60 protein-coding genes (2 of these 60 cut by a window edge) are annotated in these 55,840 nt (G+C 71.9%); 28 read left to right on the top strand and 32 right to left on the bottom strand.

What is annotated here, in order from left to right; all coding sequences use genetic code 11:
- A protein-coding gene (gene cysS, locus ABD875_RS19210) for a cysteine--tRNA ligase (protein WP_345181217.1) crosses the window boundary here: on the bottom strand, positions 1–598 show its 5' portion. It extends 779 nt beyond the left edge of the window; 598 of the gene's 1,377 nt are visible here — the first part of the coding sequence; it begins with the start codon at positions 596–598; its stop codon lies off the left edge, out of view.
- Positions 599–620: 22 nt separating this feature from the next.
- Between cysS and ABD875_RS19215 the strand changes: the two genes are divergently transcribed.
- Positions 621–1,751 (top strand): C39 family peptidase, encoded by a 1,131-nt coding sequence (locus ABD875_RS19215; protein ID WP_345181219.1) that lies wholly within the window; start codon positions 621–623, stop codon positions 1,749–1,751.
- Here the strand turns inward: ABD875_RS19215 and ABD875_RS19220 are convergent.
- On the bottom strand, positions 1,748–2,476 hold the full coding sequence (locus ABD875_RS19220; RefSeq protein WP_345181221.1) for an SDR family NAD(P)-dependent oxidoreductase: 729 nt from the start codon (positions 2,474–2,476) through the stop codon (positions 1,748–1,750). The two genes, ABD875_RS19215 and ABD875_RS19220, sit on opposite strands and share 4 nt — an antisense overlap.
- A complete protein-coding gene (locus ABD875_RS19225) occupies positions 2,476–4,044 on the bottom strand; it encodes a molybdopterin-dependent oxidoreductase (RefSeq protein WP_345181223.1) in 1,569 nt (522 codons plus the stop codon). Before ABD875_RS19225 ends, ABD875_RS19220 begins: the two co-directional genes overlap by 1 nt.
- Positions 4,045–4,075: 31 nt before the next feature.
- Between ABD875_RS19225 and ispF the strand changes: the two genes are divergently transcribed.
- Positions 4,076–4,549 (top strand): 2-C-methyl-D-erythritol 2,4-cyclodiphosphate synthase, encoded by a 474-nt coding sequence (ispF, locus tag ABD875_RS19230; protein WP_345181225.1) that lies wholly within the window; start codon positions 4,076–4,078, stop codon positions 4,547–4,549.
- Here the strand turns inward: ispF and nirD are convergent.
- On the bottom strand, positions 4,546–4,875 hold the full coding sequence (nirD, locus tag ABD875_RS19235; RefSeq protein WP_345181228.1) for a nitrite reductase small subunit NirD: 330 nt from the start codon (positions 4,873–4,875) through the stop codon (positions 4,546–4,548). The genes ispF and nirD overlap by 4 nt on opposite strands.
- 69 nt (positions 4,876–4,944) lie before the next feature.
- On the opposite strand from nirD, the gene ABD875_RS19240 reads away from it, so the two are divergent.
- Positions 4,945–5,616 carry an IspD/TarI family cytidylyltransferase gene (locus tag ABD875_RS19240; protein WP_345181230.1) on the top strand — a complete coding sequence of 224 codons (672 nt, stop codon included), beginning with the start codon at positions 4,945–4,947 and terminating at the stop codon, positions 5,614–5,616.
- Here ABD875_RS19240 and ABD875_RS19245 read toward each other — a convergent pair.
- Positions 5,603–6,157 (bottom strand): 2-C-methyl-D-erythritol 4-phosphate cytidylyltransferase, encoded by a 555-nt coding sequence (locus ABD875_RS19245; RefSeq protein ID WP_345181231.1) that lies wholly within the window; start codon positions 6,155–6,157, stop codon positions 5,603–5,605. The two genes, ABD875_RS19240 and ABD875_RS19245, sit on opposite strands and share 14 nt — an antisense overlap.
- Before the next feature lie 69 nt (positions 6,158–6,226).
- On the bottom strand, positions 6,227–6,712 hold the full coding sequence (locus tag ABD875_RS19250) for a CarD family transcriptional regulator (protein WP_243059025.1): 486 nt from the start codon (positions 6,710–6,712) through the stop codon (positions 6,227–6,229).
- A 146-nt stretch (positions 6,713–6,858) separates the two neighbouring features.
- Between ABD875_RS19250 and ABD875_RS19255 the strand changes: the two genes are divergently transcribed.
- From ABD875_RS19255 to ABD875_RS19265, 3 genes are all read left to right on the top strand, one after another.
- Entirely contained in the window at positions 6,859–7,641 is a 783-nt protein-coding gene (locus ABD875_RS19255; protein ID WP_345181235.1) for a UbiA family prenyltransferase, read from the top strand.
- A gap of 62 nt (positions 7,642–7,703) precedes the next feature.
- Positions 7,704–8,252: a hypothetical protein gene (locus tag ABD875_RS19260; protein ID WP_345181237.1), complete on the top strand. Its 549-nt coding sequence runs from the start codon at positions 7,704–7,706 to the stop codon at positions 8,250–8,252.
- A gap of 20 nt (positions 8,253–8,272) precedes the next feature.
- The gene (locus ABD875_RS19265; RefSeq protein WP_345181239.1) at positions 8,273–9,016 is read left to right on the top strand and encodes a phosphoglyceromutase; all 744 of its coding nucleotides are present in this window, start codon (positions 8,273–8,275) and stop codon (positions 9,014–9,016) included.
- A gap of 15 nt (positions 9,017–9,031) precedes the next feature.
- Here ABD875_RS19265 and phoU read toward each other — a convergent pair whose 3' ends face one another.
- Positions 9,032–9,688, bottom strand: a complete 657-nt coding sequence (phoU, locus tag ABD875_RS19270; RefSeq protein WP_345181242.1) for a phosphate signaling complex protein PhoU — start codon at positions 9,686–9,688, stop codon at positions 9,032–9,034.
- Between the two features lie 120 nt (positions 9,689–9,808).
- Here phoU and ABD875_RS19275 point away from each other — a divergent pair, with 120 nt between their 5' ends.
- The 3 genes from ABD875_RS19275 to ABD875_RS19285 all read left to right on the top strand — a co-directional run bounded on the left by ABD875_RS19275 (position 9,809) and on the right by ABD875_RS19285 (position 12,642).
- Entirely contained in the window at positions 9,809–10,954 is a 1,146-nt protein-coding gene (locus ABD875_RS19275; protein WP_345181243.1) for a sensor histidine kinase, read from the top strand.
- Complete coding sequence (locus tag ABD875_RS19280) at positions 10,951–11,628, top strand: response regulator (protein ID WP_345181245.1); 678 nt, start codon at positions 10,951–10,953, stop codon at positions 11,626–11,628. The genes ABD875_RS19275 and ABD875_RS19280 overlap by 4 nt, the downstream gene beginning before the upstream one ends.
- A gap of 75 nt (positions 11,629–11,703) precedes the next feature.
- A complete protein-coding gene (locus ABD875_RS19285; protein WP_345181247.1) occupies positions 11,704–12,642 on the top strand; it encodes a DMT family transporter in 939 nt (312 codons plus the stop codon).
- Here ABD875_RS19285 and ABD875_RS19290 read toward each other — a convergent pair.
- The 3 genes from ABD875_RS19290 to ABD875_RS19300 all read right to left on the bottom strand — a co-directional run bounded on the left by ABD875_RS19290 (position 12,626) and on the right by ABD875_RS19300 (position 14,831).
- On the bottom strand, positions 12,626–13,132 hold the full coding sequence (locus ABD875_RS19290; RefSeq protein WP_345181249.1) for a type III secretion system chaperone family protein: 507 nt from the start codon (positions 13,130–13,132) through the stop codon (positions 12,626–12,628). The two genes, ABD875_RS19285 and ABD875_RS19290, sit on opposite strands and share 17 nt — an antisense overlap.
- The gene (gene mshA / locus ABD875_RS19295) at positions 13,129–14,394 is read right to left on the bottom strand and encodes a D-inositol-3-phosphate glycosyltransferase (protein ID WP_425576198.1); all 1,266 of its coding nucleotides are present in this window, start codon (positions 14,392–14,394) and stop codon (positions 13,129–13,131) included. Before mshA ends, ABD875_RS19290 begins: the two co-directional genes overlap by 4 nt.
- 71 nt (positions 14,395–14,465) lie before the next feature.
- Positions 14,466–14,831 carry a hypothetical protein gene (locus ABD875_RS19300; RefSeq protein ID WP_345181251.1) on the bottom strand — a complete coding sequence of 122 codons (366 nt, stop codon included), beginning with the start codon at positions 14,829–14,831 and terminating at the stop codon, positions 14,466–14,468.
- 37 nt (positions 14,832–14,868) lie between these two features.
- Here ABD875_RS19300 and ABD875_RS19305 point away from each other — a divergent pair, with 37 nt between their 5' ends.
- Together ABD875_RS19305 and ABD875_RS19310 are read left to right on the top strand one after the other, a co-directional pair.
- On the top strand, positions 14,869–15,630 hold the full coding sequence (locus ABD875_RS19305) for an SDR family oxidoreductase (protein WP_345181253.1): 762 nt from the start codon (positions 14,869–14,871) through the stop codon (positions 15,628–15,630).
- A gap of 13 nt (positions 15,631–15,643) precedes the next feature.
- Positions 15,644–16,333: an aspartate/glutamate racemase family protein gene (locus ABD875_RS19310; RefSeq protein ID WP_345181255.1), complete on the top strand. Its 690-nt coding sequence runs from the start codon at positions 15,644–15,646 to the stop codon at positions 16,331–16,333.
- A 21-nt stretch (positions 16,334–16,354) separates the two neighbouring features.
- On the opposite strand, the gene ABD875_RS19315 is transcribed toward ABD875_RS19310, so the two are convergent.
- The 3 genes from ABD875_RS19315 to ABD875_RS19325 are packed head-to-tail and all read right to left on the bottom strand — an operon-like array spanning position 16,355 to position 22,385.
- A complete protein-coding gene (locus ABD875_RS19315) occupies positions 16,355–20,026 on the bottom strand; it encodes a hypothetical protein (RefSeq protein WP_345181257.1) in 3,672 nt (1,223 codons plus the stop codon).
- Positions 20,027–20,080: 54 nt separating this feature from the next.
- Positions 20,081–20,554, bottom strand: a complete 474-nt coding sequence (locus ABD875_RS19320; protein ID WP_345181259.1) for a PPOX class F420-dependent oxidoreductase — start codon at positions 20,552–20,554, stop codon at positions 20,081–20,083.
- Between the two features lie 16 nt (positions 20,555–20,570).
- The gene (locus tag ABD875_RS19325) at positions 20,571–22,385 is read right to left on the bottom strand and encodes an NHL repeat-containing protein (protein ID WP_345181261.1); all 1,815 of its coding nucleotides are present in this window, start codon (positions 22,383–22,385) and stop codon (positions 20,571–20,573) included.
- A gap of 59 nt (positions 22,386–22,444) precedes the next feature.
- On the opposite strand from ABD875_RS19325, the gene typA reads away from it, so the two are divergent.
- The 3 genes from typA (at position 22,445) to ABD875_RS19340 (ending at position 25,790) form a co-directional block, all read left to right on the top strand.
- A complete protein-coding gene (gene typA, locus ABD875_RS19330) occupies positions 22,445–24,334 on the top strand; it encodes a translational GTPase TypA (RefSeq protein ID WP_345181263.1) in 1,890 nt (629 codons plus the stop codon).
- 105 nt (positions 24,335–24,439) lie between these two features.
- Positions 24,440–24,778 carry a hypothetical protein gene (locus ABD875_RS19335; protein ID WP_345181265.1) on the top strand — a complete coding sequence of 113 codons (339 nt, stop codon included), beginning with the start codon at positions 24,440–24,442 and terminating at the stop codon, positions 24,776–24,778.
- 7 nt (positions 24,779–24,785) lie between these two features.
- Positions 24,786–25,790 (top strand): TIGR03617 family F420-dependent LLM class oxidoreductase, encoded by a 1,005-nt coding sequence (locus ABD875_RS19340; RefSeq protein WP_345181267.1) that lies wholly within the window; start codon positions 24,786–24,788, stop codon positions 25,788–25,790.
- On the opposite strand, the gene ABD875_RS19345 is transcribed toward ABD875_RS19340, so the two are convergent.
- From ABD875_RS19345 to ABD875_RS19375, 7 genes are read right to left on the bottom strand one after another with little or no spacing between them, the layout of a single operon-like run.
- The gene (locus tag ABD875_RS19345; RefSeq protein WP_345181269.1) at positions 25,727–26,437 is read right to left on the bottom strand and encodes a hypothetical protein; all 711 of its coding nucleotides are present in this window, start codon (positions 26,435–26,437) and stop codon (positions 25,727–25,729) included. The genes ABD875_RS19340 and ABD875_RS19345 overlap by 64 nt on opposite strands.
- Before the next feature lie 15 nt (positions 26,438–26,452).
- Complete coding sequence (locus tag ABD875_RS19350) at positions 26,453–27,337, bottom strand: LLM class flavin-dependent oxidoreductase (RefSeq protein ID WP_345181271.1); 885 nt, start codon at positions 27,335–27,337, stop codon at positions 26,453–26,455.
- Positions 27,338–27,341: 4 nt separating this feature from the next.
- On the bottom strand, positions 27,342–29,915 hold the full coding sequence (locus ABD875_RS19355) for a reprolysin-like metallopeptidase (protein WP_345181273.1): 2,574 nt from the start codon (positions 29,913–29,915) through the stop codon (positions 27,342–27,344).
- Positions 29,916–29,925: 10 nt separating this feature from the next.
- Complete coding sequence (locus ABD875_RS19360; RefSeq protein ID WP_345181274.1) at positions 29,926–30,537, bottom strand: dihydrofolate reductase family protein; 612 nt, start codon at positions 30,535–30,537, stop codon at positions 29,926–29,928.
- Positions 30,534–30,989, bottom strand: coding sequence for a class III extradiol ring-cleavage dioxygenase family protein (locus ABD875_RS19365; RefSeq protein ID WP_345181276.1), 456 nt, complete (start codon positions 30,987–30,989; stop codon positions 30,534–30,536). Before ABD875_RS19365 ends, ABD875_RS19360 begins: the two co-directional genes overlap by 4 nt.
- A gap of 11 nt (positions 30,990–31,000) precedes the next feature.
- Positions 31,001–31,864: a dihydropteroate synthase gene (folP, locus tag ABD875_RS19370; RefSeq protein ID WP_345181278.1), complete on the bottom strand. Its 864-nt coding sequence runs from the start codon at positions 31,862–31,864 to the stop codon at positions 31,001–31,003.
- Positions 31,861–32,703, bottom strand: coding sequence for a glucosyl-3-phosphoglycerate synthase (locus ABD875_RS19375; protein ID WP_345181281.1), 843 nt, complete (start codon positions 32,701–32,703; stop codon positions 31,861–31,863). Before ABD875_RS19375 ends, folP begins: the two co-directional genes overlap by 4 nt.
- A 78-nt stretch (positions 32,704–32,781) precedes the next feature.
- Between ABD875_RS19375 and ABD875_RS19380 the strand changes: the two genes are divergently transcribed.
- Complete coding sequence (locus ABD875_RS19380; RefSeq protein WP_345181284.1) at positions 32,782–33,408, top strand: TetR/AcrR family transcriptional regulator; 627 nt, start codon at positions 32,782–32,784, stop codon at positions 33,406–33,408.
- On the opposite strand, the gene ABD875_RS19385 is transcribed toward ABD875_RS19380, so the two are convergent.
- Both ABD875_RS19385 and galE read right to left on the bottom strand, forming a co-directional pair.
- The gene (locus tag ABD875_RS19385; RefSeq protein WP_345181286.1) at positions 33,401–34,159 is read right to left on the bottom strand and encodes an N-acetylmuramoyl-L-alanine amidase family protein; all 759 of its coding nucleotides are present in this window, start codon (positions 34,157–34,159) and stop codon (positions 33,401–33,403) included. The two genes, ABD875_RS19380 and ABD875_RS19385, sit on opposite strands and share 8 nt — an antisense overlap.
- Positions 34,159–35,163, bottom strand: a complete 1,005-nt coding sequence (gene galE / locus ABD875_RS19390) for a UDP-glucose 4-epimerase GalE (RefSeq protein ID WP_345181289.1) — start codon at positions 35,161–35,163, stop codon at positions 34,159–34,161. Before galE ends, ABD875_RS19385 begins: the two co-directional genes overlap by 1 nt.
- Positions 35,164–35,303: 140 nt before the next feature.
- Here galE and ABD875_RS19395 point away from each other — a divergent pair, with 140 nt between their 5' ends.
- Positions 35,304–35,459, top strand: a complete 156-nt coding sequence (locus ABD875_RS19395; RefSeq protein ID WP_345181291.1) for a hypothetical protein — start codon at positions 35,304–35,306, stop codon at positions 35,457–35,459.
- Here the strand turns inward: ABD875_RS19395 and ABD875_RS19400 are convergent.
- The 3 genes from ABD875_RS19400 to ABD875_RS19410 are packed head-to-tail and all read right to left on the bottom strand — an operon-like array spanning position 35,456 to position 36,868.
- Complete coding sequence (locus tag ABD875_RS19400; protein WP_345181293.1) at positions 35,456–36,013, bottom strand: maleylpyruvate isomerase family mycothiol-dependent enzyme; 558 nt, start codon at positions 36,011–36,013, stop codon at positions 35,456–35,458. The two genes, ABD875_RS19395 and ABD875_RS19400, sit on opposite strands and share 4 nt — an antisense overlap.
- Positions 36,014–36,020: 7 nt before the next feature.
- The gene (locus ABD875_RS19405) at positions 36,021–36,512 is read right to left on the bottom strand and encodes an SRPBCC family protein (RefSeq protein ID WP_345181296.1); all 492 of its coding nucleotides are present in this window, start codon (positions 36,510–36,512) and stop codon (positions 36,021–36,023) included.
- Complete coding sequence (locus tag ABD875_RS19410) at positions 36,509–36,868, bottom strand: ArsR/SmtB family transcription factor (protein WP_345181298.1); 360 nt, start codon at positions 36,866–36,868, stop codon at positions 36,509–36,511. Before ABD875_RS19410 ends, ABD875_RS19405 begins: the two co-directional genes overlap by 4 nt.
- A gap of 159 nt (positions 36,869–37,027) precedes the next feature.
- Between ABD875_RS19410 and ABD875_RS19415 the strand changes: the two genes are divergently transcribed.
- From ABD875_RS19415 to ABD875_RS19425, 3 genes are read left to right on the top strand one after another with little or no spacing between them, the layout of a single operon-like run.
- Positions 37,028–37,804 (top strand): siderophore-interacting protein, encoded by a 777-nt coding sequence (locus ABD875_RS19415; protein ID WP_345181300.1) that lies wholly within the window; start codon positions 37,028–37,030, stop codon positions 37,802–37,804.
- A 24-nt stretch (positions 37,805–37,828) separates the two neighbouring features.
- A complete protein-coding gene (gene gmd, locus ABD875_RS19420) occupies positions 37,829–38,809 on the top strand; it encodes a GDP-mannose 4,6-dehydratase (RefSeq protein WP_345181302.1) in 981 nt (326 codons plus the stop codon).
- Position 38,810: 1 nt separating this feature from the next.
- Positions 38,811–39,779, top strand: a complete 969-nt coding sequence (locus ABD875_RS19425) for a GDP-mannose 4,6-dehydratase (protein WP_345181303.1) — start codon at positions 38,811–38,813, stop codon at positions 39,777–39,779.
- Here the strand turns inward: ABD875_RS19425 and rfbA are convergent.
- Positions 39,749–40,615 (bottom strand): glucose-1-phosphate thymidylyltransferase RfbA, encoded by an 867-nt coding sequence (gene rfbA, locus ABD875_RS19430; RefSeq protein ID WP_345181305.1) that lies wholly within the window; start codon positions 40,613–40,615, stop codon positions 39,749–39,751. The genes ABD875_RS19425 and rfbA overlap by 31 nt on opposite strands.
- A gap of 118 nt (positions 40,616–40,733) precedes the next feature.
- Here rfbA and rfbB point away from each other — a divergent pair, with 118 nt between their 5' ends.
- Both rfbB and ABD875_RS19440 read left to right on the top strand, forming a co-directional pair.
- Positions 40,734–41,732 carry a dTDP-glucose 4,6-dehydratase gene (gene rfbB, locus ABD875_RS19435; protein WP_345181307.1) on the top strand — a complete coding sequence of 333 codons (999 nt, stop codon included), beginning with the start codon at positions 40,734–40,736 and terminating at the stop codon, positions 41,730–41,732.
- Positions 41,729–43,123, top strand: a complete 1,395-nt coding sequence (locus ABD875_RS19440; RefSeq protein WP_345181309.1) for a sugar nucleotide-binding protein — start codon at positions 41,729–41,731, stop codon at positions 43,121–43,123. Before rfbB ends, ABD875_RS19440 begins: the two co-directional genes overlap by 4 nt.
- On the opposite strand, the gene ABD875_RS19445 is transcribed toward ABD875_RS19440, so the two are convergent.
- Both ABD875_RS19445 and ABD875_RS19450 read right to left on the bottom strand, forming a co-directional pair.
- Positions 43,090–44,895, bottom strand: a complete 1,806-nt coding sequence (locus ABD875_RS19445; protein ID WP_345181311.1) for a polysaccharide biosynthesis protein — start codon at positions 44,893–44,895, stop codon at positions 43,090–43,092. The genes ABD875_RS19440 and ABD875_RS19445 overlap by 34 nt on opposite strands.
- 141 nt (positions 44,896–45,036) lie before the next feature.
- A complete protein-coding gene (locus ABD875_RS19450) occupies positions 45,037–45,396 on the bottom strand; it encodes a phosphomannose isomerase type II C-terminal cupin domain (protein WP_345181314.1) in 360 nt (119 codons plus the stop codon).
- Between the two features lie 149 nt (positions 45,397–45,545).
- Here ABD875_RS19450 and ABD875_RS19455 point away from each other — a divergent pair, with 149 nt between their 5' ends.
- Complete coding sequence (locus ABD875_RS19455; protein WP_345181317.1) at positions 45,546–46,982, top strand: tyrosine-protein kinase domain-containing protein; 1,437 nt, start codon at positions 45,546–45,548, stop codon at positions 46,980–46,982.
- On the opposite strand, the gene ABD875_RS19460 is transcribed toward ABD875_RS19455, so the two are convergent.
- The 4 genes from ABD875_RS19460 to ABD875_RS19475 form a co-directional block, all read right to left on the bottom strand.
- Positions 46,915–47,202: a DUF2516 family protein gene (locus ABD875_RS19460; RefSeq protein ID WP_345181320.1), complete on the bottom strand. Its 288-nt coding sequence runs from the start codon at positions 47,200–47,202 to the stop codon at positions 46,915–46,917. The two genes, ABD875_RS19455 and ABD875_RS19460, sit on opposite strands and share 68 nt — an antisense overlap.
- An 86-nt stretch (positions 47,203–47,288) precedes the next feature.
- Positions 47,289–47,915: a hypothetical protein gene (locus tag ABD875_RS19465; protein WP_345181322.1), complete on the bottom strand. Its 627-nt coding sequence runs from the start codon at positions 47,913–47,915 to the stop codon at positions 47,289–47,291.
- Between the two features lie 48 nt (positions 47,916–47,963).
- Positions 47,964–48,326, bottom strand: coding sequence for a helix-turn-helix domain-containing protein (locus tag ABD875_RS19470; RefSeq protein ID WP_345181325.1), 363 nt, complete (start codon positions 48,324–48,326; stop codon positions 47,964–47,966).
- Between the two features lie 119 nt (positions 48,327–48,445).
- Positions 48,446–49,402 carry an asparaginase gene (locus ABD875_RS19475; protein ID WP_345181327.1) on the bottom strand — a complete coding sequence of 319 codons (957 nt, stop codon included), beginning with the start codon at positions 49,400–49,402 and terminating at the stop codon, positions 48,446–48,448.
- A gap of 46 nt (positions 49,403–49,448) precedes the next feature.
- Between ABD875_RS19475 and cysC the strand changes: the two genes are divergently transcribed.
- The 6 genes from cysC to ABD875_RS19505 all read left to right on the top strand — a co-directional run.
- Positions 49,449–51,320 (top strand): adenylyl-sulfate kinase, encoded by a 1,872-nt coding sequence (gene cysC / locus ABD875_RS19480; protein WP_345181429.1) that lies wholly within the window; start codon positions 49,449–49,451, stop codon positions 51,318–51,320.
- Entirely contained in the window at positions 51,317–52,303 is a 987-nt protein-coding gene (locus ABD875_RS19485) for a sulfite exporter TauE/SafE family protein (RefSeq protein ID WP_345181329.1), read from the top strand. Before cysC ends, ABD875_RS19485 begins: the two co-directional genes overlap by 4 nt.
- Before the next feature lie 93 nt (positions 52,304–52,396).
- Positions 52,397–53,311: a sulfate adenylyltransferase subunit CysD gene (gene cysD, locus ABD875_RS19490; protein ID WP_345181332.1), complete on the top strand. Its 915-nt coding sequence runs from the start codon at positions 52,397–52,399 to the stop codon at positions 53,309–53,311.
- On the top strand, positions 53,311–54,606 hold the full coding sequence (gene cysN / locus ABD875_RS19495; protein WP_345181335.1) for a sulfate adenylyltransferase subunit CysN: 1,296 nt from the start codon (positions 53,311–53,313) through the stop codon (positions 54,604–54,606). The genes cysD and cysN overlap by 1 nt, the downstream gene beginning before the upstream one ends.
- A gap of 30 nt (positions 54,607–54,636) precedes the next feature.
- Entirely contained in the window at positions 54,637–55,563 is a 927-nt protein-coding gene (locus ABD875_RS19500) for an NAD-dependent epimerase/dehydratase family protein (protein ID WP_345181337.1), read from the top strand.
- A protein-coding gene (locus ABD875_RS19505; protein WP_345181339.1) for a nucleotide sugar dehydrogenase crosses the window boundary here: on the top strand, positions 55,542–55,840 show its 5' portion. The gene runs 985 nt beyond the window's last position; the window shows 299 of its 1,284 coding nt (coding positions 1–299); its start codon is at positions 55,542–55,544; its stop codon lies off the right edge, out of view. The genes ABD875_RS19500 and ABD875_RS19505 overlap by 22 nt, the downstream gene beginning before the upstream one ends.

The raw sequence follows: 55,840 nt of genomic DNA on the forward strand, positions 1-55,840 counted from the left end.
GCCAGGACGCGGTCTCCGGCTCGGACTGCTTGCGGCCCTTCCACAGCGCGAAGTCGCGCGGGTCGCGCTTGCCGCGTGGGTCGGCGTCCTCGGCGGCCTCCATGTCGTCGACCTTCTGGCGGGTGAGCTCGCCGTACTGCGGCCAGGAGCGCACGTCGAAGTAGACGTCGCCCGAGCCGTCGGCCGCGGCGTACGCGTGGCCCTTCTCGATCAGCGTCTCGATGAGCTCGAGCATCTCCGGCACGTGCCCGGTGGCCAGCGGCTCGTACGTCGGCGGCGCGACGTTGAGCGCGGCGTAGGCCTTGTCGAGCTCGCGCTTCATGGCGGCGGCGTGGGAGTACCAGGGCCGGCCGAGCGTGTCGGCCTTGGCCAGGATCTTGTCGTCGATGTCGGTGACGTTGCGGATGAACGTCACGTCGAACCCGCGGTGGGCGAGCCAGCGCTGCAGCACGTCGAAGTTCACCGCCGAGCGGACGTGCCCGACGTGCGGCTCGGACTGCACGGTGAGACCACAGACGTACAGACCGGCCTTCCCCTCCTCGAGGGGAACGAAGTCACGGACTTCGCGGGTCGCGGTGTCGTACAGCCTGAAGGTCACCGGCCAAGTCTAGGGTTTGAGGGTGCGACGCCTGACATCCTCGTTCCTGGCCTCGGTCCTCGCCGGCTCCCTCCTCGCTCCGCTGCTGGCCGCGGCGCCGGCCACGGCCGCACCGGCCCGGCAGATCGAGTACACCGAGTGGGACGCCCCCGCCGGGCTCCAGGCGCTTCCCGCCGGGGTCGACCGGCGCGCGTGGACGACCCCGTGGACCTCTCCGGGCTTCGCGCTCACCCGGCTGATCCCCTCGTGGTCGGCGCGCACGCCCGGCGACAGCCAGGTGCGCATCGAGGTGCGCGGCCGCACCGACGCGACCACCTCGTCCTGGGACACGATCGCGACCTGGACGTCGGGGGACCGGCACTTCGAGCGCACGACGTACGGCGCGCAGTCCGACGACCTCGCGTCCGTGAACGTGGACACGTGGGTCGTCCCGGCCGGCGTCACGTCGTACCAGCTGCGGGTCACGATGGTCCGCGCCGCCGGCCAGAAGACGTCGCCCCGCGTGGACATGGTCGGCGCGATGGCGTCGCTGCTGCCGTCCGTCGACTCCGTGCGGACGTCGCGTCCGGGCCCGGGCCGAGGCGTCGTGCTGGACGTGCCGCGCTACTCACAGATGGTGCACAGCGGTCACTACCCGCAGTACGGCAGCGGTGGTGAGGCCTGGTGCTCGCCGACCTCGACGTCGATGGTGCTCGGCTACTACGACGCGCTGCCCAAGGCGAAGGCGTACTCCTGGGTCCCCTCCGACCACGTCGACCCGTGGGTCGATCACGCCGCGCGGATGACCTACGACTACGAGTACGACGGCACCGGCAACTGGCCGTTCAACACCGCGTACGCCGCGAGCCTGGCCGGGCACGCCTACGTCACCCGGCTGCGGTCCCTGCGCGAGGCCGAGACCTACATCGCCGACGGGATCCCGCTGGTCGCCTCGATCGCGTTCGGCGAGGGCGAGCTGGACGGCGCGCCGATCTCGTCGACCAACGGGCACCTGCTGGTGATCGTCGGCTTCACGCAGTCCGGCGACGTGATCGTCAACGACCCGGCGGCCGCCACGCGTGCCGGGGTGCGGCGCACCTACGACCGCGGGCAGTTCGAGAACGCCTGGATCCCCAAGTCCGGTGGCACCGTCTACGTGATCACCCGGGACTAGACGCCGTACCCGCCGTCGACGTCGAGCTTCTGGCCGGAGACGAACCCGGCGCGGTCGGAGGCGAGGAAGCAGACCGCCTCGGCGACGTCCTCGGCGGTGCCGAAGCGGCGGAGCGGGATGTTGCGGCGGGTGATCGCGAGCGCCTCCTCGGACAGCTCCCCCGACGAGATCAGCCGTTCGGCCATCCCGTCGGTGAGCATCCCCGGGCCGACGGCGTTCACCCGGACGCCGTACCTGCCCTCCTCGGCGGCCAGGGCCCGCACCATCGCCTCGACGGCCGCCTTGGGCGCCGACGACAGCCCGTCGCGAACCGGGAAGCGCGCGGTGGCCGCGGTGGTCACCGCGACGACCGACCCCTGGGACGTCCGCAGGTGCGCCAGCGCCGGCTGGACGACCGCGAAGAACCCGGCCGCGTCGGCGGCGAGCTGGGCGGCCATCGCGGCGGGCTCGACGTTCGACAGGTGCCTCATCGGCACGTGCGGGCCGGCGGCGTACACCAGCGTGTGCAGGCCGCCGTGGTCCTCGACCACGGCCTCGACCACCCGCGCGGCATCGTCCGGGACCGTGAGGTCGAGGGCGTACGACGAGCCCTCCGGCCGCGTGGTGCGGTACGTCGTCGCGACGGTCGCTCCCCGCTCCGCCAGCATCCGCGCGATCACGCTGCCCAGGCCGCCGCTGCCGCCGATCACCAGGGCCGCGCCCGCGCGGCCGTCGAAGTCCGCCATCACTCGTCGTCCTGTTCCGTCGCCGTGAAGTCGACCTGGTGCCAGCCGGTCGCGCCGTCCGGCACCGGGTCGACCTCCTCGCTGGTCTGCACCTCGCCGTTCGCGTCGGTCGCTCGGACGACGACCGTGTGGTCGCCGGGCTCGACGTCCACCTGGGCCACCCACTGGACCCAGGTGTCGGTGCTCGGCACCTCGGCGAGCGTCGCGGTCTGCCACTCGCCGTCGTCGACCGAGATCTCGACGCTGCGGATGCCGGTGTGCTGCGACCACGCGACGCCGGCGATCGGCGCCCCGCCGGCGGCGATCTCACCCCCGCCGCGGGGGACGTCGATCCGCGATGCGAGCTTCACCGGCCCGAGCTCGGACCAGCCCTGCTCGGTCCAGTACGCCGAGATGTCGGCGAACCTCGTCACCTTCATCTCCACGACCCACTTGCACGCGGAGACGTAGCCGTAGAGGCCCGGCACGATCGTGCGCACGGGGAAGCCGTGGTCGATCGGCAGCGGCCGGCCGTTCATGGCCACCGCGAGCATCGCGTCGCGGTCGTCGGTCAGCACCGAGAGCGGCGTGCCGCACGTCCAGCCGTCGTCCGAGGTCTGCAGCACCGCGTCCGCACCCGGCTGCACGCCGGCCTCGCGGAGCAGGTCGGCGATCCGCACGCCGCTCCACCACGCGTTGCCGATCAGGTCGCCGCCGACCTCGTTGGACACGCAGTTGAGCGTCACCCAGGCCTCGGTCAGCGACCGCGCGATCAGCTGCTGGTAGTTGATGACGACCTCGCGGTCGACCATCCCGTGGATGCGCAGCTCCCAGTCCGCGGGCTCGATCGTGGGCACCGCGAACGCGGTGTCGATCCGGTAGAAGTCGTCGTTCGGCGTCGCCCAGGCCGTCATGTCGGGCACGTCCACGCGGGCGCCCTTCGGGATGTCCGGCGTCGTGACCCCGGGCAGGCGGAGCAGCCGCCGGGTCTCCTCGACGTGCCGCCGTCCCCGGCCGACCGCCCGGCCGACCACGCCGAGCCCGATGCCGACCGCAGCCATCGTCCCCGCGCGCAGCAGGAACGTACGCCGGGTGTGGTCCGGGTGCGTGGGGTCGGCGGCGTCGAGCCCGGGCTCGGTCTCGGCCACGGCGAGCTCGTGGCGGCGCAGCGGCTCGGTGAGCAGCGAGAGGCAGACCAGCCAGGTCGCGAACCCGGCCGCGACCGGCAGCAGGTCGAGCGTCGTCGCGCCCCGCTGGTCGTAGACCGCGATGCCGCCGATCACGGCGAGCACGCCGAACACGATCGTCGGCGCCCACCACGTGGTCCGCGCCAGCCGGCCGGCCCAGGCGAACAGCAGCCCGCTGAGCACCAGGATCACCAGCATCAGGAACGGCTTGTCCTTGTCGCCCAGGATCTTGATGGCTCGCTCCACCACCGGACCGGGCGTCAGCCGGACGACCAGCTCGGCGACCGCGACGTTCGGGGCGTCGCGGATGGTGGTCACCATCGCCAGGAAGTAGGCCATGGCGAGCCCGGCGAAGCCGGCCACCAGACCGGCGATCGACCACGCACCGCGGGAGGTCCTCACGCGCTGATTCTCGCTCAGGCATGATCGGCGCGTGGACAGACTCCCCCGTGTCGGCCTCGGCACCGACGTGCACCGCCTCGTCGACGGCGTCCCGCTGCACCTCGCGGGGCTGTCCTGGCCCGACGAGCCGCAGGGCCTCGAGGGTCACTCGGACGCCGACGTCGCGGCCCACGCCGCGTGCGACGCGCTGCTGTCGGCGGCCGGCCTCGGCGACCTCGGCTCGAACTTCGGCACGGCCGAGCCGCAGTGGGCCGGGGCGTCCGGCGCCGCCCTGCTCGAGGAGACCGCACGCCGAGTGCGAGCGGCCGGCCTCGAGATCGGCAACGTCGCCGTCCAGGTCATCGGCAACCGTCCGCGCCTGGGCCCGCGCCGCGCCGAGGCCGAGGCCGCTCTCTCCGCGGCGGCCGGCGCGCCGGTGACCGTCTCCGCCACCACGACGGACGGCCTCGGCCTGACCGGCCGGGGCGAAGGCATCGCCGCCTTGGCAACGGCACTGGTCTACTAGGCCTCCTTGCGCGGACCGACCTGCACGACCCCCTCGACCACTCGGACGTCGTACGCCGGGATCGACACATGGTCGTCGTCGAGGCACCTGCCGCTGCGCAGGTCGAACGCGTGCCGGTGCGCGGGCGACGCGACGAACGGGACCCCGCCCCGGACACCGACGATGCCGCGCGCGATCACCGACGCCTTCGCGAACGGGTCGTGGTTTCCCAGCGCGTAGACCGTGTCGTCCTGGGTCCGGAAGATCGCCAGCGCCTGCCCGTGCACGAGGGCCGTCGCGCCGCGCTCGACCTCGAGCTCGACGACCCGGCACACCGGTTGCCACATGCGCAGCAACGTAAAGCCGCCATGTGACGCCCCTGTTTCGCCGGATCACAGCCATGAAAAACTCCGCGGGTGACAGCCGCCGTCGTGATCCTCGCCGCCGGGGCTGGTGCCCGCGTGGGCGCCGGCTCCAACAAGGTGCTGCTGCCGCTCGGCACGGTGCCGGTGCTGGCCTGGTCGGTGCGCGACGCGCTCACGCTCGACGACGTGCGCCGGGTGCTCGTGGTCGTCCGGCCGGGCGAGGCCGACGACGTGGCCGCGGCCCTCGCCCCGCACCTCGGCGACGGCGAGGTCGGCATCGTCGAGGGCGGTGCGACCCGGCACGGCTCGGAGTGGAACGCGCTCCAGGCGCTGCGCGGGGAGATCGAGTCCGGCGAGGTCGACGTGGTCGCGATCCATGACGGCGCCCGGCCGCTCGCCGGGCGTGCGCTGTTCACCGCGACCATCGCGGCCGCTCGCGAGCGGGGCGGTGCGATCCCGTGCGTGCGGCTGCCCGGGCTGCTCGCGCTCGACGGGCGCGCGCTCCCCGCGGAGCTCGACGGCGTGCAGACCCCGCAGGCGTTCCGGGCGGCCGCGCTGCTCGCGGCGTACACCCGCGCCGACGCGGACGGCTTCGACGGCACCGACACGGCGGCCTGCTGGACCCGCTACACCGACCTCCCGGTGGCGGCGGTGCCGAGCAGCCCGCGGAACCTGAAGATCACGTTCCCCGAGGACCTGGAGCTCGCGCTCAGGCTCCGGTGAGCGCCTCGAGCACGCGCACGTCGTCGTCGGAGCCGACGCGGCGGGCGGACGGCGGCGCCTCGACCAGCTCGACGGGGTAGCGCCGCCGCAGCTCGGCGACCAGGTCCACGAAGTCCTCGGTCGGCAGCGCGTCGAGCGACGCGACGACCTCGGCGGGCAACACCACCGGGGAGGCGACCGCGACCAGACCGTCGCGGTCGAGGGTCTCCCCGACCAGCCCGCCCTCGACGACCTTGACGGTGTCGGTGACCGGGCGGACGCCGACCACCACGCAGCCGCGCTCGACCGCGCGGGCGACGCACGCGGCCACGAAGGCGGGCGGTGTCATCGGGCACAGCGGGTCATGCAGCACGAACGGCTCGCCGGACTCGGCGAGCGCCGACCACGGCACGGTGTCGTCGACCGGCGTCACGCCGGCCTCGCCCAGCGCCCACGCGGCGCAGGCGACCAGCGCCTCGCCGTGGATCAGCGCGAACGGCAGCGTGCCGCGCCCGTCGGTGACCACGGTGCCGAGCGCGGGTGCTGCCTCGTCGTACTCCACCCTCGCGACCCTAGACGCCACGAGGCCCCCGGGATCATCCCGGGGGCCTCGTGAACGTGGATCTGTGGATCAGGAAGCGAGCACCTCGTCGAGGAGGGCCTCGGCCTTGTCCTCGTTGGTGTGCTCCGCCAGAGCCAACTCGGAGACGAGGATCTGGCGGGCCTTCGCCAGCATCCGCTTCTCACCCGCCGACAGGCCACGGTCGCGCTCCCGGCGCCACAGGTCGCGGACGACCTCGGCCACCTTCATGACGTCGCCACTGTGCAGCTTCTCGAGGTTCGCCTTGTAGCGGCGCGACCAGTTGGTCGGCTCCTCGACGTGCGCGGCCCGGAGGACGTCGAACACGCGGTCGAGGCCCTCCTTGTCGACGACGTCGCGAACTCCGACCAGATCGAGGTTGCATGCGGGTACCCGGACAACCAGGTCCTGCTGGGCGACGATACGGAGTACGAGGTACTGCCTGTCTTCTCCCTTGATGGTCCGCATCTCGATGTCTTCGATGACTGCGGCTCCGTGATTCGGGTAAACAACCGTTTCGCCGACGGTGAAAGTCATATGTCAGGTACCCCTTCCTAGGTGTTCATTCTAACACGTGTTCGAAGGGGCTCCAGCACCGTTTCTGCAGGTCAGGGGCACAATGCGGGCTTGACAGATCACGGGGTCATGTGTTGGCGGCACCCTTCCGGGTGATACTGCGGGGTATGTCGCCGACCCTGCGCCAACGCCAGCCCGACACGGTCGACCCGGGTCAGCCACGCCGTGCCGAGCGCCGCCGGACCCTCGCCCACACCACGCCCGTACTGCTGCTGCGCGCCGCGCACCCGCGCCAGGCGGCCCTGACCGCGACCGGTCTCGCGGTCGCCGCCGCCATCAGCGGCCGGCCCGGTCGCGAGGTGCTCCTCGTGCTCGCCACCGTGCTGGTGGGGCAGGCGGTCCTGGGGTGGCACAACGACCTGGTCGACCGCGACCGCGACGCGCGCCGGCTGCCGAGCGGCAAGCCGATCGCCGACGGCTACCTCGAGCCCGGGACGGCCTGGTTCGCGCTCACCTGCGGCGTCCTGCTGCTGATCCCGCTGGCGGTCATGAACGGCATCACCGCGGGCTGCCTCTACCTCGCGTCCGTCGCGGTCGGTCTGGTCGGCAACGTGGCGCTGCGCGGCACCCTGCTGTCGTGGCTGCCCTGGGCGGTGTCGTTCGGGCTATACCCCGCGTTCCTGTCGTACGGCGGGTGGGGTGGCCAGGCGGTCGGCGACGCGCCGCAGCCGGCGATGGTCGCGCTCGCCGCGGCGCTCGGCGTGGGCGTTCACGTGCTGTGCGCGCTGCCCGGCCTGGTGGCCGACCACGAGGACGGCGTACGCCACCTCCCGCTGCGGATCGCGCTCAAGACCGGAGCGACGAAGCTCCTCGTGCTGGCCGTGGCATGGACGGTGCTGGTCGTGGTCGGGATGCTCGTCGTCGGCAACTCCGTAGGCCTCGGCAGGTAGCCCCAACGGGACCGCTAGGCTGTGCCTCGCACCAGTCGCAGTCGACCGTGAAGGCCTTCACCATGCACCTCCGTCCGCCCGCTGCCCGCCTGCTCGCCGCAGGTGGCGCGCTCGCGCTCGCCACTGTGCTGTCCTCGTGTGGCTTCAACTACGCCACCGACCGGGTCTACACCCCCGCCGAAGGCACCAACGACCGCACCACCGACGTCGACGTGCTCGGCGCGGTGATCGTCTCGGGCCAGGAGGGCTCGGGCACGTTCATCGCGACGTTCGCGAACAACGTCCAGGACGACTCCTCGACGGTCGACGCGTTCGCGGGCGCCGGCGACGACGCCGACCTCGAGGTCGAGGGCTTCGAGCCGATCGAGATCCGGCCGGGCGACATGGTCAACCTCGCCGACGAGGGCGGGATCGTCGTCCGCGGCGACTTCGGCCCCGGTGACTTCGTCCATGTCGAGCTGACGTTCGGCGACGGCGAGTCCATCGAGATGGACGTCCCGGCGACCCCGCCGTGCGACGAGTTCGAAGGCCTCGACGACTCGGCCGAGGGCTCGACCGAGACCTACGACTGCGAGGTCGCGGAGCCGGTCGGCGAGCACGCCGAGCACTGACCCACCGAGGAGTCCCCCGCATGACCCACACGCTCGTCCTGCTCCGCCACGGCGAGAGCGAGTGGAACGCCAAGAACCTCTTCACGGGTTGGGTGGACGTCCCGCTCAACGACAAGGGTCGCGCCGAGGGCGCCCGCGCGGGTGAGCTCATCCGCGAGTCCGGCCTGCTGCCGGACGTCGTGCACACCTCGCTGCTGCGCCGCGCGATCAACACCGCCGCGCTCGCGCTCGACGTGGCCGACCGGCACTGGATCCCGGTGCGCCGCTCCTGGCGGCTCAACGAGCGCCACTACGGCGACCTCCAGGGCAAGAACAAGAAGGAGACGCTGGAGGCCTACGGCGAGGAGCAGTTCATGCTCTGGCGCCGCTCCTTCGACGTGCCCCCGCCGCCGATCTCCGACGACAACGAGTGGTCGCAGGCCGGCCTGCCGCAGTACGCCGGCCTCGGCGACGAGCTGCCCCGCACCGAGTGCCTCAAGGACGTCATCGAGCGCTTCCTGCCGTACTGGGAGTCCTCGATCGTCCCCGACCTGCGCGCCGGGCACACGGTGCTCGTCGCCGCGCACGGCAACAGCCTGCGGGCGCTGGTCAAGCACCTCGACGGCATCAGCGACGAGGACATCGCCGGCCTCAACATCCCGACCGGCATGCCGCTGGTCTACGAGCTCGACGACAAGCTCGCGCCGACCGTCCGCGGCGGCACCTACCTCGACCCCGAGGCCGCCGCGGCCGCAGCCGCCGCCGTCGCCAACCAGGGTCGCTGACGTCTCACTCCGACGTCAGGCGCCGACGGCCCGCGGGTTCTCGCCGGTCACGACGAACACGACCCGGTTCGCGACCGAGACGGCGTGGTCGGCGATCCGCTCGTAGTAGCGGCCCAGCAGGGCGATGTCGACGGCCGCCTCGACGCCGTGCTCCCAGTCGGAGGAGAGCAGCTCGGCGAAGCTCGCGCGGCGCAGCTGGTCCATCTCCTCGTCGGCGTGGGCGAGGGCGAGCGCGTCCTCGATGTCGCGCTCGGTGATGATCGACGAGACCCGGTGCACCATGTCCTCGGCGACCGCGGCCATCCGCTCGATGATCGGCCGCACCGGCTCCGGCACGGCGAGGTTCGGCACCCGCAGGCGGGCGATCTTCGCGACGTGCACGGACAGGTCGCCCATCCGCTCGAGCTCGCTCACCATGCGCAGCGCCGCCACCACGGTCCGCAGGTCGCTCGCGACCGGCTGCTGCAGCGTCAGCAGCAGGAACGCCGAGTCCTCGACGCGCTCGCGGGCTCGGTCGATGTCGTCGTCCGCGCTGATCACGCTCTCGGCGATCGCGGGGTCGCCGCTGAGCAGCGCCTCGGTCGCCAGGCGTACGGCGGTCTCGACGCTCTCGCAGATACCGGCAAGGTCTCGGAACATCTGGTCGAGCTGATCGTGGAAGGCCTCTCGCATGACGGGGAGCGTAGGTGGGCGACATGTACGGCCGGGGCGGTTGCGTGAACGCGGGGTGAACGTTGCGAAGCCCGGCCGTCTCGGACGAACTCCTGATGAAATGGCTCGTACGATTCAGCTGTGGATGCGACGACGCAGGCGTTCCTCGCCGCGCTCATCGGCGCCGTCGTCGCAGGCGGCGCGGTGCTCGCGTGGCACCTCAGCGACCGCCAGCAGCACCAGACGCCGGTGGCCGAGGAGCCCGTCGTCCCCGTCGGCGTCGCCGCGGTGCTCTCGGTCCTGCGCAGCAGCGCGGTCGTGGTCGACGACGACGACGTCGTCCTCAAGGCATCGGCGCCGGCGTACTCCATGGGCCTGGTGCGCGGCACGTCGCTGAACTCCGACGAGCTCGAGGACCTCGTGCACCAGGTACGCCGCGACGGGCAGATCCGCGAGACCGAGCTGCTGATGGCCCGCCCCGGCGTACCCGCGCGCCACGTCACCGCACGGGTCGCGCCGCTCGGCACCCGCCTGGTGCTCGCGCTGGTCGAGGACCGCACCCGCGAGCGCCGCGTCGAGGCGGTACGCCGCGACTTCGTGGCCAACGTGAGCCACGAGCTGAAGACCCCCGTCGGCGCGATCCGGCTGCTCGCGGAGGCCGTGCACGACGCGGCCGGTGACCCCGAGGCCGTGAAGCGCTTCTCCAACCGGATGCTGACCGAGAGCGACCGGCTCTCCCGGCTGGTCCAGCAGGTGATCGAGCTGTCGCGCCTGCAGGGTGACGAGCCGCTCGAGCAGCCGATGCCGGTCGACCTCGACGACGTCATCAAGGTCGCGGTCGACACCAGCGCGATCGACGCCGACTCGAAGCGGATCTCGATCGTGGTCGGCGGCACGCCGCACCTGTCGCTGTTCGGCAACGAGGAGCAGGTCACCGCCGCGGTCGCCAACCTCGTCGCCAACGCGGTGTCATACTCCGAGTGCGACGCCACCGTGCTGGTGTCGACGAAGGCAGACGACGACATGGTGGAGATCTCGGTCGTCGACCAGGGGATCGGGATCCCGGCCGGCGAGATCGACCGCATCTTCGAGCGGTTCTACCGGGTCGACCCGGCCCGGCACCGATCGACCGGTGGGACAGGGCTCGGACTGTCGATCGTGAAGCACGTGGCGGCCACGCACGGCGGAGACGTCCGGGTGTGGTCCGTCGAGGGCCAGGGGTCGACGTTCACCCTGACCCTCCCCCGCTACTTTCCGGCCCGAGGAATCCAGGAGGATGGCCGATGACCCGCATACTCGTCGTCGAGGACGAAGAGAGCTACAGCGACGCGCTCGCGTACATGCTGCGCAAGGAGGGCTACGAGGTCGCGATCGCAGCGAACGGCAACGACGCGCTCACGGAGTTCGACCGCAACGGCGCCGACATCGTGCTGCTCGACCTGATGCTGCCCGGGCTGCCGGGCACCGAGGTGTGCCGCCAGATCCGGCAGACGTCCAGCGTGCCGGTGATCATGGTCAGCGCGAAGGACGACGAGGTCGACAAGGTGGTCGGGCTCGAGCTCGGCGCCGACGACTACGTCACCAAGCCGTACTCCCCGCGCGAGCTGGTCGCGCGCATCCGCGCCGTGCTGCGTCGCGGGCAGGAGCCCGACCTCGCGCCGCCGACCCTCGAGGCCGGACCGGTGCGGATGGACGTCGAGCGGCACGTCGTGACCGTCGGCGGCGAGACCCAGCGGCTGCCGCTCAAGGAGTTCGAGCTGCTCGAGCTGTTCCTGCGCAACCCGGGCCGGGTGCTCACCCGCGGCCAGCTGATCGACCGCGTGTGGGGCTCCGACTACGTCGGCGACACCAAGACCCTCGACGTGCACGTGAAGCGCCTGCGGGCCAAGATCGAGCCGGACCCGGGCGAGCCGAAGTACCTCGTCACGGTCCGCGGGCTCGGCTACAAGCTCGATCTCTGAATCCTGGCCGGAAGTCGCGCATAGTCGTCCGAAACCCGCGTGCCGGGTGTCGGTGGTGATCCCTACGCTGGCTTCGTGACGAGTACGACGACCCCGCCGGAGACCTCCGAGAGCATCCAGCCGGCCGGGTGGCTGCCGCTCGCGGCCGTCGGGGTGACGCTGGTGTTCTGGGCGTCGGCGTTCGTCGCGATCCGCTACCTCGGTGACGACTTCTCCCCCGGCGCGCTGTCCCTCGGCCGGCTGCTCGTGGGGGCGCTGTGCCTCGGCGTCGTCGCGCTCAGCCGCGGCCTGCCGCGCCCGACGGGCCGGCAGTGGGTCTCGATCGTCACGATCGGCGTGCTGTGGTTCGGCGTCTACAACGTGGCCCTGAACGCCGGCGAGCGCCGAGTCGACGCCGGCACCGCGGCGATGCTCATCCAGGTCTCGCCGGTGCTGATCGCCGTGCTCGCCGCGATCTTCCTCAACGAGAAGTTCACGTCGTACCTCGTCGGCGGCCTGGCGCTCGCCTTCGCCGGCGTCGGCCTGATCAGCTTCTCCGGCTCCGAGAGCTCCGACCACGACGTCGTCGGCGTGGCCCTGTGCCTGCTCGCGGCGTTCGTCTACTCGATCAGCCTGATCCTGCAGAAGCCGCTGGTGGCCAAGCTCCCCGCGATCCACGTGACCTGGCTGGCGTGCACCGTCGGCGCGATCGTGTGCCTGCCGTTCCTCGGCCAGCTCATCGACGAGGCCCGGGACGCGCCCGCCTCGTCGAGCCTGTGGCTGGTCTACCTCGGCATCTTCCCGACCGCGATCGCGTTCACGACCTACGCCTACGCCCTGCGCCACATGAGCGCGAGCAGCCTGGGGGTCACGACGTACCTGGTCCCGCCGATCACGATCGCGATGGGCCTGGTGTTCCTCGACGAGGCGCCGCCCACGATGGCCTACGTCGGCGGTGCGCTGGCGCTCGTCGGCGTGGCGGTCGCCCGGCGCAAGCCGCGGACCCGCGCCCAGGAGGTCAGTCCGCCGGCCTAGGCTCCTCGCCCGACTCGAGCCAGCCTCGGAACGCCTCCAGGTTGGCGGTCGACTCGCCGCGCAGGGTGCGCCACTCCCACTCCTTGCGGATGGAGGAGGCGAAGCCGAGCTCGAGGATGGGGTTGAACGACTCGTCGGCGTAGGTGAGCACCGAGCCGAGGAGCCGGTCGAGCTCGTCGGGCGTGACGGCGGCGAGCGGCAGGCGCGCGTCGAGGTAGATGTCGCCGAGCCGGTCGATCGCGAAGGAGACGGCATACATCCGCAGGTTCTTCTGCAGCAACCACTCGTAGACGCGCTCGTGGTTCTCGTCGGGCTTGCGGCAGACGAACGCGTGCACACCGAGGGCGTGCGGGCCGACGTCGAGACGGACCGCGGTCTGCAGCTTCTTCTCGCCGGGCAGGGAGAACGAGAACACGCCGTCCGAGAGCTCGTCGTACTCGATGTCGTTGGCGGCGAGGTGGTCGCGGACGACCTGCGCGGCGTCACTCACACCGGTGCCTTCAGGTCGGCGCGGGCGCGCTCGTAGACCTCGAGCGTGCGCTCCGCGGTGCGGTCCCACGAGAACGACCGGGCCTGCTCGAGGGCGCCGGCCTCCAGGCGCACCCGCAGCCCATCGTCCTCGACCACGCGGGACAGCGCGTCGGCCCAGGCGCGGGGCTCGTGCCCGTCGACGAGCAGTCCGCTGCGGCCGTCGCGGACGACGGTGGTGAGGCCGCCGACGGCCGCGGCGACGACCGGGGTCCCGGTGGCCTGCGCCTCGACGGCGACCAGGCCGAACGACTCGTTGTAGGACGGTACGGCGACCAGCGTGGCGGCGGCGCACCACCGGGCCAGCTCGTCCTGGGCGACCGGCGGGACGAACCGCACGACCCCGTCCGGCCCGTCGAGGCGCAGCTCGGTCGCGAGCTGGGCGAGCGACTCGGGGTGCTCGAGCCCGCTGCCCGACGGACCACCCACGATCGGGACGACCAGCCGGGAGCGCAGCTCCGGACGGCGCTCCAGCATCACCGCGACCGCGCGCAGCAGCACGTCGGGCGCCTTGAGCGGCTGGATCCTGCCCGCGAACATCAGCACCGAGGCGTCGACGGGGAGCCCGAGCTCGGCGCGCGCCGCGGCCTTGTCGCGCGGGCGGAACACGTCGAGGTCGACGCCGGGGTGCACGACCTCGACCCGCGAGGGCTCCGCGTCGTACAGGTTGATCAGCTGCTTGGCCTCGATGTCGGTGTTGGCGATCAGCATGTCGGCGGCCTCGACGACCTGCTCCTCGCCGATGATCCGGGCGGTCGGCTCGGGGCAGTCGCCCTCGGCGAGCGCGTCGTTCTTGACCTTCGCCATCGTGTGCATCGAGTGCACCAGGGGGACGCCCCAGCGGTCCCGCGCGAGCGCGCCGACCTGGCCGGAGAGCCAGTAGTGGGAGTGCACGGCGTCGTAGTGCCCGACCGGCTGGCCAGCCTCGGCGCGCAGCACCTCACGGGCGAACACGCACAGCTGCCCGGGCAGCTCGTCCTTGGCCAGGCCCTCGAACGGGCCGGCGTGGATGTGGCGCACCTGCACGCCGTCGTACGCAGACACCACGGGCTCCAAGGCGGACGACGTCGCGCGCGTGAAGATGTCGATCTCGACGCCGCGGGCGGCAAGCCGCTTGGCGAGCTCGATGACGTAGACGTTCATGCCACCGGCGTCACCGGTGCCTGGCTGGTCGAGCGGGGAGGTGTGGAGGCTGATCATCGCCAACCGCCGGATGGGGTCCACTCGCCGCGCTCCTCTCGCTCGTCGGGTCCAACCTGGGACAACACGACTGTTCCCGGTCTGATTCCCGCCAGTCAGCGAGCGTGCGATCCGCTAGGGGCACGTTCCGTGCGGACCAGCGCCACGAGCGAGACGAGGACCGCGACGGCACCGAACCCGGCGTACGTGAGCTGGTCGTCGGTGGTGCCGGTCACGAGCGAGACGAGGGAGCCGACCAGCACGGTGAAGCAGACCGCGACGACCACCCGCAGCCAGGTCGCGCTGCGGCTGACGAGGCTCGCGCCGGCGACCAGTGTCGCCATCGCCAGCAGGAAGACGCCGATCCACGTGAGCGTGTCGATCAGGACGGGGCGGGCGTCGGCGCGGTCGAAGACCAGGACGGATATCCACGCCAGTCCACCCACCAGGCCGGCCAGTGCGGCCGTGATCCGCAGTCCCACGCGAGGCAGTGTGCCATGGGTCGCGCAGAATGGGCGCGTGACCTCGACCCCTCCTGCCACCCGCACCGCCGTCGTGACCGGAGCCAGCAGCGGGATCGGCGCCGCCACCGCGCGCCACCTCGCCCGTGCCGGCTACCACGTGTTCTGCGCGGCCCGCCGCGTCGACCGGATCGAGCAGCTCGCCGCCGAGGTCGGTGGTACGCCGGTCGCGTGCGACGTCACGGACGAGGCGTCGGTCGCCGGGCTCGCCGCGGCGGTCGGCGGCCGGCTCGACGTGCTGGTGAACAACGCCGGCGGCGCGTTCGGCGGAGCCACCCCGGTCGCCGAGGCCGACAGCGACGCGTGGCGGCGGATGTACGACGTGAACGTGATCGGCCTGATGCAGGTGACCCGCGCCCTGCTGCCCGCGCTGGTCGCCAGCGGTGACGGTGTCGTGCTCAACGTCGGCTCGACCGCCGGGCGGATCGCCTACGAGGGCGGCGCGGGCTACACGGCCGCCAAGCACGGCACCCAGGTCGTCAACGAGACGCTGCGCCTGGAGCTGTTCGACCAGCCGGTGCGGGTCATGGAGATCGCGCCGGGCATGGTGAAGACCGAGGAGTTCGGACTGGTCCGCTTCGACGGCGACGAGGAGAAGGCGATGGCGGCGTACGCCGGGGTCGCCGAGCCCCTCGTCGCCGACGACGTCGCGGAGGCGATCGCGTGGATGGTCTCCCGTCCCTCGCACGTCAGCATCGACGAGCTGGTGATCCGTCCCAAGGCGCAAGCGGCCCAGCACAAGGTCCACCGCGTCTTCTGAGAGAGTGACGACCATGCAGACCATCGGACTCGTCGGCGGGATGAGCTGGGAGAGCAGCGCCGCCTACTACGAGGGACTCAACCAGGGCGTCGAGCAGCGGGTCGGCGGGCTGTCGTCCGCGAAGACCGTGCTCGCGTCGGTCGACTTCGCGGAGGTCACCGCGCTGCAGCAGGAGGAGCGCTGGGACGACGTCGCGTCGATCCTCGTGGGCGCGGCCCGCGGTGTCGAGGCGGCCGGTGCCGACTTCCTCCTGCTCTGCACCACGACGTTCCACCGGGTCGCCGACCAGGTCGCGGACGCCATCGACATCCCGCTGCTGCACCTGGCCGACGTGGTCGCCGACGCGTGCAAGGCACAGGGCCTGACCGAGGTCGGCCTGCTCGGGACGACGTTCGCGATGTCGCGGTCGTTCTTCCGCGACCGGATCGCGCAGCACGGCCTGACCGTGCACGTGCCGGACGCGCGGCACCACGAGACCGTGAACCGGGTGATCTACGACGAGCTCGTCCACGGCAAGGTCCTCGACGGCTCGCGCCGCACCATGGTCAGGCTGATCGACGAGCTCTGGGACGCCGGCGCCGGTGGCGTGATCCTCGGCTGCACCGAGCTCGAGCTGCTGGTCCGTCAGGCCGACGCGGACATCCCGGTCTTCCCGTGCACCACGCTGCACGTCGCGGCGGCGCTCGACCGCGCCCTCGCCTAGCCCCCGGCGTCAGTTTCGGCGTCAGTTTCGAAGGCCGGCGCCGGCCGGCCGCCCGGTGCAGCACAGCCCGGTGCCGTCCCCGACGACGACGGCCGCCGAGGCCGCGTCGGTGCTGCCCGACGAGTTCGATGCCCGCACGACGCACGACAACGCGGTGCGGACGTCACCGGCCGCCACGACGTACGTCGACGAGGTCGCCGACCCGATCGCCACGCCGCCGCGGTACCACTGGAAGCCGTAGTTCACGCCCACCCCGGTCCACGACCACGTACCCGGGCTGCACGTCAGCACCTGGCCGACGGCCGCCGCTCCGGTCACCGACGGCGGAGTCAGGTTGACCGGAGCCGTCGAGCCACCGCCGCCTCCACCGACGACGACGGACCCGGACGCCGCGTCGGTGCTGCCCGAGGAGTTCGACGCCCGCACCACGCACGACAAGGACGCACCCGCGTCACCGGCGGCCACGACGTACGTCGACGAGGTCGCCGACCCGATCGGCACCCCGCCGCGGTACCACTGGAAGCCGTAGTTCACGCCCACCCCGGTCCACGACCACGTACCCGGGTTGCACGTCAGCACCTGGCCGACGGCCGCCGCTCCGGTCACCGACGGCGGCGTCAGGTTGACCGGAGCCGTCGAGCCACCGCCGCCTCCACCGACGACGACGGACCCGGACGCCGCGTCGGTGCTGCCCGAGGAGTTCGACGCCCGCACCACGCACGACAACGACGCACCGGCATCGCCGGCGGCCACGACGTAGGTCGACGAGACCGCCGACCCGATCGGCACCCCGCCGCGGTACCACTGGAAGCCGTAGCCGGTCACCGTCCCGGTCCAGCTGCCCGGGTTGCAGGTCAGCACCTGGCCGACGGCCGCCGCTCCGGTCACCGACGGCGGCGTCAGGTTGACCGGAGCCGTCGAGCCACCGCCGCCTCCACCGACGACGACGGACCCGGACGCCGCGTCGGTGCTGCCCGAGGAGTTCGACGCCCGCACCACACATGACAACGACGCACCGGCGTCGCCGGCGGCCACGACGTACGTCGTCGAGGTCGCCGACCCGATCGGCACCCCGCCGCGGTACCACTGGAAGCCGTAGCCGGTCACCGTCCCGGTCCAGCTGCCCGGGTTGCAGGTCAGCACCTGCCCGACCTCGGGGGTCCCGGAGATCGACGGCGACGCGGCGCTCACCGGCGCTCCCGGCCCACCTCCACCGCCGCCGACGGTCAGCGCGGCCGAGACGGCGTCGGTGCTCCCTGCGCTGTTGGTTGCGCGCACCGAGCAGGACAGGGCGGCACCGGAGTCGGCCGCGGTCACGAGGTAGGTCGTCGACGTCGCCGCGCCGATCTGCACACCGCCCCGGAGCCACTGGAAGGCGTAGGTGGTCACCGTCCCGGACCAGGTCCCGGGGTTGCACGTGAGCACCTGCCCCACAGCGGGGGTGCCGGAGACCGACGGGGCGACCGTGCTCACCGGCGCCGTGCTGCCCCCACCGCTGCCGCCGATCGTCACCGCCGCAGAGGCGACCTCGACGGTGCCGGAGCCGTTCGCGGCCCGCACGATGCACGAGACGGCGGCGCCGGCGTCGGCAGCGGTCACCCGGTACGTCGACGACCCGGCCCCCGCGATCTCGGCGCCGGAGCGCAGCCACCGGAACGTGTAGCTGATGCCGCTCCCGGCCCAGATGCCCGAGCTGCAGTTCAGCAGCTGCCCGACGGCCGGGGTGCCGAGGATCCTCGGGGCCGAGGTGTTGACCGGACCCCCGGTGGCGCCGACGGTGACGGCTGCCGAGACGACCTCGGTGGTGCCGGTCGCGTTGGTGGCGCGGACCGCGCAGGACAGCGCGGACCCGCTGTCGGCCGCGGTCACCGTGTAGGTCGACGCGGTCGCGCCCGCGACCGCCGCTCCCCCGCGGCGCCACTCGTACGAGTAGCCGGTCGCGCCCGTCCACGTGCCCGTGGTGCAGAACAGGTTCTGGCCGACCGCCGCGGACCCGATGATCGCCGGAGGGGCCGTGTTGACCGGGCCGTTGACGCCCGACCCGCCGCCCCCGATGGTCACGGCCGCGGACACCGCCTCGGCGCTCGCCGTGCCCACGGTCGCGCGCACCGCACAGGTGAGCGCCGTACCGCTGTCCGCAGCGGCCACGGTGTAGGTCGCGCCGGTGGCCGACGGGATCGCCACCCCGCCGCGTCGCCACTGGAAGCCGTAGGTGACACCGGTCCCGATCCCGGTCCAGGTGCCCGTGCTGCAGGTGAGCACCTGCCCGACCGCCGGGTTGCCCCCGATCGACGGTGCCACGGTGTTCACGGGGCCGGTCCCACCGGGCCCGCCGGAGCCGCCGCTGCCGACGGTGACCGCGGTCGAGGTCTTCTCCGAGGTGCCGGAGCCGTTCGTCGCGAAGACCGTGCACGACAGCTCCGCGCCCGCGTCGGCGGCGTCGACCGTGTACGTCGGCGAGGTGGCCGAGGTGATGACGGTGCCGTTGCGCTTCCAGCGGTAGGCGTAGGAGAGCAGGTCGAAGGGTCCGCTCACCGACCAGGTGCCCTGGCTGCAGGTCAGGACCTGACCGACGGCGGCGTTGCCGGAGATCACGGGCGGGGTGAGGTTGGCCGGCCCCTGACCGGTGCCGCCGCCTCCGCCGCCGCCACCGCCGCCGCCACCACCGCCACCACCACCGCCACCACCACCGCCGCCACCGCCGCCACCGCCCGCAGCACCGGCGCGGACGCCCTTGCTCCAGTACGTGTAACCGCCGGTGTCCCAGCGCTGCACCCGGTGGTTGTCGGTGTCGGCGATGAAGAGGTTGCCCGACAGGCCGCTTCCGTCCTGCTCGTGCTGGGCGATCGCCGTGGGGCCGTCGAGCCGGCCGGCCTGGCGCCCGGCGCGCGGACCGTGGCCGAGCTCGCGGTAGACCGAGAAGTGGTTGTTGGTGTCGGCCAGGTAGACCGCGTTGTTGGCCGCGTCGGTGACCGTGAGCTGGCCGTACTTGTCGACGGCGATGCCGCTGGGCGCCGGCTTCTTGCCGCCGCGCGGCCGGTGCAGCTTGAACACGTCCACGGGCTTGGAGGTGCGGCGCAGCGACGACGCCTTGTACGCGAGGACCTGGCCGCGGTCCGGGACCGCGACGTACAGCATCGCGCCGCGGCCGTTCTGCGGGGTGCCGTAGGCGACGCCGCGCGGGAAGTCCCGGCCCGGCAGGTTGACCGTGGTCTCGAGCGCGCCGCGGCGGGAGTAGACCGAGACCGACGGGTGGCAGCGGTTCGCGACGAAGACCCGGCCCGACGCCGAGGTGATGCCGCCGTAGCGGTGGGCGGGGGCGTTGTTGCCGCAGCTGCGCTGGGGCTTGTGGTCGTGCTGCGCGAGCAGGCGGCCGGTGCGCGAGTAGAGCGCGAACTCGGTCTCGAAGTCGACCCAGATGTCGTTGTCGACCGTGACGAAGATGCCGTCCACCGGCTCGTCCGAGTGCAGCGCGATCGAGCCGCGGTTGCCGCCCTTCGCGCTCAGGCGCTGCAGCTTGCCGCCTCCGGCGAACCCGACGTACGTCGTCCCGTCGGACGCGACGCCGATCGCGGTGGGCCGGTCCAGGGTCGCCGCGGCGGCTGGTTCAGCGGTCGCCAAAGTCGCGGTCCCGAGCCCCGCGATGATCATGGCTAGGCCGAGCATGCGGCCCAGGGGGGCGTAGCCGCGCACGCGCAGAGGGTAACGGGAGAGACGCCTGGAGCCTGGGGGGACTGGACCGGTGGGCTAGCCCGCGGGAGCCCGGTCCGGCGGGAACCCGCCGGTGGCGACCGGACCCCAGGAGGCGACCTCGATCCGGATCAGCGACTTGCCCTGCCGGCGCATCGCATCGCGGTACTCGTCCCAGTCGGGATGCTCGCCGGCGATGCACCGGAAGTACTCGACCAGGCCGTCGTCGGCCTCCGGCGAGGGCATGTCCAGGACCTCGGCGGTGCCGTCGACCTGCACCCAGGCTTCGTCCCAGTCGTCGGAGAGGACGAGGACGGACGCGGCCGGGTTGCGCCGGAGGTTCACGGCCTTCGCGCGGTCGGGGTACGTCGAGATCACGATGCGGCCGGCTGCGTCGACGCCACCGGCGACCGGTGACAGCTGGGGGCGCCCGTCGGACCTCGTGGTCATCAGCACCAGGTGGTGCCGGCTGCGGACGAAGTCGAGCAGCTGGTCACGCTCGACGCGGTCGTTGGTGGCGATCCGGGGCATACCGCCACGGTAGCCACTACCTCCGCGGCCGGACCGACCCCGAGCTCGCCGCCGCCGATCCCGACGGGTTGGTGCCGGTGACCAGGCAGGTGAGCCGGTGGCCCAGGTCGTCGCCGAGCACCTGGTACTGGTCCTTCTCCGAGCCGCCGAGCGGGTTGCCGTCGCGGCGCCACACGTAGGTGAAGACCGGGGCGTTGTCCCACGACCCGGGGTCGCAGAAGAGGACCTTGCCGAGCTTCGCCGTGCCGATGATGCGCGGCTTCTTCGTGTTCCTCGGCTGCCCGACGTGACCGCCCGCCTGGCCCTCCACGTCGACGGGGTCGCTGATCGCGACCTTCCCGGTGCCGTTGCGGTTCACGGCCGCCACCCGGCAGGTGAGCTCGTGGTAGACGTCGTTGTCGGTGACGAGGTACTCCGGGGCGTTGGTGCCGGGGAGCAGCTGCCCGTCGCGCAGCCAGCCCCGGACGTAGCGCGTGGGCTCCGGCCCGGTCCAGGTGCCGTTGGTGCACCGCACGACCCCTCCGGAGCCGACGTCGCCCCGGATCCGCGGCCGCTCGAGCACGAACGGCGGCGAGCTCGGCCCGGCGATCGGGAACACCTCGCTGGTGGACGGCGCCGACCGGGCGCCGGACGCGCTGCTCGCGGTCACCTGACAGGTCAGCTCGGCGGCCACGTCGCGGGTGGCGACCGTGTAGGACGCCGCCGTGGCGCCGGGGATCGGCAGCCCGTCGCGCATCCAGGCGACGTCGTACGCCGCCGCTTCCTCGCTCCACGTGCCGAGGTCGCACGTGAGCTCCTTGCCGGCGTACGGCTTGCCGGTCACGGCAGGCAGCGCGACGTTGACCGGACCGTCGGGGTCGCCCGGCGGCAGGGCATCGGCCATCCAGTCAGTGGTCCCGATGTGGTCCCAGTGCTGGATCCGCCCGTTGCCGGAGTCGGCGACCCAGAGCCCCTGCTTGAAGCTGCCGTCGGCGTTGTCGACCGCGGTGACGCGGTCGACGAAGCCCCGGTCCGAGGCGGGGTCCGGCCCGTGCCCGAGGGTCCGGTAGTACCAGTAGTTCTCGGGGCCGTTGTAGAAGTGCAGCGCGTTGTTCTCGATGTCGACGACACCGAGCTGGCCCTTCTCGTCGGCGGTCAGGGCGCCCGGCTCGGGGTCGCGGAACCCGGGGAACCGCTTGATCACCAGGGTCCGGTCGGGCGTGGAGCCCGAGCGCAGGCGCGCGGTGTCGTAGGCGTAGACCTTGCCGGCGTCCGGCACCGACACGTACATCCGCGCGGGCAGCCCCTTGGCCGCCGGAGCCAGGGCGACGTCGCGCGGCAGCGCCGTGCCCGGCAGGTCGATGCTGGTCTCGAGGTCGCCGTCGTGGTCGTAGACACCGACGGTGGCGACGCAGCGGCCGGCGACGTAGACGCGGTCCTTGGTCACCTCGATCCCGCCGAACCGGGTCGGGTCGTGCGCGGCGTTGACCGGGCACGTGCCGCCCTGGAGGTCGAAGTGGTCCAGCAGCGTGCCGTCGGGCCGGAGGTGGGACACGCTCGCGCCGTAGTCGACCCAGATGGTGCCGTCGGAGCCCACGTCGAGGGCGGTGACCGGGTCGTCGTCGCGGTCGAGCGGCACGGAGCCGGCGACCGCGCCGTTGCGGTCCAGCTTCAGCAGCCGGCCGCCCGTGGCGTAGCCGACGTACGACGCCCCGTTGTCGGTCGCGGCCACGGCGATCGGGCGTCCGGTGGTGACCGCGGAGGCGGGCTGGGAGGGCAGCGCGACGAGGCCTCCGACGACCAACGTCGTCGCGAAGCCCCCCATCAGCGCAGCACGCAGCGCTCCCCCCACGTTTCGAGGGTAATCGGCGATGCGGGTCGGCGCGGGCGAAACAACTAGACTCGATCCTCGTGCCTACCACTCGCAGCGATCTCCGCAACGTCGCCATCGTCGCCCACGTCGACCACGGCAAGACCACCCTCGTCGACGCGATGCTCCGGCAGGCCGGCGCCTTCACCGAGCACCAGGCCGAGAGCGTCGCCGAGCGGGTGATGGACTCGGGCGACCTGGAGCGCGAGAAGGGCATCACGATCCTCGCGAAGAACACCGCCGTGCACTACGCCGGACCGGCCGCCGACGGCAAGCCGATGACCATCAACATCATCGACACCCCCGGCCACGCGGACTTCGGCGGCGAGGTCGAGCGCGGCCTGTCGATGGTCGACGGCATCGTGCTGCTGGTCGACGCGTCCGAGGGCCCGCTGCCGCAGACCCGCTTCGTGCTGCGCAAGGCGTTGAACGCCGACATGCCGGTGATCCTGGTCGTGAACAAGACCGACCGTGGCGACGCCCGGATCACCGAGGTCGTCGACGAGACCTACGAGCTGTTCATGGACCTGCTCGACGAGCACCACAGCCAGGACGCGCTCGACTTCCCGGTCGTCTACGCCTCCGGCCGCGCAGGCGTCGCCGCGCTCGAAGCGCCCGAGAACGGCGAGCTCCCGGACTCCCCCGACCTCGAGCCGCTCTTCAAGACCATCCTCGAGACGATCCCGGCCCCGACGTACGACGAGGGCGCACCGCTGCAGGCGCACGTCACCAACCTCGACTCCTCGCCGTTCCTCGGCCGCCTGGCGCTGCTGCGCATCAAGCAGGGCAACCTGAAGAAGGGGCAGACGGTCGCGTGGATCCGCCGCGACGGCGAGATCAAGAACGTCCGCATCACCGAGCTCCTCGTCACCGAGGGCCTCGAGCGCAAGCCCGGCGAGTCCGCCGGACCCGGCGACATCGTCGCGGTCGCGGGCATCCCCGACATCACGATCGGCGAGACGCTGGCCGACCCGGAGAACCCGGTCGCGCTGCCGCTCATCCACGTCGACGAGCCGGCGATCTCGATGACCATCGGCACCAACACCTCGCCGCTGGTCGGCAAGGTCAAGGGCGGCAAGGTCACCGCACGCCTGGTGAAGGACCGCCTCGACAGCGAGCTCGTCGGCAACGTGTCGCTGCGGGTCCTCCCGACCGAGCGCCCCGACGCGTGGGAGGTCCAGGGCCGCGGCGAGCTGGCGCTGGCGATCCTCGTCGAGCAGATGCGGCGCGAGGGCTTCGAGCTGACCGTCGGCAAGCCGCAGGTGGTCACCAAGGAGATCGACGGCAAGGTCCACGAGCCCGTCGAACGGCTGACCATCGACGCTCCCGAGGAGTACCTCGGCACGATCACCGAGCTGCTCGCCTCCCGCAAGGGCCGCATGGAGCAGATGACCAACCACGGCACCGGCTGGGTGCGCATGGAGTTCCTGGTCCCGGCGCGTGGCCTGATCGGCTTCCGCACCGAGTTCCTCACCGACACCCGCGGCACCGGCATCGCGCACCACATCTCCGAGGGCTACGAGCCGTGGGCCGGCGAGATCCGCTCGCGCGCCTCGGGCTCCCTGGTCGCCGACCGCAAGGGCGCGGCCACGGCGTACGCCATGACGTCGCTGCAGGAGCGCGGCGTGATGTTCGTCGAGCCCACCACCGAGGTCTACGAGGGCATGATCGTCGGCGAGAACTCGCGCGCCGACGACATGGACGTCAACATCACCAAGGAGAAGCAGCAGACCAACATCCGGTCCGCCACCTCCGACAACTTCGAGAAGCTGGTCCCGCCGCGCAAGCTGTCGCTGGAGCAGTGCCTGGAGTTCTGCCGCGACGACGAGTGCGTCGAGGTCACCCCGGACGCCGTGCGCATCCGCAAGGTCATCCTCGACGCCAACGAGCGCGCGAAGATCGCGAGCCGGGCGCGCAAGGCCGCCAAGTAGCCGCCACGTAGTCGTCGAGAGACGCGAAACGGCCCCTGGGACAGCGTCTCGGGGGCCGTTTCGCGTCTCTCGACGGCAAAGCCGGCCACGGCGTACGGTCGAGGCATGGGGGACCTGACGGGTGACCAGCTGTTCGTGCTCGTGCGGGACACGGCGTTCGTGCTGCTCTGGGCGACGGTCGCGCTGGCCGCGACCCGGCGGCTGCACGACGGCGGTGGCTGGGCGCCGCTGGCGGTCCTCGGCTCGATCCTGCTGCTCGCGTCCGCGGGCGTGAACCTGGTGCAGTCGAAGTTCCTCTTCGTCGACCACGACCCGTCGCTGACGCTGACCCTGGCCGACTGGCACCTGCTCAAGCTGCCGACGGTGATCACCCTGCTCGGCGGCGTGCTGCTGGCGAAAGCGGTGCTGGCAGATCGCCCACGGCGGGCCGAGCCCCTGCCATGATCACCCCGTGCTCCTCGACGTCCAGCTCGACGCCCGCCCTGACCTCGCTGCCGACCGCGCCCGGGAGCTGACCGCCACCGGCGTCGCCGGGCTGTTCACGTTCGAGGGTCCCCACGACGTGTTCCTGCCGCTCGCCGCCGCTGCGGGAGCGGTCGAGACGGACCTGATGACGAACGTCGCGATCGCGATGCCGCGCAGCCCGATGCACCTCGCGCACACGGCGTACGACCTGCAGCTGATGTCCAAGGGCCGGTTCCGGCTCGGGCTCGGCTCGCAGATCCGGCCACACATCGAGAACCGGTACGGCGCGACCTGGTCGCCGCCTGCCGCGCGGATGCGGGAGATCGTCTCGGCGGTGAAGGCGATCCTCACCTCGTGGCAGGAGGGCACCCGGCTGGACTTCCGCGGCGAGTTCACCCGGCACACGCTGATGCCCCCGACGTTCGTCCCCGGCCCCAACCCGTACGGCGTCCCGCCCGTGCTCCTCGGCGCCCTCGGCCCGCTGATGACCAGGACCGCGGCCGAGGTGGCCGACGGCCTGCTGGTGATGCCGTTCCACAGCCACCGGCACTTCCGCGAGCGCACCCTGCCCGCGCTCGACGAGGGCCTGGCCAGGTCCGGACGGACCCGGGAGGGCTTCGCGGTGCTGCCGCAGGCGATCCTCGCGATGGGCCGCACCGACGAGGAGCTCGCGACGGCGTCCGCGGGCGTGCGCGGCCTGCTCGCGTTCTACGGCTCGACGCCGGCGTACCGCTCCGTGCTCGACGTCGAGGGCTGGGGCGACGTGCAGCCCGAGCTGAACCGGCTCTCGAAGGTCGGGGACTTCGGCGCGATGTTCGAGCTCGTCACCGACGAGATGCTCGAGACGATCGCGGTGCGCGGCACGCCGGAGCAGTGCGCGGCCGAGCTCCACCGCCGCTTCGGCGACGTCGCGGAACGGGTCTGCGGCTACTTCCCGGGGTACGACGCCGCCCCGGGGCACGTGCGCGACCTGGTCACCGCGCTCAGCTGAACGGGCTCGGCTGAACGGGCTCGGCTGAACCGGCGGCGCGGCGGCGACGTCACGTGCACGGCGATGCCGGCGAAGCCCAGGACGAAGAACAGGATCGCCGCCTTCGCGACCGCGTCCGGCAGCACGCTCGACAGCGGCAGCGTCAGCACGTGCGCGAGCAGGGCGAACGGCACCCAGCGCGGCACGGTCCGCGCTCGCAGGAGGGCGATGCCGAGCAGCAGCTCGCCGAGGTAGAGGCCGCCGATCCAGACGGAGAGGAACACCGTCAGGCCGGCTTCCGTGGACGCGGCCTCGAGCCCGGACTCCCGCAGCGCGTCGGCCTGCACCAGCGACCGGACGAACGTCATCAGCATCGCGAACCCGGCGGTGCCGATGAAGCCGAGCTCGAGGAAGATCCCGCTGACCAGGCCCAGGACCCAGCCGCGTCCGGGGAACAGCGTCAGGACCGCCGGGAAGCCGAGCGTGAGGAACACCGAGGACAGGAAGAAGACCGCCGCGGCGGCGAGCCACTGCCCGCCCTGCTCCTCGACGATGCGCAGCGTGTCGCCGGCGTCGTCGGTGGACGGCAGCAGGAACGACCCGAGGCACAGGGCCAAGGCGCCGGTCAGCAGCAGAGCCGCCGATACCGGCACCCAGTCCATTCGCACGAGGACACCGTAGGGTCAGGAGATCAGCTCTGCGACCCGAACGACCTGAGAAGGATCTGATCCGGTCGGGATCAGCTGCACCTCGTCGGCGCCGAGGTCCTCGATCCGCCTCAGCTGGTCGCGCAGCTCCGCCTCGGTCCCGGCGAACCCGGCGGTCGCGGCGAGGGCGTCGACGTACTCCGGCGGGATCCAGTTCATGTAGTGCCGCAGGTGCCGGTGCACCTGCTCGCGCGCGCCGTCGCCGAGCGCGAACCAGAACGACGTCGTGACCCGCGGGGCCGGCCGCCCGGCCTCGCGCCAGGACTCGCGCGTGAGCGCGAACAGCTCGGCCATCTGGGCGAGGTCGAGGTCGAGCGACATTCCTGCGAGCCCGTCGGCCCAGGCCGACGCGGCCCGGATGGTCCGGGGGCCGAGCGTGCCCACCAGGATCGGCGGCCCGCCCTCCTGCACCGGCGGCGGACCGACCGGCCGTACGGCGTCCACGACGTGCTCGCCCGCCCACACTCGGCGCATCGTGGCGACCCGCTCGGTCATCCCGGCGATGGTCTTCGTGCTCGGGTCGGCGCCGGCCGCGCGGTAGTCCTCGTCGCGACCACCCACGCCCACGCCGACCGTGAGACGCCCGCCGCTGAGCCGGTCTCCGGTCGCGAGCGCCTTGGCCAGCGGCACCGGGGCGTGCAGCTGCGGCACCATCACGGTCGTCACCAGGCGGACCCGCGAGGTCCACGCGGCCACCGCACCGAGCAGGGTCGGGGCGTCGGGGTTGTCGAACGCGAGCCGCTCCCCGAAGCACAGCGACGAGAACGGCCCGGAGTCGATCGCGCGCGACCACTCCTCCAGCGTCCCGTCCTGGGCCCACAGGTCCGGCTCCATCACCGGCAGGGTCATCCCAACGTCCACGGGACTAGCCGATGCGGATGCGGGAGTCGTTGACGTCGAAGAAGTAGTTGTCCACCGCCGAGACCCGCAGCCACGCCATGCGGCTCCTGACGTCGGGGAACCGGACCCTGGCCTTCCCGTCGTTCGTGGTGCGGTCGACCAGCACGTGCTCCCAGGTGCGGCCGTTGTCGGTCGACAGGGAGATCTGCACCTGGCGGGCCAGGGCACGGGTGCCGTTGACCTGCCACCGGATGACCCGCGAGGAGCCCGCGGCGACCCGCGGCTTGTCGCCGGCGAGCGAGTCCACGAGGAACGGGCCGGCGCTGCGGTCGAGACGTAGCGTCACGTCGTCGTGCCCGACGCCGCCGCCGAACGGCTCGCCGTCGCGGGCCGTGAGCCGGAAGTGCATGGCCGGGCGCTTGGACCCGGCGGTGCCGACGTAGCCCGGGACCGGCAGGAACTCCGAGTAGCAGTTCAGCGCCCGCATCTTCACCGGGACGTACTTGTCCGGGTTCGGCGAGATCCTCGGGACGTCGGGGCAGCGGCCGGTCTCGGCGTTGGTGGCGCCGTACAGGATCTGGAGCATGTTCGGGAATGTGCGCGAGCCGCTCGGCCCGGCGTTGTTCTGACCCGGGGAGGGGATCTGGCCGGCGGCCTCGTCGGTGACGTCGGCGTAGCGGCCGAACATCCGGAACAGCGGGCCGGAGAACCGCTTGTTGGTCACCAGGGTGGTGCCGTTGCCGTCGCCGGTGTCGGTCTGCTCCCAGATGTAGCTGAGCGGGTCACCGTCCTGGTCGGTGGCGGAGCCGGTCAGCGTGAACGGCGTGCGCATCGGCAGCGTCCGCGACGGCGGCGCGGTGACGACGGGCGCGTGGTTGTCGCTGGGGTTGACGGCGGCGCCGCCGTTGTCGGACGCGCCACCCTGGACGGTCTCCCCGACGGCGGCGGTCACGCCCGCCGACGCGCTGCTCACCGACAGCGCCTCCATGTCGAGGAAGTCGCTGGCGTCGGTGTCCACCCGGTCGTCGCCGGCGAACAGCACCGAGAAGCCGGTGTCGTCGGGCTTCGTCAGCGGCGCCGGGAACTCGTCCTGGCGGTCGTAGCCCCAGCCGCGCACGGTGACGTCGGTGCCGGTGACCTGCTCGACGGCGGCCTCGAGGCCGGCGGCGGTGTAGTCCTCGCCGCGGGTCACGGTCACCGGCTCGGCGTCGGCGTACCCGATCAGGAGGGACTCGCCGTCGGTGTCGAAGCCGGTCAGCGACACGGTCTGGATCTCGACCTGCGGGACCGGCGCCGAGCCGGTGTACGCACCGACCTCGGCGATCGTGAACTGCGAGAAGTACGGGTCGGTGTGCGGCTGCAGGTCGTCCTGCGCGCAGATGCCGGCGTACGCCATCACCGACGAGCCGGAGCCCGGCTCGACCGACGACGCGCGGTTGCGGTTGCCGCCGAAGCAGTTGCCCTGGTTGCCGTCGAAGGTGTGGTTGCCGCCGAACTGGTGGCCGAGCTCGTGGGCGACGTAGTCGACGGCGAAGAAGTCGCCCTGCGGCTCGGGCAGTCCGGTGCAGCCCATCGCCTTGTCGACGGCGCCGACGACGCCGAGGCCCGCGATGCCGCCGCCGTTGTCGCCGAGGACCACGTGGCCGACGTCGTACGCCGACGCGCCGACGAGCTGCCCGAGCACGGTGCCGGTGCGGACCAGGGTGCCGGGCCAGCAGACGTCGAGGTCGCCGGGGAACCGCTTGGTCGCGGCGTCGAAGCAGGCGTGCGCACCGCACGGACCGTTCTTGCCGGTCGCCTTCGCGTCGGTGTCCAGGTTGAGGAGGTCGGTGCCCTCGATGAGCTGGAGGTTGATGGCCAGGTCGTCGTTGTAGATCTGGTTGACCCGGTTGATCAGCGTGACCTTCTCCGCGGTCACGTTGGCCGTGCCGAAGTACGCGGCGTACTCCGGGTCGGAGAGCAGCGCCAGCCGGTAGACGCGCTGCTCGACGTTCTCGCCGGCGGCGGCGCGGGCGGCCGGGCGGGCGGTGCGGGCGGCCGCGGCCTTCATCACGGCCGGCAGCTCGCGCTCGGCGAGCTCCTCCTCGGGCCGCGGCAGGCTGCTGCCCTCGTAGCTGAGGTGGACGGCGGTGCCGCGCGTGTCGTACGCCGGGTCGACGTACCAGGCCGACCCCTCGTTGGCGTCGCGCACGGACGCGTGGAAGCCCATCGGGGTCAGGTCGAGGGCGATCGTGCTGCCGGGGTGGTCGAGCGAGCGGCCCGAGAACGTGCGGATCTCCGGGTGGGCAGCCGCGAGGGCCGGCGCCATCACCTGGGTCTCCTCGACCTCGAACCGCTCGGTGCCGCCGTCGGGCGTCGGCACCTCGAGGACGGTCGAGTCGTCGGCGAGCTCGGCGCGCAGCGACGGGAGGTCGACGCGCACCGCGGCGTAGGAGTCGGGCTCGACCCGCACCTTGGCGCCGGACACGCGGAAGTCGGAGACCGCGCGGTAGAGCTCGTCGTCGCCCGAGGCGCCCGCTGACGAGAACGCGAGCGGAAGCGACGCGACCGCGAGGGTGACGACCGCGCAGGCGGCCAGGATCCGGGGGGTACGCGACATGCCCCGAACTCTAGGGCGCGGCGGCGGACTCCGAGCCGGGACTCACCCACCAGCGCGCGAGCAGAGTTCCCTCGGCCTCGATCAGCGTGTGCAGCTCCAGCGGTACGTCGACCGGGGCGCCGTGGGTGATCCGGAGGTGATCGCCTCCGATCAGTCGCGGGACGGTCGTCGCGCACAGCTCGTCGACCACCCCGGCGGCGAGCAGGGCGCGCAGCAGCGTGGGCCCGCCCTCGCAGAGGATGTTCGTCCAGCCCCGTTCCACGAGCGACGCCTTGAAGGCGACCGGGTCCCCCAACGGCTCGACGGTCACCGCGCCCGGCGGCGCGTCCCGCAGCCCGTCGGGCACCGTCTCCTGGCGGCTGACCACGACGAGGGGACGGACCGCCGGCCCGTATCCCTCGATCCGCGCGGTGCCGGCGCCGACCACGATGACGTCGCACTGCGACCGGAGCAGGTGGAACACCCGCTTGTCGACCGCGTTGTTGATCGAGCCGCTCTTGCCCGAGTCGCCGGTGGCGGCACCGTCGACGGTGCTGATCATGTTGACCCGCAGCCACGGCCGCCGCGGTGCGGCGTACAAGGCGTCGAGGTCGTCGGTGTCCGGGCCGACGAGGACCCTCACCACTCCCACCTCATCACCCAGTACTGCACGCCGAACGGGTCGTCGTCGTAGTCCACCTGCGCCGTCCCGAGGTCGCCGAGGTCGCGCATCCGGGCGATGCCCTCGACGCTCGCCCAGAGCTCGTGCGCGAGCGCGGCGTCCACCTCGGGACGGCCCGCGCGCAGCGAGGCGCCGAGCGCCTCGTCGAACGCGTGCGCCCGCTCGTCGAGGTGGCCGGGAGCCTTCTCGGAGCGCTTCGCCGAGCCGTTGCCGACCACGAGGTACGACGGCTCGTCGACGGCGTCGCCGATGCACCCGACGAGGTGGTCCGCCACCCGCCTCCCCTGCGCGTCGGCGAGCACCCGGACGTCACGGCCCAGCCACGCGACCGCGTCGAGGCAGGCGGCGCGCAAGCCGGCGACCGGGTCCTCGAGGCCGGCGTACTCGGGGAGCAGCGCGAACACCCCGGGCACCAGGACCGCCCTCACTGGAGGCCCCGGATCGCGCGCCGCGGTGGCCGGCGCCCCGCGATGGTGTTCACCATGTCGACGGTCTGGCGGGTCTCGACGACCTCGTGGACGCGGTAGATCCGCGCCCCGGCGAGCGCGCAGACGGCGGTCGCGGCGAGCGTGCCGGTGAGCCGCTCGCCCACCGGCAGGTCGAGGGTCTCGCCGACGAAGTCCTTGTTGGAGAGCGACACGAGCACGGGGTACCCGGTCGCGACCATCTCACCCAGCCGCCGGGTGACCTCGAGGGAGTGGAAGGTGTTCTTGCCGAAGTCGTGGGCCGGGTCGATCACCACCGACTCGGGCGAGACGCCGGCGGCGATCGCGCGCTCGGCGTACGCGACGGTGTCGTGGATCGCGGCGGCGACCACGTCGTCGTAGTCGATGCGGTACGGGCGCGTCCGCGGCGTCACGCCGCCGGTGTGCGTGCAGATGATCGCGGCCCCGCCCTCGGCGGCGGCGTCCACGAGCTCGGGGTCGGCGCCGCCCCAGGCGTCGTTGAGGACGTCGGCCCCGGCCGCGCAGACGGCCCGGCCGACCTCGGCGCGCCAGGTGTCGACGGAGATCACGAGCTGCGGGAACGCTTCGCGCACCCGGGCGACGAAGTCGACGACCCGCGACTTCTCCTCTGCGGCGTCGATCTCCACGCCCGGGGCCGCCTTGATGCCACCGATGTCGACGATCTCCGCGCCCTGCTCGACGACCAGCGCGACCCGCTCGAAGGCGCGGTCCTCCGCCCAGGTCGCGCCCTTGTCGTAGAAGGAGTCCGGCGTGCGGTTGACGATCGCCATCATCAGCGTCGCGTCGTCGGCGAACTCGTGCCGGCCCAGTCGCAGCGTCATCGCAGCCCCACCGCCGGCGGTCGCTCGGCGACCTCAGGACCGGCGCCGACCCGCGCGAGCGCCGCCGCCATGATCTGCGTCGCCATGCCGCTCAGGTCGCGCAGCGACTGGTGTCGGTGGGCACGGGTGCCCAGGTCGACCTGGGCGATCGCGTCGAGCCCGCGGGACCGCTCGGTGTCGACCAGCGCGGCCAGCTCGACGGCGTACCCGTGCGGGACGCTGAGTCGCTCGAACAGCGAGCGGCGTACCGCCCACTCACCCGCCAGAGGCTGGTGGAGCCCGCCGAGCTCCGGGAACAGCAGTGCGATCAGCGGCCGCGCGACCAGCTCGGTCACCCGGCCGCCCTCGAACGGCACGGCGTCCGCGCCGCTGCCCATCGGCCGCTCGTAGAAGCCCTTCACCAGCTCGACCTCCGGGCGGGTGAGCAGCGGACCGAGCAGGCCCGGGACGAAGTGGGTGTCCCAGTCGAGCAGGTCGGCGTCCATGAAGACGAGCACGTCGCCACTGGTGACGAACTGCGCCTTCCACATCGCCTCGCCCTTGCCCGGCTCGGTGCCGAGGTCGGGGCGGATCTCCGCGGAGCGGTGCACGACCGCGCCGGCGTCCGTGGCGACGTCGTAGGTGTCGTCGGTCGAGTCGGAGTCGATCACGACGATCTCGTCCAGCAGCGCGACCGTGTCGACCAGCGCCTCGCGCACCCGGGAGACGACGTCGCCGACGGTCGCGGCCTCGTTGCGAGCGGGCACGACGAGGCTTACGGTGCAGGCGGCCTTGGCGGTCACCAGGTCCGCCAGCGTCCACTCGTCCCAGTGATGGGTGTTGCACTCGGACCAGCCCACGTCCGCGAGGGTAGCGATAAATGGGTGATTTCCCGGCGGGTGGGCCACTCAGCACACGCATGTGAGGTTCAATCAGCCATGTCCACATCGCAGGGGGAGCCACGGCGAGGGCGCGGGAGGCCGCGAACCCCCGGGGCCGAGGAGCGCATCATCGATGCCGCGCTCGAGGAGTACGGCGAGCACGGTTGGGCTGGTTTCACGATGGACGGGGTGGCGCGCCGGGCGGGAGTCGGCAAGTCCACCGTGTACCTCCGCTGGCAGGACAAGGACTCGCTGCTGACCGAGGCGGTCAGCACCCGCGGCGGGACGATCGGGGCGGTCGACACCGGCTCGCTGCGCGGTGACCTGACCCGGCTGTCGGAGAACCTGTTCCGCCAGTTCCGCGACGCCGCCGGCTGGGCGTCGTTGCGGATCACGTTCGACGCCGCCGGAGCGCACGAGCGGCTGGGACGCTTCACCGAGGCGGTCGCCGACGTGCAGGTCGACGCCGTCGCGCGGATCGTGCAGCGCGCCGTCGACCGCGGCGAGGTCCCCGAGACCACCCGCCCGGACTGGATCACGGCGTGCATCTACGGCGCGGCGACCATGGAGACCCTCGCCTCGCGGCTGGAGGCCCGCGAGCTCAGCGACGAGGACATCGCCCAGCGCTCGGCCGAGATCATCGAGCTCGTGCTGGACGGCGCGCTCGGGCGGTCCGCTAGCTGAGGAACCGGCGCACCGCGCGGGTGAGCGCGGTCGCGTAGGCCCGCTGCCCTGCGGCGCTGGTCATCCGGCGCGCGTCGGCGGCGTTGCGCATGTTGCCCGCCTCGAGCATGACCGTCGGGACGTTCGAGAGGTTGAGCGTCCCGAGGTCGGAGCGGAAGTCCAGGCCGTCCCCACCGGCGATGTAGTTCGCGGCGGTGAAGCCGCTCGCGCGCAGCGCGTGGCGGGTGTCGAGCGCGAGCCGCCGCGAGGCGCGGTGGATGTCGTGGGTCCACGGCCGCCGGTCTGCCGGGGCGATCACGTGGAAGCCGTGCGCACCCGCGGTGTACGACCCGTCCCCGTGCACGCTGATCTTCAGGTCGGCGCGCTGCTTGTTGCCGCGCCGGCCGCGCTCGTCGATGCAGGGGCCCCACCGGTCCTGGCGGTTGCTGGTCCGCGTCATCACCACGCGAGCGCCCAACCGCTCGAGCCGGGTGCGGAGCCGCTCGGCGACCTTCCAGGCGAACGTCGCCTCGGCGTAGCCGCCGCCGGTCGCGGTGCCCGTGGTGTTGCAGGGCTTGGAGAACCCGCCCGCCGGGACCGGCCGGTTGATCTGGCGCGGGAAGTTGTGGTTGCCCAGCTGGTGGCCGGGGTCGACGACGACGAGCCGCCCGGCCAGCGGCGCCGGCCGCGCCTCGACGCCGGCCGGCGGGGCGGCGGCGTACGACCCCATGCTCAGCAGCACGGAGAGGACCATCCCGAGAAGGCCGGACATCACTCGTAGCCCAGGATCTCCTGGCGCTTCGCGCCCCACGCCAGGGCCGAGCCGATCGCGTCCTCGAGCGAGAGCTCGGTGCGCCAGTCGAGCAGCTCGGCCGAGCGGTCGACGTTCGCGAACGCGCCGACGGCGTCGCCGGGTCGCGGCGGCGCCTCGCGCACCGGGACCTCCTGGCCGAAGACGTTCTCGAACGCCGTGACCAGCTCGCGCACCGTCACGCCGTCGCCGGTGCCGACGTTGATGACCACGCTGGGCGCACCGGCCTGCGCGATCACGTCGTCGAAGCGCTCGACGGCGCGGACGTGCGCCCGGGCCAGGTCCCACACGTGGATGTAGTCGCGGATGCCCGTGCCGTCGCGGGTCGGGTGCTCGGTGCCGGTGATCGTGAACGCGTCCTTCTGGCCGCGCGCGGCCATCACCAGCTGGCCGAGGACGTGCGAGGGCTCCTTGGCGTAGATGCCGGACTCGAGGTCGGGGTCGGAGCCGATGGGGTTGAAGTAGCGCAGGATGATCGCGCGCAGGTCCGTGGCCACGGCGATGTCCTGGAGGATCTCCTCCATCATCCGCTTGGTGCGGGCGTACGGCGAGTTCGGCGCGAGGGCGTCGCCCTCGGAGACCTCGAACTCGTCCTTGAGCGCGTAGATCGAGGCCGACGAGGAGAACAGCACGCGGCTCTTGCCGAGCGCGGTGAGCTCGTCGAAGAGCTCCAGCGACTTCGCGACGTTGTCCCGGTAGTACTCGTAGGGCTGCTCCACCGACTCCGGCACCACGATCCGCGCGGCCATGTGGATCGTCGCGTCGAGATCCGGGTGCTCGTCGACGATCCGGCGCAGCAGGGCGCGGTCGGCGATGTCGCCCTCGTAGAAGATCCGGTCCCTGACGAACGCCAGCGGGCCGGTGAGCAGGGAGTCGAGGACCACCGGGGTGTGCCCGGCCTCCTCGAGCGCCTTGGCGGTCGTCGACCCGATGTATCCGGCGCCGCCGGTCACGAGAACCTTCATGCCCGCCACCCTAGCCAGCGCCGGTGGTCTAGACCGCGCGGGTGTTGTTCTCAAGTCCGGGGGGTATCCCGCCGATCAGTGAATACGGACATCCAGCGGCTCCCCCCAGCCGCGGCCGTCGCACCAGCTCGGAGGTCTTCGTGCGCAACCCGTTCCGCCGTCGTGGCACTGCCCCCGTCCAGGACATCTCGCGGGCCCGGTCCACCGACCGCTGGGAGCCGCTGCCCGACGACATCGCGGAGTGGATGGGCATGCGCCCGTACGGCGAGGCCCGCCAGGAGCAGGCCGCGTCCTAGGGCCGCCACTGCGGGTCGCGCCCGATGAACCCGAGCAACCGGGTCTGCGGGTCCGACCCGGCCGGCACCTCGACCCGCGCGCCGTACTGGCCACTGGCGCGGATCACGTCCTCCATCTGCTCCATGCCGGCGAGCAGCCGCGCGCACGTCTCCGCGTCGAGGGTGTCGTCCTGCCCGCTCGCGCGAGCCAGGTCCCACGTGTGCATGAAGACGTCGGCGGTGTAGATCTGGTTGACCAGGTCGCCCACGGCCCAGGTCCCCAGCCGCGGGTCGTCGACCTGCTGCGCGGCGCCGGGCCCTTCCAACAGAGCCTGGACGCTGCCAGCGTGCGTCTCCCAGGCCGCGACCGGGTCGTCGGCGACCGAGAGCGCGCCGGGGCCGACACCGGTGACGCCGTTGCCCTCGAGGAACGCCGGCAGCCAGGTGACGAGGTGGTCGACCACGTCGCGCGCGACCCAGCCGTCGACCGGCGCCGGCGCGTCCCAGTCCGTCGTACCGCGGACCCGCTCGGTGAAGGTCGCGGCGACCCGGCGGTGCTCGTCGGCGGGGTTCATGCGCCGCTCACGCCTCGTCGTTCGCGAACAGGGCGTCGAGCTTGGCGTAGCCGTCGTTGACGCCGACCTCCATGCCGCTGGACAGCCACTGGTCGCGCACCTCGATCGTCTCGACGACCGACGTGGCGACGATCCGGCAGCGGCCGCCCTCGAGCGCCTCGAAGACCAGCGTCTCCAGGCTGACGCCGTCCGGGTCCCCGGCCCACGTGAAGGTCTGGACGATCCGCTCGTTCGGGCGCACCTCGTGGAACGAGCCGTAGAAGCTGTGCTCGCCCCCGGCGCTGGTCCCGCGGAAGGCCCACGAGCCCCCGGTGCGGGCGTCCCAGGTCTGGATCTCGGTCTCGGTGCCGTTCGGGCCGACCCACTGGGCGTACAGGTCGGGGTCCACGTGCGCCCGGAACACGCGCTCCGGCGTCGCGTCGAACTCCCGCGTCGTCTTGATGACCGGCAGGTCCGGGACCGCCTCGATGGTCGCCTCGTTCTTGGTGGTCGTGCTCATGATGCTGCTCCTTCTTCTCGGTCGTCTCGGGTGTCCTCGGCGGTCGCGGCGAGGACGGCGTCCAGCCGGCGGTAGCGCTCCTCGACCTGCTGCCGATAGCGCTCGATCCACTTCGTCATCAGGTCGAACACCTCCGCCTCGAGGTGCACGGGACGCCGCTGGGCGTCCCGGCTGCGGCTGACCAGCCCCGCGTCCTCGAGCACCTTCACGTGCTTGGACACCGCCTGGACGCTCACGTCGTACGGCGCCGCGAGCTCGCCCACGCTGGCATCGCCCTCGGCGGCCAGCCGGGCGACCATGTCGCGCCGGGTCGGGTCGGCCAGGGCCTGGAAGACCCGGGAGAGCTGATCGGTCACCGTCCACCTCTTCAACTTGTTGGTTGAATAACCGTAGGTCGGGCGTGGTGGCGTTGTCAACCATCTGGTTGTAGATGGCTGTGGTCAATCCCCGCACCACCCGTGAGTTAGGCTCACCTAAGTTCGACGTGGAGGGATGTGGACGTGCACGGGCATGTGGTGAGGACCGAGCGGCTGACGCCGACCCTGGTGCGAGTGGTGCTGGGCGGGCCGGGGCTCGACGGGTTCGCGATGCCCGACTCCACCGACGCCTACGTGAACGTCGCGATCCCGCCCGCGGGCGCGCCGTACGGCGGTGTCTTCGACCCGCGGGCCGTGCGCGAGGAGCACGCCGAGGAGCACTGGCCCGCGCGCCGGCGCTACACCGTGCGCGCGTGGGACGAGGCCGCGCGCGAGCTCAGCCTCGACTTCGTCGTGCACGGCGACTCCGGCGTCGCCGGGCCGTGGGCGGCCGCGGCGCAGCCGGGTGACGTCTTGGTGTTCGAAGGCCCCGGCAGCGGCTACCGGCCCGACCCGGAGGCCGACTGGCACCTCATGATCGGCGACGAGTCCGCCCTCCCCGCGATCGCCGCCTCCCTCGAGGCGCTGCCGTCCGACGCGGTCGCCGTGGTCCGCCTGGTGTGCGACGGCGCCGAGCACGAGCTCGCCCTCGACTCCCCCGCTCGGCTCGACCTGGCCTGGCTGCACCGCACGGGCGACGCGGACGAGCTGGCCACGGCGGTGGCCGGCCTGACGTTCCCCGAGGGCCGCGTGCACGCGTTCGTCCACGGTGAGGCCGAGGAGGTCCGCGCGATCCGGCGGCACCTGCTGTCGGACCGCGGTCTGGCCCGCGCCGACATGTCGTGCTCACCGTACTGGCGGCGCACGATGACCGACGAGGCCTGGCGCAGGGTCAAGCGGGACTTCGTCGCGGCGATGGACGCCGACGTCGCCTGACGTGTCCTAGGGCACAATCCGTCCATGCCCACCGCGCTCATCACCGGCATCACCGGTCAGGACGGCCTCTACCTCGCCGAGCTGCTGCTCTCCAAGGGGTACGACGTCCACGGGGTGATCCGCGGGCAGAACAACCCGAAGCTCGACCTGGTGCGCGAGCTGCTGCCGGACGTGCGCCTGCACAACGGCGACCTCACCGACATGTCGAGCCTGATCCGGGCGCTGCGCGACTCCGACCCGGACGAGGTCTACAACCTCGGCGCGGTGTCGTTCGTCGCCTACTCCTGGGAGAACGCCCCGCTCACCACCGACGTGACCGCGAAGGGCGTGCTCAACATCCTCGAGGCGGTGCGGCTGCACACGGGCGACCGGCCGGAGGCGATCCGGTTCTACCAGGCGTCCAGCTCCGAGATGTTCGGCAAGGTGCAGGAGGTCCCGCAGCACGAGCGCACGCTGCTGTGGCCGCGTTCGCCGTACGGCGTCAGCAAGGTGTTCGGCCACTACATGACGATCAACTACCGCGAGTCGTACGGCATGCACGCCTCCTCGGGGATCCTCTTCAACCACGAGTCGCCGCGGCGCGGTCCGGAGTTCGTGACGCGCAAGATCAGCGAGGCGGTGGCGCGGATCAAGCTCGGGCTGCAGAACGAGCTGGTGCTCGGCAACCTCGACGCCGAGCGCGACTGGGGCTTCGCAGGCGACTACGTCGAGGCGATGTGGCTGATGCTCCAGCAGCCGCGCGGCGACGACTACGTGATCGCGACCGGTGAGACCCACTCGATCCGCGACTTCCTCGACGAGGCGTTCGGCCACATCGGCATCGACGACTGGACGCCGTACGTCCGCCAGGACCCGCGCTTCATGCGCCCGGCCGAGGTCGACCACCTCATCGGCGACGCGAGCAAGGCCCGCGAGGTGCTCGGCTGGAAGCCGAAGGTCTCCTTCCGCGAGCTGGTGGCGATGATGGTCGACGCCGACCTCGCCGCGACCCAGCAGGGCTGGTGACATGAGCCGGGCCTTCGTCACCGGGATCGGCGGGCAGGACGGCACGTACCTCGCCGAGCGGCTGCTCGCCGAGGGCGTCGAGGTGCACGCGCTCGCGCACGACATCGAGCCGCTGCCCGACCTGCCCGGCGTCGAGCTCCACCGCGGCGACCTGACCAACGTTCCCGACGTCCGCGCGCTGCTGATCGACCTGGCGCCCGACGAGGTCTACAACTTCGCCGCGCTGAGCTCGGTGGCGCGATCGTGGGCGGAGCCCGACCTCACCGCACGCGTGAACGGCATGGCCGCGGCGGCCCTGCTGGAGTCCGCGCTGCTGGTCCAGGAGAAGCACGGTCGCGCCGTGCGGTTCGTCCAGGCCTCCAGCGCGGAGATCTTCGGCGAGCCGGACCGGCACCCCCAGGACGAGTCCACCTCGCTCCGGCCGGTGAACCCGTACGGCGCCGCGAAGGCCTACGCCCACCTGATGGTCGACGTCTACCGCCGACGCGACCTGCACGCGGTGAGCGCGATCCTCTACAACCACGAGTCCCCGCGCCGTCCCGAGCAGTTCGTGACCCGCAAGATCACCGCGACCGTGGCCGCGATCGCCCAGGGGCGCGCGGACTCGCTGGCGCTCGGCAACCTCGACGCGCGCCGCGACTGGGGCTGGGCGCCCGACTACGTCGACGCGATGGTGCGGGCCGCCCGCGCCGACAGCCCGAACGACTACGTGATCGCCACCGGGGTGGCGCACTCCGTGCGGGACTTCGTCGCGGCGGCTTTCGCCCGCGCGGGCATCGACGACTGGCAGGACCTGGTCGTGGTCGACCCCGAGTTCGTCCGGCCGGTCGACCCGACCGAGCTCGCCGGCGACGCGACCCGCGCCCGCACCCTGCTCGGGTGGGAGCCGACCGTGGGCTTCGAGGAGCTCGTCGGCCGGATGGTCGACGCCGACCTGGCTCAGGAGTCCTCGAGCAGACCGAGCAGGTAGTCGCCGTACCCGCTCTTGCGCAGCTGCTTGGCCCAGAGCACCAGGTCCTCGTCGGTGATGTAGCCCATCCGCCAGGCGACCTCCTCCGGAGCGCCGATCTTCGTGCCCTGCCGACACTCGACCGTGCGCACGAAGTTGCTGGCGTCGTTGAGCCCGTCGAAGGTGCCGGTGTCCAGCCAGGCCGAGCCGCGCGGCAGCACCTCGACGTGCAACCGGCCCTCCTCGAGGTAGGTGCGGTTCAGGTCGGTGATCTCCAGCTCGCCGCGAGCGGAGGGCTGCAGCAGCCGGGCCCGCTCGACGACGTCGTCGCCGTAGAAGTAGAGACCGGGCACGGCGAAGCTGCTGCGCGGCCGGGCGGGCTTCTCCTCCAGCGAGATCGCCCGGCCCTCCTGGTCGAACTCGACGACGCCGTACGCCGACGGGTCGGCCACGCGGTACCCGAAGACCGCGGCACCGTCGAGGCCGTCGAAGCGGCGCAGCCGGGTGCCCAGGCCCTCGCCGTGGAAGATGTTGTCGCCGAGCACCAGGCAGACCTGGTCGCCACGGATGTGCTCCTCGCCGATCAGGAACGCCTGGGCGAGGCCGTCCGGAGCGGGCTGCACGGCGTACTCGATGGTGATCCCGAGGGACGAGCCGTCGCCGAGCAGGCGCACGAACTGGTCTGCCTCGTCGGGCGTCGTGATGACCAGGACGTCGCGGATCCCGGCGAGCATGAGCGTCGAGAGCGGGTAGTAGATCATCGGCTTGTCGTAGACCGGCACCAGCTGCTTGCTGAGCGCGTAGGTGATCGGGTGGAGCCGCGAGCCGGTGCCCCCGGCGAGGATGATGCCGCGCATGCACCGACGGTAGGAACCGCGCCGCTGCGGGAGCCGGACTCCGAAACGGCCTACCTCACATTGGGTATGCGCGTGCGGCCCGTCGAGCGGCTGCGACGGCGCGTCCTACGGTCGCCGCATGCACCAGGTCCTCGTCACCGGTGGCGCCGGCTTCGTCGGCGCCAACCTCGTCCACCACCTGCTGCGTCACACCGACGCCCGCGTCACCGTGCTGGACGCCTTCACCTACGCAGCGTCCACGGAGTCCCTCGTCAAGCTGTCGCCGCTGCGCACGCACGTCGTGGCCGGCGACGTCGCCGACGAGCAGCTGGTCGACAGCCTCGTGGCGACCCACGACACCGTCGTGCACCTCGCGGCCGAGTCCCACAACGACAACTCGCTGCACGACCCGGCGCCGTTCGTCCACACCAACCTGGTGGGGACGTTCACGCTCCTCGAGGCGGTGCGACGGCACGGGGTCCGGTTCCACCACGTCTCCACCGACGAGGTGTACGGCGACCTCGACCTCGACAGCCCGGAGCGCTTCACCGAGAACTCGGCATACCGACCGAGCAGCCCGTACTCCGCCACCAAGGCGGGCGCCGACCACCTGGTCCGCGCGTGGGTGCGCAGTTTCGGCATCAACGCGACGATCTCGAACTGCTCCAACAACTACGGGCCCTGGCAGCACGTGGAGAAGCTCGTGCCCCGCACGATCACGACCGCCCTCGACGGAGGCCGCCCGCGGGTGTACGGCGACGGACTCAACGTGCGCGACTGGATCCACACCGACGACCACGCGGCCGCGGTCCTCGCCATCCTCGAGCGCGGCCGGATCGGCGCGACGTACCTGATCGGCGCGGACGGCGAGCGCTCGAACCTCGACCTCGTGCGGAGCATCCTGCGGCTGTGCGGACGGGGCGAGGACGAGATCGACTTCGTGCGTGACCGCGCCGGGCACGACCGTCGCTACGCGATCGACTCCACCACGTTGCGCACGGAGCTCGGCTGGCGGCCGCGCTTCGACGACGTGGAGGCCGGCCTCGCCGCGACCGTCGCGTGGTACCGCGACCACGAGCACTGGTGGCGGTCCCGGAAGGCGCGCACGGAAGCGTCGTACGCCGCGGTCGGACAGTGACGACCGCGGTCACGCCGACGCCGATCCCCGGCCTGCTCGTGGTCGGCATCGACCTGCACGTCGACGGCCGGGGCTGGTTCCGGGAGACCTGGCAGCGCGAGCGCATGGTCGCGTCGGGGCTCCCCGACTTTGCGCCGGTCCAGCACAACGTCTCGTTCAACCACCGGCGCGGCACGACCCGCGGCTTCCACGCCGAGCCGTGGGACAAGCTCGTCGCGGTCGCCTCGGGCCGTGCGTTCGGTGCCTGGGTCGACCTCCGCGAGGGACCCGGGTTCGGCACGACGTTCACGATCCCGCTCGAGCCGAGCGTGGCCGTGTTCGTCCCGCGTGGGGTCGGCAACGCGTACCAGACCCTCGAGGCGGACACCGCCTACAGCTACCTGGTCAACGCGCACTGGAGCCCGGAGGCGAGCTACACGGCCATGGACCTCGCCGACCCGGTGGTCGCGATCCGATGGCCGGTCCCGCTCTCCTGCGCCGAGATGTCCGAGAAGGACCGGCGCAACCCGCAGCTCGCCGACGTGACGCCGGTCCCGCCGCGCCGCACCCTCGTCCTCGGCGCCGACGGCCAGGTCGGGCGGGCGCTCACCCGCGCCTTCCCGTGGGCGCGAGCCGTCGGCCGTGCCGAGCTCGACGTCACCGACGCCCGGTCGCTCGACGCGGTGGCGTGGGGCGACTACGACGTGGTCCTGAACGCGACGGCGTTCACCGCCGTGGACGCCGCGGAGTCGGAACCCTGCCGGACCACCGCCTGGCAGGTGAACGCGGCCGCGCCCGCCCAGCTCGCCCGGCTGGCGCGCGAGCACCGGTTCACGCTCGTCCACTACTCGACGGACTACGTCTTCGACGGGACCCGCGACGAGCACGCCGAGGATGAGCCGCTCTCACCGCTCGGCGCCTACGGCCAGTCGAAGGCGGCCGGCGACCTCGCGGTGTCCACCGCGCCGGCGCACTACCTGCTCCGGACGTCGTGGGTCGTGGGCGACGGGCCGAACTTCGTCCGCACGATGCAGGGCCTGGCGGCCGGTGGCGCGTGTCCGTCCGTCGTCGAGGACCAGGTCGGTCGCCTCACCTTCGCCGACGAGCTGGCGCGCGCGACGCGGCACCTGCTCGAGTCGCGGGCGGCGTACGGGACCTACAACGTGAGCAACGCCGGACCGTCGATGTCCTGGGCGGACGTGGCGCGCGCGGTCTACCAGCACTCGGGCCGGTCCCTGCACGACGTCACAGGCACGTCGACCGCCGCCTACTCCGTGGACCGCGCCCTGGCGCCGAGGCCCAGGCACAGCACGCTCGACCTGGCCAAGCTGCGCGGCACCGGGTTCGAGCCCGAGGACGGGAGGACGGCGCTCGAGCGCTACAGCCGCCGAGCCGCGGCGTCGGGTCCGTGAACCGGGACGACCGCGGCGCCGGAGAGCTGTCGCAACGCTCGGCGTACGTCCTCGGGCGATCCTGAGGTCGGCAGCGCGAGGACCTCGGCGTCGCCGACCGGCGGCACCGGCACGTGCGACACCAGGGGGTGCCGCGGCCGGATGTCGCGCGGCTCGTCGTCGGCGAACAGGTCCTCGTGGAGCTTCTCGCCCTCCCGGAGACCGGTGTACTCGATGCGCACCGGGGTCCCGGACTGTTCCATCAGCTGCTTGGCGACGTCGACGATCCGTACCGGCTCGCCCATGTCGAGCACGAGCGCCTCGCCGGGCGCACCGATGGCGGCGGCCTGGATCACCAGCTGGCACGCCTCCTCGATCGTCATGAAGAACCGGGTGACCTCAGGATCGGTCACGGTGAGCGGTCCGCCCTGGGCGATCTGTCGGGCGAACGACGCCAGCACCGACCCGCGGCTGCCGAGGACGTTGCCGAACCGCACCGAGAGGTAGTCGCCCTCCGCCGTACGCGCCCGGTCGGCGGTGAGCCGTTCGGCGACGCGCTTGGACCAGCCGAGCACGCTGACCGGGTTCGCGGCCTTGTCGGTCGAGATGTTCACGAACTTGTCGACCCCGACCAGGTCGGCGGCGTCGATGACATTGCGGGTGCCGAGGATGTTGGTCTTCACCGCCTCGGCGGGGTACTGCTCCAGCATCGGCAGGTGCTTGAGCGCGGCCGCGTGGAACACCACGTCGGGCCGCCGCGTGGCGAACACGTTCCGCACCGCCGCCTCGTCGCGGATGTCGCAGAGGATGACGTCGTCGGAGTCGAGCAGCGCGCGCCCGTGGATCGAGAGCTGCACGGCGTGCAGCGCCGACTCGTCACGGTCGAGCATCATCAGCTCGGCCGGCTCGTAGCGGAAGATCTGCCGGCACAGCTCGGAGCCGATGGAGCCCCCGGCCCCGGTGACCAGGACCTTCTGCCCGGTCAGGTAGTCGGCGATCGCGGCGACATCGGTGTCGAGCTGGTTGCGGCCGAGGACGTCGGTGATGTTGATGTCGCGCAGGTCGCGGATGCCCACGCTGTCGTTGAGCAGCTGCGTCGACGACGGCAGGACCTTCACGGGCACGTCGGCGGCGATGGCCGCGAGACGCAGCCGGTTGACGGTCTCGGCCGACGCGCTCGGGATCGCGATCACGACCACGTCGGCCCGGACGAGCGCGACCTGCTCGGCCAGGTCGCACGTGCCGCCCAGGACCGAGACGTGCCGGATCCGCAGGTGCCGCTTGCGCGGGTCGTCGTCGAGCAGACCGACCGGGTGGTAGCGCCGCTGCGGGTCGCGCTGCATCGAGCTGATCAGCTCGCGCGCCGCCTCGCCGGCGCCGACGACCAGCGCGCGCTGCGCGTTGTCCGCCGAGCCGATCCCCGAACGCTCGTCGCGCTCCTGGAGGGTCCGCCACATCGCCCTGGCCCAGGCGGCCAGGACCAGCGCACCGAACGTCGCCCCGGCGGGAATGCTGCGCGGGACCCAGTGCGTCACGAGGTTGACGAGGAAGACCGCGAAACCGCTGCCGCCCATCAGCATGCCGAGGAGCACCATCTCCTCCAGGCTGGCGGTGCGCGCCCGGCCGTGGTGCAGCTTGAACGGGATGGCGAGGGCGACGTACAGCCCGGCGTTGATCGCCGCGACGGCGACGACCGAGCTCCACGGCACCGCGGACGCGTCGCTGTCCAGGCGCAGCCAGGCGAAGACGACGTACGCAAGCAGCCACGCACCGACGTCGAAGGCGATTGCCAACGGCGCTCGGTGACGCCTCATACGCGCGACCAGATCACTCAACGAACGTTCCCTCGACGATTCGTAGTTCCCCCGTAGGGCACGCTAGCCCCAACCACCTGCCAGGCGCATGAGCCAGAAGGGTGGTCCGCGGCCGCGCGATCAGGGCTGGAGCGCCTCGCAGCGGCCGTAGTCGTCCTCCAGGCGGACGATGTCGTCCTCGCCGGTGTACGCGCCGCGCTGGATCTCGATGATCACCAGGTCCTCGTCGTGCTCGTTGGTGATCCGGTGCGCCGCGCCGATGGGCACCTCGACGGTCTCGCCGGGCCGCGCCACGCTGACCTTGCCGTCGAGCACACACGTCGCGATGCCCGACACCACGATCCAGTGCTCGGAGCGGTGCTGGTGCGTCTGGTACGACAGCCGCTGGTGCGGTCGCACCTCGATGCGCTTGACCTTGTAGCCGTCGCCCTCGTCCAGGACGTGCCAGCTACCCCACGGTCGAACCTCGAAGTCACCCATCATGATCAGTTTCCCCCCTGTCATAGGGCGGTGTCACCCACCCGTGCGAGCAACCGTATCCGGAGTACTCGGCAAATGGGGCTCGAACGCCGGATACTGTTCGCGTGCGGACTGCGCATGGGGGCGCCGTTTCAGGGACGAGGACAATCGTGGAGCTGAAGGACTACTGGCTGACGGCGCGCCGCAGGTGGCGGGTCATCCTCGCCTGTGTCGCGGCCTCCGTCGCCGTCGCCGCAGGTCTGACCTGGCAGGCGACCCCCCAGTACGCCTCGACCGCCAGCATCTTCGTCTCGACCAGTCCGTCGGACACCTCCGACGCCTACACCGGCAACCTCTTCGCGACGCAACGGGTCACCTCCTACGCCCAGCTGGTCGGCAAGCGCAAGCTCGCCGAGCGGGTCTCCGACGAGCTCGGGGGCGGGCTCAGCCCCGCGGAGCTGCAGGCCCAGGTGTCGACGAGCGTCAACCCGGACACCGTGCTGCTCGACATCATCGCGCACGACCCGGACCCCGTCGTCGCCCGTGACATCGCCCAGGCGTACGCCGTGGTGCTCAGCGACGAGGTCGCCAGCCTGGAGACGCCCGACGGCAAGACCGACGCGCTGGTGCAGGCCACGATCGTCGACAACGCCCAGGTCTCGTCCTCGCCCGTCTCACCGCAGCCGATGCGCAACCTCGCGCTCGCCGTGATCCTGGGTCTGCTCGTGGGCGTCGGCCTCGCGGTGGTGCGCGAGCTGCTGGACACGACCCTCAAGTCCGCCGACGACGTCGGCGACGTCACCCCCACGCCGATCCTCGGTCACATCACCGTCGACGCGGCCGCAGTGAAGCGGCGCCCGGCCGACGTGCTCGCCGCGGCCACGCCGTGGTCGGAGGCGTTCCGCGTGCTGCGCACCAACATGCAGTACGTCGAGGTCGACCACGACCACAAGGTCTTCGTCGTGACCAGCGCCCTGCCTGGCGAGGGCAAGACCACCACCGCGGTGAACCTGGCGATCACGCTCGCCCAGGCCAAGCACCGGGTGGCCCTGGTCGAGTGCGACCTGCGCCGCCCCCTGGCCGCCTCCCGGCTCGACCTCGACGACGGCGTCGGCACGACCAGCGTGCTGATCGGCAAGGTGCACCTGCGCGACGCGATGCAGAAGTACGCCGACACCGGGCTCTGGGTCCTGACCAGCGGCCCGATCCCGCCGAACCCGTCGGAGCTGCTCCAGTCCAACGCGATGGAGAAGCTGCTCGGCGAGCTGCGCGACGAGTTCGACATCGTGATCCTGGACGCCCCGCCGCTGCTCCCGGTCACGGACGCCGCGCTCCTCGCCGCCCAGGCCGACGGAGCGCTGGTCGTGGTCCGGCACGGCAAGACCACGCGCGACCAGCTCGGGCACGCGATCGAGCGTCTCGAGGCGGTCGACGCCAAGGCGATCGGGGTCGTCGTCAACCTCGCCCCGCCCCAGCGCAAGAACAGCGCCTACGGCTACGGGTACGGGTACGGCTATGGCTACGCCAGCCGGCCCGCGGCTAGCGCCGAGTCAGGGAAGCCAGGGCGGGACGCACGTCGGCGAGGTAGACGAAAGCCGCGACCGTGAAGGCCAGGCTGATCAGCCCGATGACGCCGCCCAGCACGATCTGAGCCGCGAGCCCGACCCCGAGGATGATCGTCCACGCCGGCTTCGACAGCTTGTTGGCCGCGTTATAGGACTCGCCCGAGTACATCAGGGAGTTCACGAACGCGAAGATCTTGACGCCGAGGATCACGAGCTCGACGAACAGCATGAGGTTCAGCTCGGCCTCGAGTACGTGCAGCACGGCGTCAGCCTACGGGACCCCCCGACCACGCGAACGCAACGAGGCCCCGGGAGCTCTCGCTCCCGGGGCCTCGCCGTTCGTGATCGTCAGTCGCCGACCTTCGCGGCGCCGTCGGCAACGGCCGCGGCGGTGCTCGACGCGGTCTTCTTCGCCGCGGTGGTGGTGGCCTTGGCGCTGCTCTTCGGCGCCGTCGACGACTTCTTGGCGGTCGTGGACGCCTTCTTGGCGGTCTTCTTGGCCGTGGTCTTCGTGGCCTTGGTCGCCTGCGTCTTGGTCGTCTTCGCCTTCGCCTGGGTGGTCGAGGCGGACGCCTTGGCCTGCTGGGTCGACTCCTGGTTGCGGATGCGCTCGACCAGCACCTCCCCGCGCTTGGCGAGGTCGGCGTAGGTCTCGTTGACCAGGACCGGCAGCTTCAGGGCGTCGGCCTGGAGCTCGGCGACGCGCGCCTCGATCGCCGTACGGCGCGCCTTGGCCTCCTGGCTGAGCGCGTCGACGCGGGCACTGACGACCGTGACGGCCTGGTCGCGCAGCGCCTTGGGCTGGAGCTCGAGGCCGGTCACCCGGGTCTGCACGTCCTTCTGGACGCCGGCGAACCGCTTCTGCACGTCGGCGACGTACTCGCGAACCAGCGCCACGGCGACGTCGGTGGCGCCGACACCCGCGTACAGCGGTCGGGTCGCCTCGGACTTGATGTCGAACTTGGCCTGGGCCATGTCCTGCTCCTTCGGTTGGTGGTCCGGCTCGGTCGCCGGGCCGGGTGTTCAGATGGTGGAGTCGTTCAGGGCGATGAACGACGCGTAGACGTCCAACAGGGACTGCTTCTGGCGCTCGGTGAGCCGGGAGTCGCCGAGGACGGCGAGCTCGACCGAGCCGGCCGTGCCCTCCGGGCTGACGATCCCCGCGCGCAGGTAGAGCTGCTCGGCGGAGATGCGCAGCGCCTTCGCGATCTGCTGCAGCACCTCGGCCGACGGACGCCGCAGCCCGCGCTCGATCTGGCTGAGGTAGGGGTTCGACACGCCGGCCTGCTCGGCGAGCTGGCGCAGCGTCAGGTGGGCAGCGATCCGCTGCTCCCTGAGATAGTCGCCGAGGGTCTCGACGGTCTTGCCGACCTTGCCCATCGCCATGTCTCCACACTCCGCCGCAATGCTTGCAATAGCAAGCAAAGCGCGGCGTGAACCTGTTCACACCCGAGCAAAAACCCAATATTTCTTGGGCGAATCGGTGCTAGCAGCAGCAAACACCGTCAGATCACCGCGCGGATCTCCCCCACCGGCACCCCGCCGCCGAGCAGCAGCGCCGTGCCCGTGCGCCGCACCGCGTCGGTGTCCACGCCAGGCTCGCGATCGACACCGGACCGGCGCAGCGCCGCCGCCATCAGGACCGGACGCACGCGCGGCGCGCCGTCATCGGTCTTGAGCGCGAACGCGCGGCCGTCCCGGAGCGCCACCGCGTAGCAGGACTCCGCGCCGGCCTTGCCGATCGCACCGGGGATCGACGTCAACAGCTCCCGCTCGTCGCGGCGCGTGCCCGACACGAACTCGGGGTGCCGACGGATCGCCTCGGCCACGCGCGCCGTGCCGGGCTCGGCGCCCAGCGCGATCCGCCGGAACGCGGTCGCCAGGCCCACGAGCGACGTACCGAGCAGCGGCGCGCCGCAGCCGTCGACGGCGGCGACCGTCACCGGCTCGCCCACGAGCTCCTCGAAGGTCGCCCGGATCGCCACCTGCAGCGGGTGGTCGGGCGCCAGGTAGGTCTCGATGTCCCACCCGTTCAGCACGCAGGTCGCCAGCATCGCCGCATGCTTGCCCGAGCAGTTCATCTGCAGCCGGGTACGACCGCCGCCGGCGCGGACGACCGCGTCGCGCGCCTCGTCCTCGAGGGGGTAGTCCTCGGGGGTCTGCAGTGCCGTCTCGTCGAGCCCGGCCGAGGCGAGGATGCGGCGCGCCCCATCCAGGTGGAACGGCTCACCCGAGTGCGACGCGCACGCCAGGGCCAGGAGATCCGGGGGCAGGTCCAGCCCCAGCCGGACCATCGCGAGCGCCTGCAGCGGCTTGTTGCACGAGCGTGGCATCACCGGCACGTCCACCGCCCCGACGGACCAGTCGACCGCCCCCTCGGCGTCCAGCGCGACCACCGAGCCGTAGTGGTGGCCCTCCACGAACCCGGACCGGACCAGCTCTGCGACGACGGGGAGCGACATGAATGGCAGACTAACTTCACCAAGATGGCACGATTACTCCGTGCCGATGCCCCCCGTCCCGCAGTACTGCCCCACGCCCCGCGAGCTCGACGACCTCGAGCTCCTGCTCAGCGGGGCACTCGTACCCACCGTGACGTTCAACGAGCCGGGCAGTCCGGTCACGCTCGAGCTGCCCGAGGACGTCGCGGCGCTCGCGGCGACCGCCGGCGCCGTCGAGCTCGTCGACCCCGAGGGGCTGCCGCTCGCCGAGGTGGCGATGCCGGGCGGCACGATCGACCCGCTCACGCACGTCCAGTACGGCCCGTTCCGCCGGCTGTACCTGAGCCCGGCCGAGACCCGCGCGCGGTACGCCGGGCGCACGTTCGTCCCGCTCGTCGACGCGCTCACCCAGCCCCAGCTCACCGCCCTGGCCACGGTCGGGCCGCTGGTGCTGCTCCCGCTCGTCGGGCACGGCACGCCGGACCTCTCCGCGGTCGGCCTGATCCGCGCCACGCTCGCCGCCGCGGAGACCCTCGGCGACGCCGAGGTGGTCGCGATCCCCCTCGCCTCGCACGGCGACCCGGACGTCGACCACGAGCTCGGGGTGCAGGTCGTCGCGAACTATGCCGGCGCGGACCCCGTCGTCGGTGTCACCGACGACCCCGACGGCGCCTACCCGGCCGCGGTCGCGGCCATCGTGGCGAAGGACCGCCCGGCGCGCGCCGCCCAGGGCCTGGTGCTGTTCTTCACCGGCCTGTCGGGCAGCGGCAAGTCGACGCTGGCGCGCGCGCTGATGGACCGGCTCCTCGAGCACGGCACCCGCACGGTCACCAGCCTCGACGGCGACGTCGTCCGCCGGAACCTGTCGGCGGGCCTGACGTTCTCCAAAGAGGACCGCGAGACGAACATCCGGCGGATCGGCTGGGTCGCCGCGGAGATCTCGCGGCACGGCGGCGTTGCCGTGGTCAGCCCGATCGCCCCGTTCGACGAGACCCGCCAGCAGGTCCGGGCGATGGTCGACGCCGCCGGGGGCGCGTTCTTCCTGGTCCACGTCGCGACGCCGCTCGAGGAGTGCGAGCGCCGCGACCGCAAGGGGCTGTACGCCAAGGCTCGCCGCGGCGAGATCCCCGAGTTCACCGGGATCTCCTCGCCGTACGAGGAGCCGCAGGACGCCGACGTCCGCGTCGACACGACCGGTCGAACCATCGACGACGCGCTCGAGGACGTGATCCTCGGCCTGCGCGAAGCGGGCTACCTCGACCTGAGCGCGGCGCCCGAGCTCGGTCCCGACGGCGTCCCCTCGGCCCCCTCAGCCCCGCAGGCCCCCGTCGCTCCCCAGCTCGCCACCCAGGCCCAGCCAGCCCCGGCCAGCGCACCGCGCGCGGCGTCCGACCGCCCGCTGCGGGTGCTCTTCGTCTGTACGGCGAACGTCTGCCGCTCGCCGTTCATGGAGCTGACCGCGCAGCACCTCGCCGGCCCCGGGTCGCGCGTCGAGTTCACCAGCGCCGGCACCCACGGCTTCGACGCCAGCGAGATGAGCCCGGAGATGGCCGCCACGCTGGCCACCCGTGGGGTCCCCGGCGCCGCCCCCTTCCGCAGCCGCCCGTTCACCGAGGACCTGATCGCGCACACCGACCTGGTGCTGACCGCCGAGGCCGCTCACCGGCAGCTGATCCTCGATGAGCACCCGGCCGCGTTCCGGAAGGTCTACACGCTCGGCCAGTTCGCCGAGGCGGTCCGGTCCGCCGACCCGGGGCTCAGCGGCCACGCGCTGCTCGCCGAGGTGGCCGAGCGCCGCGGGCCCGCGGACCCGGCCCTCGACATCGCGGATCCCTACCAGCAGGGTCCCGAGGTCGCCGAGGCCTGCGCCACTGCCATCGACCGCCTCCTGCGCGTCGTCGTACCTGCCCTGACGGGCTCCGGGAGGATCAGCGCATGAGCGACGTCATCACCACCACCTTCTTCGCGATCATCGCGGCCGGCTTCCTCGTCGGCATCGTGGTCGGGCTGACCGGGATGGGCGGCGGCGCGCTGATGACGCCCGCGCTGATCTTCCTCGGGGTCGGCGAGGCGTCCGCGGTGGTGACCGCCGACCTGACCGCCGCGGCGATCTACAAGACCGGCGGCGCGATCGTGCACTCACGGGAGGGCTCCCCCGACTTCAAGCTCGCGAAGTGGTTGATCGTGGGCTCGGTGCCCATGGCCCTGCTCGGACCGTGGCTGATCCACAAGATCGCCGGCGAGGAGCCCGAGTCCGTCGACGAGCTGCTGCTCATCTGCATCGGCTTCGCGCTGCTGTTCGCGGCGTCGACGTACGCCCTGCGCCTCTACATCAACCTGCGCCGCGTCCGGAGCGGCACCGGCGACGCCGACCCGAACCCGCCCATCCGCCCGATCCCGACGCTGCTGGTCGGCGCCCTGGGCGGGCTGCTCGTCGGCATCACCAGCGTCGGATCCGGCTCGGTGATCATGGTGGCGCTGCTGATGCTCTACCCCGGGCTCTCCGCGGTGCGGCTGGTGGGCACTGACCTGGTCCAGGCGGTCCCGCTCGTGCTCGCGGCGGCGATCTCGAACATCGCCATCAACGGACTCGACTGGTCGCTGCTGATCCCGCTGGTGATCGGCTCGGTCCCGGGCACCTTGATCGGCAGCAAGATCGCGCCGCGAGTCCCGCAGTCGATCATCCGGCGCGGCATCGTCGTCGTGCTGACCATGTCCGGCGTCGCGCTGCTCGACAAGTCCGGCTGGGCGCCGCTGAGCGAGGACGAGACCCACCCGATGCTGATCGCGGGCGTGGGCATCGCGATGCTCGTCCTGGTCCCCCTGATCTGGGGAGTGATCCGCAGGACCCAGGGCCTGCCCATGTTCGGCTCGCCCACGGTCGCGGAGCTCGAGAACCCGCCGATTCCGGCCCGAGAGTGACCTGAACCACTCGGAATTGTCCGGTTTCTGGCCGAAGGGCCCCGCACGGCTACGATGTGGGCTGCTGTCCCGACGAGAGGTCCCCAGTCAGTCATGACCCAAACCCACGCCGACTACCGGCTGAGTCAGCTCGACCAGCTGGAGGCGGAGTCGATCCACATCTTCCGTGAGGTCGCCGCCGAGTTCGAGAAGCCCGTCCTGATGTTCTCGGGCGGCAAGGACTCGATCGTGATGATGCGCCTCGCGGAGAAGGCGTTCTACCCCGCGAAGATCCCGTTCCCCGTGCTGCAGGTCGACACCGGGTACGACTTCCCGGAGGTCCTCGCCTGCCGCGACAACTGGGTGAACCGCCTGGGTGCCCGGCTGATCGTCGCCAGCGTCGAAGAGGCCATCGCGAACGGCATCGTCGTCGACGACGGCAAGACCAGCCGCAACCGGCTCCAGATCGGCACCCTGCTGAACGCCCTCGAGGAGGGCGGCTTCACCGCCGCCTTCGGCGGCGGCCGCCGCGACGAGGAGAAGGCCCGCGCCAAGGAGCGCGTCTACTCCCACCGCGACGAGTTCGGCCAGTGGGACCCGAAGAACCAGCGTCCCGAGCTGTGGAGCCTGTACAACGGGCGCCTGCACGAGGGCGAGCACATGCGGATCTTCCCGATCTCCAACTGGACCGAGCTGGACATCTGGCACTACATCGGCCGCGAGGGCATCGAGATCCCCTCGATCTACTTCTCACACCAGCGCCGCGTCTTCGAGCGCGACGGCATGCTCCTCTCGGAGTCGGAGCACAACCCGACTCGGGGCGGCGAGACCGTCGCCGAGCGCACGGTCCGCTTCCGCACGGTCGGCGACCTGACGCTCACCGGCTGCGTGGAGTCCGAGGCCGACACCATCGACAAGATCATCGACGAGATCGCCATCGCCCGCGTGACCGAGCGCGGCGCGACTCGCGGTGACGACCGGTTCTCCGAGGCCGCCATGGAAGACCGGAAGAAGGAAGGCTACTTCTGATGAGCGACCTCACCCAGGCGCAGAAGGCCCAGCAGGTTCGCGAGATGGACCTGCTGCGCTTCGCCACGGCGGGCTCCGTCGACGACGGGAAGTCGACCCTGATCGGCCGGCTCCTCCTCGACTCCAAGTCGATCTTCGAGGACCAGCTCGAGGCCGTCGAGGCCACCTCGACCGCCAAGGGCTACGACTACACCGACCTCGCGCTGCTCACCGACGGCCTCCGCTCGGAGCGCGAGCAGGGCATCACGATCGACGTGGCGTACCGCTACTTCGCGACGCCGACCCGCAAGTTCATCATCGCCGACACCCCGGGCCACGTGCAGTACACCCGGAACATGGTCACCGGCGCCTCCACCGCCGACCTCGGCCTCGTGCTGGTCGACGCCCGCCAGGGCCTCACCGAGCAGTCCCGCCGGCACGCGGTGATCCTGTCCCTGCTCCGCGTCCCGCACCTGGTGCTCGCGGTGAACAAGATGGACCTCGTCGACTTCTCCGAGGAGGTCTACGAGAAGATCCACTCCGAGTTCACCCAGTTCGCCACCAAGCTGAACATCCCGGACCTCGAGGTCATCCCGATCTCGGCGCTCCAGGGCGACAACGTCGTGAACCGCTCCGAGAACATGCCGTGGTACTCCGGTCCCACGCTCATGCACCACCTCGAGCACGTCCACGTCGCGTCCGACCGCGACCTGGTCGACGTCCGCTTCCCGGTGCAGTACGTCGTACGCCCGAAGTCCGACGAGCACCACGACTACCGCGGCTACGGCGGCATGGTCGCCGGCGGCGTCCTGAAGCCCGGCGACGAGGTCGTCGTGCTGCCCTCGGGCATGACGTCGAAGATCGCCGGCATCGACCTGTTCGACCAGGAGATCTCCGAGGCGTTCCCGCCGATGAGCGTCACCGTCCGTCTCGAGGACGACGTCGACGTCTCCCGCGGCGACATGATCGCCCGCCCGGCCAACGCCCCGAAGCCGTCGCAGGACATCGACGCGATGGTGTGCTGGATGACCAACGAGCCGCTGCGCCCGCGTCAGAAGCTCGCGATCAAGCACACCACCCGCTCGGCGCGCACGCTGGTGAAGGACATCCAGTACCGCCTCGACGTCAACACCCTGCACCGCGACCAGGAGACCAAGGAGCTCGGGCTCAACGAGATCGGCCGCGTCCAGCTGCGCACCACCGTGCCGCTGCTGTGCGACCCGTACTCCAAGAACCGGACCACGGGCTCGTTCATCCTCATCGACGAGGCCACCGGTGTTACGGTCGGCGCGGGAATGATCAACAGCGGCAGCTGATCCTGCCGCCGGTACGGAATCGGGGGAGCAGTGCGCCTGCTGATCACTGGCGGAGCGGGCTTCATCGGCTCCAACCTCGCCCGTACCGCGCTCGCGGCCGGCCATGAGGTCACCGTGCTCGACGACCTGTCGACGGGCAGCAAGACCAACCTCACCGGCCTCGACGTGAGCTTCGTCGAGGGCTCGCTCCTGGATGAGCGGGCCCTCGACGCGTCACTCGACGGCGTCGACTCGGTCGTGCACCTCGGCGCCCTGCCCAGCGTGCCCCGCAGCATCAAGGCCCCCCTGACCAGCCATGCGGTGAACGCGACCGGCACGCTGCAGCTCCTCGAGCGGATGCGGGTCCACTCCGTGGATCACGTGGTCGCCGCCTCCTCCAGCTCCGTCTACGGCTCGAACCCCGCGCTCCCCAAGGGCGAGCGCGAGTGGGTGCGCCCGATGAGCCCGTACGCCGTGTCCAAGCTGGCCACCGAGCAGTACACGCTCGCCTACCAGCAGTCCTTCGGCTTCGCGAGCCTCGCGTTCCGCTTCTTCAACGTCTACGGCCCGGGCCAGGCCGCGGGCCATGCGTACGCCGCGGTGATCCCGGCGTTCCTCGACGCGATCCTCCACGGCCGACCGGTCCCGCTCCAGGGCGACGGCAGCCAGTCTCGTGACTTCACCTACGTCGGGACCGTCTGCCGGGTGCTCCTCGACGCCGCCGAGCGCCGCGTCTCGCATCCCGAGCCGGTCAACCTCGCGTTCGGGACGAACACCACGCTGCTCCAGCTCCTCGACCTCCTGCGCGCCGAGCTCGACACGGACTTCGAGATCGAGTCCCTTCCCGCCCGCGCCGGCGACGTGAAGCACTCCCAGGCGAGGAACGACGAGCTGCGCTCGCTGTTCCCGGACATCGAGCCGGTGTCCCTCGAACAAGGCATCCAGGAGACGACCGCATGGTTCCGGAGCACGACCTGAAGACGCTCGTCGTCGTCGGCCAGGGGTACGTCGGCCTGCCGATGGCGCTGCGGGCAGCGCAGAGCGGGCTCGAGGTCTTCGGGCTCGACACCCACGAGCAGACCGTGCGCGACCTCAACGCCGGGCGCTCGCACATCGACGACGTCAGCGACGACGAGCTGGCCGCGGGCCTGGCGAGCGGCTTCCAGGCGACCACCGACCCGGAGGTGATCTCGCGCGCGGACGTGGTCCTGGTCTGTGTCCCGACCCCCCTCTCCGCCGACGGTGGCCCGGACCT

This window comes from Nocardioides caricicola (genome assembly GCF_039541135.1).
Lineage (GTDB): Bacteria > Actinomycetota > Actinomycetes > Propionibacteriales > Nocardioidaceae > Nocardioides > Nocardioides caricicola.

Coding starts and splice junctions, on each gene's coding strand:
- ABD875_RS19220 (WP_345181221.1), bottom strand. CDS start 2,476: ATGGCGGACTTCGACGGCCGCGCGGGCGCGGCCCTGGTGATCGGCGGC.
- nirD (WP_345181228.1), bottom strand. CDS start 4,875: ATGTGGCAACCGGTGTGCCGGGTCGTCGAGCTCGAGGTCGAGCGCGGC.
- ABD875_RS19250 (WP_243059025.1), bottom strand. CDS start 6,712: ATGACTTTCACCGTCGGCGAAACGGTTGTTTACCCGAATCACGGAGCC.
- ABD875_RS19255 (WP_345181235.1), top strand. CDS start 6,859: ATGTCGCCGACCCTGCGCCAACGCCAGCCCGACACGGTCGACCCGGGT.
- ABD875_RS19260 (WP_345181237.1), top strand. CDS start 7,704: ATGCACCTCCGTCCGCCCGCTGCCCGCCTGCTCGCCGCAGGTGGCGCG.
- ABD875_RS19265 (WP_345181239.1), top strand. CDS start 8,273: ATGACCCACACGCTCGTCCTGCTCCGCCACGGCGAGAGCGAGTGGAAC.
- phoU (WP_345181242.1), bottom strand. CDS start 9,688: ATGCGAGAGGCCTTCCACGATCAGCTCGACCAGATGTTCCGAGACCTT.
- ABD875_RS19280 (WP_345181245.1), top strand. CDS start 10,951: ATGACCCGCATACTCGTCGTCGAGGACGAAGAGAGCTACAGCGACGCG.
- ABD875_RS19310 (WP_345181255.1), top strand. CDS start 15,644: ATGCAGACCATCGGACTCGTCGGCGGGATGAGCTGGGAGAGCAGCGCC.
- ABD875_RS19320 (WP_345181259.1), bottom strand. CDS start 20,554: ATGCCCCGGATCGCCACCAACGACCGCGTCGAGCGTGACCAGCTGCTC.
- ABD875_RS19335 (WP_345181265.1), top strand. CDS start 24,440: ATGGGGGACCTGACGGGTGACCAGCTGTTCGTGCTCGTGCGGGACACG.
- ABD875_RS19355 (WP_345181273.1), bottom strand. CDS start 29,915: ATGTCGCGTACCCCCCGGATCCTGGCCGCCTGCGCGGTCGTCACCCTC.
- folP (WP_345181278.1), bottom strand. CDS start 31,864: ATGACGCTGCGACTGGGCCGGCACGAGTTCGCCGACGACGCGACGCTG.
- ABD875_RS19380 (WP_345181284.1), top strand. CDS start 32,782: ATGTCCACATCGCAGGGGGAGCCACGGCGAGGGCGCGGGAGGCCGCGA.
- ABD875_RS19385 (WP_345181286.1), bottom strand. CDS start 34,159: ATGTCCGGCCTTCTCGGGATGGTCCTCTCCGTGCTGCTGAGCATGGGG.
- galE (WP_345181289.1), bottom strand. CDS start 35,163: ATGAAGGTTCTCGTGACCGGCGGCGCCGGATACATCGGGTCGACGACC.
- ABD875_RS19400 (WP_345181293.1), bottom strand. CDS start 36,013: ATGAACCCCGCCGACGAGCACCGCCGGGTCGCCGCGACCTTCACCGAG.
- ABD875_RS19405 (WP_345181296.1), bottom strand. CDS start 36,512: ATGAGCACGACCACCAAGAACGAGGCGACCATCGAGGCGGTCCCGGAC.
- gmd (WP_345181302.1), top strand. CDS start 37,829: ATGCCCACCGCGCTCATCACCGGCATCACCGGTCAGGACGGCCTCTAC.
- ABD875_RS19425 (WP_345181303.1), top strand. CDS start 38,811: ATGAGCCGGGCCTTCGTCACCGGGATCGGCGGGCAGGACGGCACGTAC.
- rfbA (WP_345181305.1), bottom strand. CDS start 40,615: ATGCGCGGCATCATCCTCGCCGGGGGCACCGGCTCGCGGCTCCACCCG.
- rfbB (WP_345181307.1), top strand. CDS start 40,734: ATGCACCAGGTCCTCGTCACCGGTGGCGCCGGCTTCGTCGGCGCCAAC.
- ABD875_RS19450 (WP_345181314.1), bottom strand. CDS start 45,396: ATGGGTGACTTCGAGGTTCGACCGTGGGGTAGCTGGCACGTCCTGGAC.
- ABD875_RS19465 (WP_345181322.1), bottom strand. CDS start 47,915: ATGGCCCAGGCCAAGTTCGACATCAAGTCCGAGGCGACCCGACCGCTG.
- ABD875_RS19470 (WP_345181325.1), bottom strand. CDS start 48,326: ATGGCGATGGGCAAGGTCGGCAAGACCGTCGAGACCCTCGGCGACTAT.
- ABD875_RS19475 (WP_345181327.1), bottom strand. CDS start 49,402: ATGTCGCTCCCCGTCGTCGCAGAGCTGGTCCGGTCCGGGTTCGTGGAG.
- cysC (WP_345181429.1), top strand. CDS start 49,449: ATGCCCCCCGTCCCGCAGTACTGCCCCACGCCCCGCGAGCTCGACGAC.
- ABD875_RS19485 (WP_345181329.1), top strand. CDS start 51,317: ATGAGCGACGTCATCACCACCACCTTCTTCGCGATCATCGCGGCCGGC.
- cysD (WP_345181332.1), top strand. CDS start 52,397: ATGACCCAAACCCACGCCGACTACCGGCTGAGTCAGCTCGACCAGCTG.
- cysN (WP_345181335.1), top strand. CDS start 53,311: ATGAGCGACCTCACCCAGGCGCAGAAGGCCCAGCAGGTTCGCGAGATG.